The sequence below is a fragment of the Bacillus sp. B4EP4a genome (assembly GCF_006680105.1).
In the GTDB taxonomy this organism is placed as follows: Bacteria; Bacillota; Bacilli; order Bacillales; family DSM-1321; genus Peribacillus; species Peribacillus simplex_E.
In genome coordinates this window covers 115,344-173,014 of record NZ_VHIK01000022.1, presented here as the reverse complement: position 1 = coordinate 173,014, position 57,671 = coordinate 115,344, and the positions used below count along the sequence as shown (strand labels likewise).

Genomic DNA, 57,671 nt, shown 5'->3' with positions numbered 1-57,671 from the left:
TCAATTTCTAACCAAGGAATGCATCAATCACTTATATACTGTTTTCAGCGGATATAATTTTAAAATGGGACTTAGCACAACAAGTGATGAATTGGAACGGGCTCACGATGTTTTTCAAGAAGCTTTAACCGCTTTGAATATGAATGAAGGAACTCGGGATATTACCAAATTTGAAGAAGTCGATCTGCTATCCATTTTAATGCATACTGGTAGTACTCCAGCGGTCCTGCAAAAAGCTGAGAAAATGCTGGGTCCTTTATTGATGAAAGAAGATCCAAAAATGAATGAATTATTGAAAACGCTTTATGTATTTCTGCAATGCGGTGGAAATCTTGAATGCAGCATGAAAGAATTGAACATTTCAATGAGTGGTTTACGCTATAGGATCAAAAGACTTGAAGAGCTGCTTTCCTGCCAAATAAGAAACCCTAAAAGTGCTTTTCAATTATATGCATCATTTGAAACCTTGTTAAAGGCGAAAATGATTACCATTGGTTGATTGGATTCAATCCTTTGTTTAAAAGTAGAAATGTCGATCGATACATATACAGAGATGACTTTCCTGTAATAAGAGCATGGGCATTAGTGAAAAGTAATCTACCATACAATCTGGCGAATACGCGACAAAAACATATTAAGAGTGATTTAAAAGGGCATGGAACTTCCGCTTCAAGTGATTTATTTGCTTGTAAGCAGGGCTATGGGTATAATAAGTAGAGTAAATTCATTAGTAAGTTAAGCTATTTTTGGAGGTAAATTCCGTGAAAATTACAATAAAAGATGCTAGCAAATTCGTCGATCAAGAAGTTACCATTGGAGGCTGGCTTGCCAGCAAACGTTCCAGTGGGAAAATTGCTTTCCTTCAAATCCGTGATGGCTCTGGTTTCATTCAAGGTGTGGTCGTGAAAGCTGAAGTGGGTGAAGAAATTTTCGCTCGTGCGAAATCGATTTCGCAAGAGTCATCCTTGTATGTAACAGGTGTCATTCAAAAGGATGAACGATCGCCGTTCGGTTTTGAGTTACAGGTGAAAGATATTGAAATCATACATGAATCATTGGATTATCCCATTACACCTAAAGCTCATGGTCCCGAATTCTTAATGGATAACCGCCATTTGTGGCTGCGTTCAAAACGGCAGCATGCAGTCATGAAAATCCGGAATGAAATAATCCGTGCTACATATGAATTCTTTAATGAAGAAGGTTTCGTTAAAGTGGATCCCCCAATTTTAACTGGAAGCGCACCAGAAGGAACGAGTGAGTTGTTCGCGACTAAATACTTTGATGAGGATGCATACCTTTCACAAAGTGGTCAGCTCTATATGGAAGCGGCTGCCATGGCACTTGGGAAAGTATTTTCCTTTGGTCCTACCTTCAGGGCAGAAAAATCCAAAACAAGACGACATTTAATCGAGTTCTGGATGATTGAACCAGAAATGGCTTTTATCGAATTTAAAGAAAACCTGGAGGTCCAGGAGCAATTCGTTTCTTCCATCATCCAATCCGTATTGAAAAACTGTCAGCTTGAGTTAAATACACTGGGCCGTGATACAGCGAAGCTTGAACAAATTAAAGCTCCTTTCCCGCGGATTACATATGATGAAGCCATTAAGTTCCTTCATGAACAAGGATTTGATGATATCCAATGGGGTGATGATTTTGGAGCTCCGCATGAAACTGCGATAGCGGAAAGTTATGATAAGCCTGTTTTCATAACTCATTATCCAACCAAAATCAAGCCTTTTTATATGCAGCCAGATCCTGACCGGGAAGAAGTGGTTCTTTGTGCCGATTTGATCGCTCCGGAAGGTTATGGAGAAATAATTGGCGGTTCAGAGCGGATTCATGATCAGGAATTGCTTGAACAGAGAATCAATGAGCATGGCTTGAGCGAAGATGCTTACAAATGGTATATGGAATTAAGAAAATATGGCTCTGTACCGCATTCAGGCTTCGGTTTGGGATTAGAACGCACCGTTGCATGGATCAGTGGAGTCGAGCATGTCCGTGAAACCATCCCGTTCCCACGTCTATTAAATCGATTATATCCTTGATTCCGTAAATGAAGCGGTTATCTTGCCATATTTGGCAGATAACCGTTTTTTGTTAAAATTATAAACTTATTCGGAGAGCCTTATTCATGTTATACTTAACCAGAGGTGTCCAAATACATGAATAAAGAACATTTATATGCGTGGTTTAAGGAAGGAACGATAACGATTCCATCCTTTTTGTTGACTAACTATAGTACAATGGGGCTGAATGAACAAGAAATGGTCCTATTATTACAATTGCAAAGCTTCATCGATAAAGGTAACCATTTCCCTGCACCATCCCAACTTTCTGACCGAATGACATTGCAGGAAACGGAATGTCTATTCTTGATCCAGCGTTTGGTCCAAAGGGGATTTGTTGAAATGGTGGTTGAGGAGAGCCAAGAAATCGGACAGGAAAAATATTCGTTGTCCCCACTTTATGAAAAAATGATGGACTGGTTCTTGAAAACTTTGAAACAGTCAGAGTCTGCTGAAATCCAAAAAGCGGGGGAGAGCCTTTATACGATATTTGAACAGGAGTTCGGCCGCCCTTTATCTCCATTTGAATGTGAGACATTGGCAATGTGGATGGAAGACGACCATCAACCTGAGATCATTAAGTCAGCTCTGAGGGAGTCTGTCATTTCCGGAAAATTGAATTTCCGATACATTGATCGAATTTTATTCGAGTGGAAAAAGAATGGAATTAAAACCTTGGAACAGGCAAGGGAGCAAGGACAAAAATTTAGAGTTCACCAAAAGAGGGACCGAAAGACGGAGACTGCACAACCGTTGAAAGATGTGCCTTTCTATAACTGGCTCGAGCAGTAATGTAAATTGAAGGAGAACCAATATGTTGAATAAAGCTCAAATACGATATTGTCTGGATACGATGGGTGAAATGTTTCCGGATGCCCATTGTGAGCTGAATCACTCCAATCCATTTGAATTGGTGGTTGCTGTTGCCCTGTCAGCTCAGTGTACGGATGTATTAGTCAATAAAGTCACGAAGGATTTATTTCAGAAATATAAAACGCCTGAGGATTACATAAGCGTTCCGATAGAAGAGTTGGAGAATGACATTCGCTCAATCGGTTTGTTTCGTAACAAGGCGAAGAACATACAAAAGTTGTCGCACATGCTGATCGAAGAGTACGGTAAAGAAGTCCCCAGAGATCGTGATGAGCTAGTTAAATTGCCTGGCGTTGGCAGAAAGACGGCGAATGTAGTCGTTTCCGTTGCTTTTGATGTGCCAGCGATTGCTGTGGATACCCATGTAGAGCGTGTTTCCAAGCGTCTGGGATTATGCCGTTGGAAGGATAGTGTCCTCGATGTTGAGAAAACGTTGATGGCTAAGATACCAAAGGATGAATGGTCCGTTACGCATCACCGCCTGATATTCTTTGGACGCTATCATTGCAAGGCCCAGTCACCAAGATGTGAAACCTGCCCGCTTCTCGAGTTATGCCGTGAAGGTAAAAAAAGAATGAAAAGGAAAGAAGCCAATTGACGCAGTCCATATCATTAAAAGTTCCTAAAGAACTGGACCATTCTTTGTTTTTTCCTGAAAAGGAACCCATCTTGGAAAAAGAGCGATATGCAGGTTGGAGTGAAACGATCCCATTCGAGGCTTTCCCGTATGAGTTACTTTATTATAATAATGTAGAGGCGTATGCTCCTTGGAATAAGGGGGCAATGCATGTAAAGGAACTTCTGGAAATATGGAAGGGAATTGATTCAGAATGCAGTTTGCTATTTTCTGAGCGAAAAGTGGGACAGACTTTGGGACTCATGAAGAAGGGGATCGGTTTGTTTTTAACCGCAGTCTACTGGATGCATGGGAAGCCAGTGATATTGAATGATTTCCGGGTCCAAATAGAATCCTTTAACAATATACCGGTAAATATGGATGAAAGGCTTTCATTCATCCTTGCAAGACCTGCTTTTTTTCATTCTTATAGACAGCTTAGTGAGTTGTTCCGAGAATTTGAAAAACAATATGTGAAGTTCATGATCAAAAATAAGAACAGCCAAAAAAACGTCTAAGCTAAAAGCTTAGACGTTTTTTTAGTCAATCTTTATATATTTATTCCGTATCTTTGTTTGGATCTGGGTCCGGGTTAGGGTCAGGTTCAGGGGTTTCGACTGGTTTTTCCTCTTCTACCGTTCCGGGGTCAGTGACATCATCCCCGCCTTCGACGTCCTCATCACCCTTATTGCCATTTCCGTCATCAGTGTTGTTGCCATTTCCATTCCCATTACCATTATTATCATTGTTGCCATTTCCATTATTTCCGTTATTGTCGTTATTGCCGTTTTCACTATTTTCGCCATTGTTATTTTTGTCTTTGTCTTTGTCTTGTTTATCCTCTTCGCCTTCTGCAGGAGCTTCTTGTTCCGGATTTTCACCTTCGGCAGGATCTTTAATCTCCTCGTCCTCAGTACCCTCAGGGACTTCCACTTCAGCAGGTATTTTGACAGATGTACTCGCAGGATCACTTTGTTGGTTATCAACTAGAGCTACCACTGAGAAAGTATATTTACTTCCAGGGGTTGGATTAGGGATCGTTAAACTAGTATCCTTCGATTTTTTTAATACGCTCTGTGCACCGCCGTCCACGGACATCTTAACCTCGAATTGGGTATTCCCATTACCTTTAGGATATGACCATGATAGATTGATTTCATTGCTTTCCTGGTTGTAAGAAGCGTTAATGCCAGGTGAGTCGATCTTTTCATATTCTGTCGTCACTTGTGTTGGCTCGTGGCCTTTAACATAATATTCATAAGTGATTTTACTGCTTGGTGTATATTCATTAGCTTTAACAGCTGGATTCGAACCTTTGATGACTCCAACCTTCACAACACTGTCAGGTTGATCAAAGTCTTTCGTTTCTTTTGATTGAGCCATATGTTCCATTAAATTCTTAAAGATGAATTTAGGGATCCTTTGAGATGATTCACCCAGATATTCCATTTGCTCACCAGATGCATTATCATAACCAGCCCAAACCGCGACTGTATAATTCGTTGTATAACCCGCCATCCAGCTGTCTTTTACACCGGAAGATGGGATGTTATTCGCTGCACGCTGTTCAGGCGTGAAGTTGGTTGAACCTGTTTTACCGGCTACCGGGAGACTAGGTATATTGGCTAACCTTCCTGTTCCATAAGGTTCTTTCATTACGCTTTTCAACATGTCCGTCACGATGAAAGCTGTTGAATCTTTCATGACAGGCTTTGATTCCGTCTTATTTTTGATGGTTGTTTTATCACGTAAAACAATCTTTTTCACACTATGCGGTTCATTATAGATACCGTTGTTTCCGAATGAACTGTATGCACCGGCAAGTTCAAGTGTAGAAACATCCTTACCGCCGCCCAATGCTGCCGATTCGGTAATTTCCTTGTCAAAAGGAATGCCAAGGTCAGTGGCAAAATCACGTGCCCGGTCCAATCCGACTGCTTGAAGCGTTTTTAAGGCAGGAATATTTAATGACCGTGCCAGTGCTTCACGAGTGGTTACAGTACCATAATGTCGTCCTGAAGCATTTTTAAGCGGTGTTCCATTACTGTAAGTATATTCCTCATCCTTGATTTGTTGGTAGGTGGACCAGTTTAAATATTCCACGGCAGGACCATAATCCAGAATTGGCTTAATGGTCGAACCAGGTGACCGCTTGGCATCCGTTGCATAATTCCAGCCGCGTTTAACCGTCGTGTTCCTGCCGCCGCCCACTGCTTTAATTTCACCAGTTTCTGTATCGAGTAATGTGACTCCTGCTTGGAGATCTTTACTTGGATAATTGATGATTTCATCACTGTTCAACATGTTATAGACATATTCTTGGGCATCTTTATCAATGGTCGTTTGGATTTCCAAACCGTCGGTAAAGACGTTATAGTCACCCATATCCCCGACTTCCTCAATTACCAAATCGATGAATGCATCGTATGCGGTCGTATCGATTTGGCTCTTATCGATTTCTTGAAGTCCTTCAGTTATATCGATGCTTTGTGCATCTTTCATTTCTGTTTCGGTGATATATCCATGTTTATTCATTAAGTGCAGAACAATATCACGGCGTTCTTTCGCACGTTCAGGGTGTTTATACGGGTCATACCTGCTTGGGCTTTGCGGTAATCCTACAAGCATGGCCGCTTCGTTCAATTTCAATTCGCTAAGATCTTTTCCATAATAAGTTTGCGATGCAGTTAAGATCCCGTTGGCGCGGTTTGCAAAGAATATCTTATTCACATACATTTCGAAAATTTCTTCTTTTGTATATTTTCTTTCAAGCTGAATGGATAGCCACATTTCCTGGACTTTCCTTTTAATGGTCTTATCAGGTGTTAAATAAGAACGCTTGATAACCTGCTGGGTCAATGTACTTGCACCCTCTGAGCCGAATCCGTTTTTGAAGTTAGCTATGACGGCACTGCCCAGACGTAAGAAATCGACCCCGTGGTGTTCATAAAAACGTGAATCTTCCGTTGCCAGGAAAGCTTCTTCGACTAAATCGGGAATATCTTCATAATTTACATAATCCCGGTTTTCCTTTCCGATTTCAGCTAGCAATTTACCATTTTCATCGAGAATCTTGGATGTGACCGGATCTTTCAAAAGTTTTTCGTCAAGTTTTGGAGCGTCGCTTATAAAGTAAGCCATTGCAGCTCCACCGGCAACAAGGCCTATTATTCCGATTGTAACAAGTATAAGGAAAATTCGCTTAAGCATATTGGTTGGCTTTTTAGGACCTTTATTCTGTCCGTTTTTTTGAGTCTGCCCCTGCTTTCGGCGTTCTTCTCTAGTATTATATTTTTCAGCCATTACAGCTAACCTGCCTTTCTAAAAAAACTAAAAATTTTCTGCGATGAGCGAATCTACTACTTTAATATAGTCAATTCTCGGTTGAAAGCCAAGAGTAATCTTTCGTGAACTGCTTTCAACCTCTTGAAGAGTTATAGATTTGCGTCCGCCATCTTTCATTCTTTTCCAATAAAAACTCAGTTGTTCAGAACTCATTAGATATATATCTTCCATTGCGGAAAACCGGATGATGACAAACGCAATTCCGTCATGCTGAACGATATGTTTCATATGTTCAATTTGATGGTCATGAAAATTCTTCAAAGGGAACGAACTGCTGTTTTTCGTTTCCTTTGCTTCAAAATCAATGTACTTTCCTTTATAAACACCATTGTAATCGGTGGTCGATGCTTGTTTGAAATAAGCCTCTTTAATGACTGCAGCACTTCTTTTCGGATAGTGGACATCGACAATTTGAATGGGTGTCGGTTTTTTATGGATGACGGCAATGCCGTGTGCTAAATAATACTGATTGGTTTCGTTCAAATCGTCTTCCAATGTTTTTCCCCGGTTGCTGTAACTGATTTTTTTTAGTGGGCTTTTCTTTTCTTCCATAGCCTGCGGTACAAACTTTCGTCCATTGGGATAATGAAATGCCACTTTTACCCCTCCTTTTTTTTCACTTTTCTATATTAGCAAAAAAAGAATCCAATATGTGAATAAAAAGAATTGTTTCTTAGAACGATAGGATTTATGTACAACTATATGTCACAATTCATCGCTATGGAAAGGCTGGACTCATAGATGCGAATGTTAAAGACGGAAAAGCAATTGCTCCATTCCATAAAAGCCCAAACCGCTAAAGGGAATAGGGATAATATATCAAGAACAAAAGCATATGAACAATTTTTTAGAATGCATCCAGAAATACAATGGTCTTTTTTAGCTGGGATGGTTTCTAGGAATGCAGGCTGGAATATGTGTGATCTTGAAGGAATTTGGTTTTCCCATTTGCTTGGCCTTAAATATAGGCATCACTTATTCCTAACGTATGAAGAAGCCAACTGGAGAATATTCCAAGATGCGTATCCGCAATTACTTCTCTATCATTATTCGACGAAGTATGGACGTCCTTTGTTTCACTTATGTCATTATTTTTTTATTACCAAATTCATGAAGAACGAATGGTATTCCTTTTGGAAACATGGAGATCGTGAAAAATTAGTCACTGCGCTTATCATAAATGAACAAAACATCATTGAAGAACCGGTTATTAAAAAGCAATCTTTCGTTTTTCATTCCCTATTATTTTTCCTGCAGGACTGGATGCATTTTAGCACCGTTTTATTTCCAACTTGCAATGGAGAACTGTATGGCTCGTCGGTTTCGCATTTTAGAAATATAGATAAAAGGATTGAATTGGGGAAAAGGTTGGCTGGCCTTTTGTTTTCTGAAGATTTGTTTCCGCGCTTTTTTGAATTTTCCTGCAGGACTGAACCAACGGGTGCCAGATATGATTATGAACAATATCGAAAAAAGCCTAGGTACCATGAAACCCCGATGCTGAGGGGCGTATATCCTGTGATTCATCATCGAGCAGGGGAGACAGAGCAATGGGATATGAAAAAAAGGGTTAAAAAAAAATGGTTTATTGAACCCAAATGGGAAGAAGAGCCGTATTTGACCGATTGGTATGACCATAAACAAAAGCAGCTGCACACGGCAGCAATAATCAAAAATTTGATTTTATAATAGGAAACAGGGAAGGCGTCGATTAAGCCTTCCCTGTTTATCGTTCAGTATTTATGTCTTACGTAGAGGGGCGGTTTTCTCCACTAAGTTTCGGGTTTCCCGTTCCTGCCTTTTTAGTGGACGGCTTTTGTCGTTTTTCGTTTTTTTGCTGTCTGCTTTCATTCGACTGCATAAAATCACCTCCTGTCTGTATTCTTGTTTAAAACTTCATTCTTCATTCTGCCATTGTTGTCGAAGGGCATAATAAATTAAGTGAATTGCACTTTCTTTGCCGATTCCCTTCTAGTTTTGTCAGTCATGAAGGGCTTTCAGATAAAAAAAAGAATAGTACAGGTAAAGAATGGGAGGGATCAGCATGGTCAATAAAAGTGTCGCAACAGAAGAGATATTAAGGATGATAGCTGAGATCAGTACCAGCCTGGATCGTTTGGAAATTTCATATGGGGAAACTGTAAATACAGTGCGGTGCAAACTATGGGCGGAGCAATATACATTAGTTAATGAAGCCCAGGAAGCCATTGAGAAAGCCGAGGATTATTGGGTAAATGCTGAAGGTCCAAACCACTCCTTTTCCATTGTCCCGGAAAAAAGAATGATAAAGCACAAGGTTTTCACGGAATTGCCCGTATAAGCCAGAGGAATATCATTTTATAAAGAACTGGATTATACTTAGGGAAACAATTGTACGGAGGAATTTAATGTGCAAAAAGAAAAAATGCAGCTATTAACAGAACAATTAATACAATATACGGTCAATGCGGATGAGATTTATGAGGGTGTACGCAAGGAAGGAAAGGAAAAGGATTTCTTTTCGGAAGTCAAGCCGTTTGCAGACCTGGTCAGGACCGCATGCATCGAATGGGAAACCGGAATGAAGGAGTGGATGAAAGAAACCGAATTCAGGCATCTTTTCCCCGAGCAAATCGAACAAACCGCCCATAACCTTTCTGATGTGGCCGTTCAGGCATTTTTTCCTAAAACAAGTTATAAGCGATTTAAAAGCCACGTCCAATCGGTCGAATTCATCCTTAATAATGTAAAAACGGAAATCGATCGGATTTTATCATAAAAACACCTACACTATATTACCTCTTTTTTCATATATTATCAGAACCATGTAATGAAAAAAGAGGAGGGCTCATTGACATGATGAGATCCGGTTTTAACCAAATCTCCCCAAATCAAGGACAGTTTCCTCAACCAATGCCGGAATATTGGGGAGGGTACCAACAGCCAATGCCGTATCCTCCGCAAAATAATCATAATCTTGAACAATCATTTATGTATCCATATCATCTCCAGGATACAGGGGGCTATATGACGCCATATCATGATCCTTATCAGCAGGCTGCCTATCATCCATTCCAACAAGTCCAGCAGCAGGCGATGCCTGTGGGTGCTTATCCGGGCAACAGTGTAATGCAGCCAATGGCACAAATGCACCCAATCCAGTCCAATCAACAGCCGCAAGCTTTTAGTCCGTTCGCCAATCCGTTACAGCCAGCTAAAAGACCTCCGCAAAGTCAGCAGCAGGCCCATAATCCATATCCTAAGCAGCAGTTCATGCAAAAACCCCAGCCATCGGGTTTCAAATCGGTCATGAATCAATTCAAAACACAAGATGGCTCCATGGATATAACGAAGATGATGAATACAGCCGGACAAATGATGAATACTGTTTCACAAGTATCTTCAATGGTCAAAGGTGTAGGGGGCTTCTTCAAAGCTTAGATGGTGAATAAAGGAAAAGCAGACTTATAAGTGACCAGCCACTTTTTTAAGTCTGCTTTTATTCATGCCTAATGAATTTCAATCCGATTCCCTCTGATTTTGGGTAGGTTAAGCGTGAGGATGCCATCGCGATGTCGCGCGGTCACATTTGCTTCATCAATCGGCTTTGGAAAGGAAATGGTCCTTGATAAAGTACCGGCTGAAACTTCCTTTTGGAACAATCCTTGATTTTTATGCTTTCTATCTACATGCTTTGCAGATATGGTTACGGCATGGGACAGTACATCAATTGATATTTGGCTGCGTGCAATTCCGGGCAGGGTGGCAGTAAGGGTATATTCTGAATGTGTTTCGTGAACATCAACCGGAAAGCTGCGTTCTTTCGCCGAACCGAAGAACTCGTCAAGAGATTGCAGCATGCCTTTAGGGGGCCTCTCGGAAAACAGCCGATCCATTTTGTTAATGAAATGGGTAAAGGGTTCTATTCGATTCCGATTATTATTTTTTTCAGAAGAGGTCATCACGGTGCTCCTTTCTAAAAAATCCTTTGCCTATAGGCTATGTGAGAAATGAAGAAATGTGAATGCACTGTTGGGTTTCAGATACAGGTCTATAGGGAATAACGTTACTGAATGATTAGTAAAGGAAATGAGGGATTAATATGACAGATGGCAAGCTTTCCTACATAGACACCGGGAAAGGTAATGAAACATTGTTGTTTATCCATGGGTTTTGCGGAAGCCATGAATATTGGAGTGACATCATTGCTGAATTAAAGGGTGAATACCGGATTATTGCCGTTGATTTACGGGGGCATGGTGCAAGTGAGGAAATAGATGGATCTTTCTCGATTGAAGATATGGCTGCTGATATTGCTTCATTTTTGAAAGAACTGGAAATCGGGCAGGTCTATATGTTTGGTCATTCGCTTGGGGGATATATCACCTTGGCATTCGCAGAAAGGTTTCCTGGGAAATTGTCTGGTTTTTCATTGGTACATTCCACCGCTTTCCCGGACGATGAGACTGGAAAGGCTGGGCGCTTAAAGTCTGTCGAGAAAATCGAAAGTGAGGGAATCCCCGCTTTCATTGACGGACTTATACCAAAGCTTTTCGCTAATTCCGATGATCCCAATATTGACCATATAAAGGAAATCGGATATAAAACAAGTGAAATTGGTGCAATAGGGTCTTTACATGCTATGAGGAACAGAATTGACAGAAATCATGTACTCAAAGATACGGAGTTGCCAGTCCTATTGGTTGCAGGTGAACAGGATAAGGTGATTCCCGTTGATAAAACCTTCTCTGTAAAAGGGAGCCATATCAATGAAGTTATACTTAAGGGCAGCGGCCATATGGGAATGTTGGAAGCTCCAAGCAGGCTAATCGAAGAAATCATTCGCTTTGTCGAGAAGAATTAAATGAAAAAAGACCGAGCTGGAAACGAGATGGTGACGTTTCCAGCTTTTTTTTTTTGAAAAGGAAATAGTTTCCCTTTTGCATAGAACGTTCATTCGGTAGAATAGGAGTATGAGGTGGTCATATGAAACTGCGAAAAAATTTACAAGAAGTCATCAATGATTTAAAAACAAATGAGGATTTTAAAGATAATATAGTACATTGGCAAGTAATTGAAGCAAAAGAGGCAAAACATGTACCATTTCCCGATGCAATGAATGATAAAATCAAGCATGCTCTTGAATTACGGGGGATAAATGGATTGTATACCCATCAGGCAACTGCATTTGATACTGCTGTCGGTGGCAATAGCCTTGTAGCGGTCACACCTACTGCTTCTGGAAAAACATTATGCTATAATTTGCCGGTCCTTCAAAAAATACTGGAAGATAAAAAAACTAGGGCGCTTTATATTTTTCCGACAAAAGCGCTGAGTTATGATCAAAAGAGCGAATTGAATGAAATGATTCATGAAATGGATGCTGAGATAAATAGTTATACATACGATGGGGACACACCTTCAAATATCAGGCAAAAAATCCGCCAGGCAGGGCATATCGTGATCACCAATCCTGATATGCTCCATTCCGGTATCCTGCCCCATCATACGAAATGGGTCTCTTTGTTTGAAAACTTGAAGTATGTGGTAATCGATGAACTTCATATTTACCGCGGCGTTTTCGGAAGTCATACAGCCAACGTCATAAGAAGGTTAAAAAGGATCTGCAAGTTTTATGGAAGCGACCCTGTATTCATCTGTACATCCGCTACGATCAATAACCCAAAAGAGTTGGCAGAAGAGCTCACGGAAAAACAAATGGTCCTAATCGATAATAACGGAGCCCCAAGTGGTAAAAAGCATTTTGTTTTTTACAATCCCCCAATAGTAAATAAACCGCTGAACATACGAAGGAGCGCGGTTTTGGAAGTCCGGAAACTAGCAAATGAATTTTTGAAAAATAAAATTCAAACGATCGTTTTTGCGCGAAGCAGGGTTCGTGTGGAAATTCTATTGACATATTTACAGGAACTTGTGTCAAAGCAACTGGGGCCAAAGTCGATCAGGGGCTATCGCGGTGGATATCTGCCAACACAGCGCAGAGAAATTGAACAAGGACTCAGGGATGGTTCCATTTATGGAGTGGTTTCCACAAATGCACTTGAGTTGGGCGTCGATATCGGCCAGCTTCAGGTTTGCATAATGACTGGTTACCCTGGATCCATATCGAGTGCTTGGCAACAGGCGGGACGAGCAGGTAGAAGGCATGGTGAAGCATTGATCGTCATGGTCGGCAGTTCTAGTGCCCTAGATCAATATATCGTACAGCATCCCGAATATTTCTTTACCAGAAATCCAGAAACTGCCAGAATCAATCCGGATAATCTTTTGATCTTGGTTGATCATGTAAAATGTGCAGCATATGAGCTCCCATTTAAAAAAGGCGATACCTTTGGGAAAACAGAGATTATGGACGTTCTTGAATTCCTTACGGAAGAAAGGGTCTTACACTTAAATGGGGACAAATGGCATTGGATGAATGATGCTTTTCCCGCAAGCAATATCAGCCTGCGTTCAGCGGCACAGGAAAATGTCGTGATCATCGACCAAACGAATGCACCGGTTAATCGGGTCATAGGGGAAATGGATACGTTCAGTGCAATGACCCTCCTCCACGATGAAGCCATCTATTTGCACCAGGGAATTCAATTTCAGGTGGAAGAACTTGATTGGGATGAAAAGAAAGCTTATGTACGTGAAGTCAATGTGGACTATTATACGGATGCCAACCTTGCTGTTCAGTTGTCTGTATTGGAAGTCGATAAACAGCGAACTTTCGCTTCCACAGCAGCTGCTTTTGGTGATGTCGCAATCCGGGCGATGCCTACGATCTTCAAAAAAATCAAATTCGAAACTCATGAGAATATTGGTTCAGGACCAATCAGTCTCCCGGAGATGGAACTGCACACGAGTTCAGCCATGCTTTCCATGGATCCCGATATATTTAAGTGGGACGAAAATCGGATAGAACAAGGAATGATAGGTGCCTCCCATGCTCTTAATTACATGATTCCGCTACATGTTATGTGCGATCCGCATGATATTCATGTTTATCCGCAGGTTAAGGCAGCACATAATGAAAAACCGACCATTTTTATCTATGATAGTTATCCGGGAGGCATAGGGTTAAGTGATAAAGTATATGAAAACTCTGAAGTCATTCTGCTTGAAACAATATCAATGATCGAAAATTGCGCTTGTGAAAGCGGCTGTCCTTCCTGTATCGGGACGGAATCCGCAACGAAAACAGCCAAGAGTGATGCCAAACAATTATTGGGTCAATTTTGTAAGCAAAAACATTAATAGATTACAGTGATAAGTGAAAAGAGGTGTAATTTTATGTCCTTAAAAAATAAATTGAACCGTATGAAAACGCATATGAACCTAGGGGAACATCCTACTCCTGTAAAAGAAGATGACCAGACAGTGAATGAAGAAATTCCTTACTATGAAAAGTGGCTGGAGAATGATACCGTTTCCTTTCATTTCGATGGTGACTATTGTTTCATTAGGGAAGTCCGCTACCCTATAAATCACAAACACGGGTTATATGCATTTTCCGAGCTGAAAAAGGTTGTAAAAGAGTGGAATCAAACTTCATTGGAGCATCCACTATCCGCTAGGGGCGTTAAAAGTGAAGATCTGTTTTTCTTCGATACGGAAACAACAGGGCTTGGAGGTGGAGCCGGCAATACCATTTTTTTACTTGGCTATGCATATTTAGAAGGTGAAGAAGTAGTCGTGAAGCAACATATCCTTCCGCAGCCTGGAAGTGAAATCCCGCTTTATCAAAGCTTTCTGGAAAACATCAATTACGAAACACTTGTCACATATAATGGTAAATCCTTTGATTGGCCCCAGCTAAAAACCAGACATACCTTGATAAAAGAGCATGTACCAAAACTACCGGAATTCGGACATTTCGATTTATATCATGCTTCAAGACGCCTTTGGAAAAACAAATTGGAACGAGTGAAATTATCAGCAGTTGAAACAGATATTCTAGGTGTTTATAGGGAGGATGATATTCCTGGATATTTGGCGCCGATGATTTATTTTGATTTTGTTGAGCGGAAGAATCCGGAAATTCTGTTTGGAATCATGAAGCATAATGAATTGGATATCTTATCACTGATCACATTGTATATTCATTTATCCCGAAAAATCCTCCAAATCGATGGATATACGGAAGAGTCCATGGAAATTGCACGATGGCTCGCTTATTTGGGAAAAAAAGAGGAGTCAGTTGAGACATATCAAAAAATATTGGAAGCAGGAAATGAGGAAGATCGGATAATCGCTGGCCATGCCTTAGCCTTCCAGAAAAAGAAGCAAAAACTATTCAATGAAGCTTTGGAGATTTGGAAGGAAGCCGCCTTAAAAGGAAATGTGCAAATAAGGATACAGGCACAGATTGAATGTGCAAAATTATATGAACATCAATTTAAGGACGTCGGTCTTGCTCTAAAATGTTCAATAATCGCACTTCAAGAGATGGTGAGCGAAGGGACCTTGCCAGGGAAAAAACAATCGGAATTGGAAAAGAGGATCCATCGGCTCGAAAAGAAAGAGCAATCTAAGGGTATTTCTATATAATATATGGGAATTGAATTGGTCTTTTAGTGCAAAAGGATGAAAATAAAAAATATGTATACAATTATTGTAGCCTTCAACTATTATGTGTAAAATGGAAAGAGTTGAGGGTGAAATTCTGAAGCGTTCATTTCATTCCTTTACATCATAAATTCAAGGTGAAAGCGGAGCGAAGAAATGTATAAAACGACTTTATTTCTATTTTTTGTTGTCCTTTGTTTAACAATTGTTTTATTTACTTCATTAAAAGACAGTCTCTATTCCTTTTTATAGAAAATTACCCTCAGTACATTTGAAGGGATAGCATTAATATAATAGTGTACTTATCGACAGCCATACATCGTTTTATACTTATTCTGTATAATTAGGTCATTTCATCAGTACACGTATCCCCTTTTTTTCATAGTCTGTAATGGTAAGACAAAACTTATCATGATGAAAGGGGACGTATTATAATGTATTTTCGTAATTGTGGAGGAAATAAACCCAATGTAATGGGAGCATACGGGAACGCACCTGGAGTTATGGGCGCATCAACCGGTAAACACCCCCACCACGTAATGGGAGCGTCAACCGGTAAACACCCTCACAACGTAATGGGAGCGTCAACCGGTAAAAAGTCTAACGTAATGGGAGCCTATAGTCCATCGGCTGTGTCTCCAGCGCAATATGGTCCATCGGCTGTGTCTCCAGCGCAATATGGTCCATCAGCTGTGTCTCCAGCGCAATATGGTCCAACACAAACATCTCCATCTCAAGTTGCCCCAGCGCAAGTCTCTCCGACACAGCAATTTGTCAATACGAATGTATCGAACACAGTGATTCCTGTCGTTCATCCATCACATACTACAAATGTCAATAAACATGTGAACACGTTTAAACATTATTTCCCGCATACTCAATCCGTGGTGAACGAGTGCTATAATCAACACTTGATTTGTGGAAGGCCGCCGCAAAACCCATGCTGTCCGCCTGGTCATTTCGGATATTAAAAAATAAGGGCTTATAAGCCCTTGTTTTCTTACATAAGATCATGTTAAAAGGAGATTAGCCAAGCGATGAAGGTTTTGTATATGACGGGCTATAAGGCTTTTGAATTCGGGATATTCAAAAATGACCATGAAGCCGTAAAATATATAAAGAAAGCGATGAAGCAGCGTCTCCTTCCATTGGCGGAAGATGGGCTGGAATGGGTGATCATTTCAGGTCAATTGGGTACGGAACTATGGGGTGCAGAAGTGGTGTTCGAATTACAGGAGGAATATCCTCAGCTTAAATTAGGGGTGCTTACTCCTTTCCTGAAACAGGAAGAGTCATGGAACGAGACGAATCAAGACTATTACCGATCCATATTGGCCCGTGCCGATTTTGTTGAGTCCATTTTCAATAAACCATATGAAGGGCCACAACAGCTGAAAATTAAAAATAGGTATATGGTCCATAAAAGCGATGCCATGCTCATCATTTTCGAAGTTGAAAAAGAAGGATCATCCCGATATCCTTATTTCGAGGCGATGAAAAAAGCCGAAACACAGCCATACCCCATCTTTCAGATAAACTTTGATGATCTGCAACTGGCTGCTGAAGAAGCGAGCTGGTCCGAAGAATGATGGAGTGAAAATAATTATGGATTAAAAGTTGTTTCTAAAGCATAATCATATTATTATGAAATTTAGATACAGATTTAATGGGAATACATATCGTTCACTAAACAGTATGCATACAAAATGGTGTTTCGTTGACAAACCCAAGCAGATTTGAAAAAATAATAAAAAGTCGATTGTATTGGCGAAAGTATTGAGGTGAAGTCTTATGCTATCCGATAAGATAAAATTAACGGCTAAAGATATTCTTGAAAAAGATTTTAAAACAGCCATGCGCGGTTATAAACCTGAAGATGTGGATCAATTCCTGGATCTGATCATTAAAGATTATGAAGTGTTCCATCAGGAAATCGAAGATCTTAAACAAGAAAATCTTAAATTGAAAAAACAAGCCGCCGAAGAGAGTACAAAACGTCCAAATCAACCTGCTCCAAGTGCCACTCCGGGAACCACTAACTTTGATATCCTTAAACGGTTATCTAACTTGGAAAAGCATGTTTTTGGTAACAAGCTTTTTGACTGAGATTTTGCATTGTAAAAGTGAAAATTATTTTGGTATTGTTTTTTCATGAGTAATGGAGTATAATCAATTATGTTATGTTAACGTTTGGGTAATTGCTGCTGCATTTATGCAGTAGAGGAAAGTCCATGCTCGCACGGACTGCGATGTCCGTAGTGTTCGTGCCTGGCGAAAAAATAAGCTTGGGCAGCAATCTTGGATTGCTGACGGCTGGGAAAATGCCTAAGTCCTTTTGGATATGGCATGAATACCTATAAAAGTGCCACAGTGACGTAGCCTTTACAGAAATGTAAAGGGTGGAACGAGGTAAACCCCACGAGCGAGAAACCCAAATTAATGGTAGGGGCGCTTTCTTCCTTGGAATTGAACGAGGAGAAGGACAGAAGCATATGCTTCTGTAGATAGATGATTACCGCCGAAGTACGAGACGCGAGTCGCTTGCAGTACTGAGGAACAAAACATGGCTTACAGAACGTTATCATATTACACCAAAAGCACAACTCTCCTTTTAAAAGGGGAGTTTTTGTTTATGGAGATTGCCTGATTATAAAAAGATTGGGCATTTCCATTTATTATTCGTTTTCTGAAACACCGCTGTGTTAAACTAAGAACTTGGCAAGTTTTTCATTCCATCTCGAAAAGTGTCAAGCGGAAAGAAAAATGAGCTTGAATGAAGTCAGTCGGTAACGTTTAAAAAAATAGTGTCGGAATGTAAAGCATTTCCTTGATTCTGGGTATCCTATTTTTAAAGGTTCCTTAACTCTTCTGTTAACCCTAAAATGAAGGTATCAAGACGGAAAACTTCAAATTTCAGGCTAATGAATGGGAAGCATACATAATTGGTTTTGATGATTTCAATCATATGATTGCAGCGTGTATCTTAAGGTACATGGATAATTGAGTAGTGCTGTATTTAATTATTGAATGTTCTCGCTACATGATCATGAAATAAGCTAAGCAAACAATGAAGAATTCTAACTGAAATATAAAAAAGCGGTGGACCTTTTAAATAAGGTTTACATGTAAAAAATCAATGCCTGATTCTTAAATACATAAATGAAGAAATTCGGGAAAAGGTGCCATTGATTTGGATTAATGGAAAGAAGGTGCAAGATTAATGAAACAATTCGATATTATCGCAACATCAGCAATGGGATTGGAATCAATTGTTGCCAAGGAGGTTAGGGATCTTGGTTACGATTGTCAAGTCGAAAATGGTAAAATCACATATAAAGGCGACCAATCCGCCATTGCCCGCTCTAATTTATGGCTGCGCAGTGCCGATAGGGTGAAAATTAAAGTAGCGGAATTTAAAGCATATTCATTTGATGAGTTGTTTGAAAAAACAAAGGCATTGAATTGGGAAGATTACTTATCAGCCGATGTAGAGTTCCCTGTGAGTGGAAAATCCGTTAAGTCAAAGCTTTACAGTGTCCCTGATTGTCAGGCTATTGTCAAAAAGGCGATTGTTGATAGATTGAAAAGTAAATATAAGCAAGTGTCTTGGTTTGCAGAGACTGGTCCTTTGTTTAAAATTGAAGTGTCTATTTTAAAAGATGTAGTGACACTTACCATAGATACTTCAGGTGCAGGTTTGCATAAACGGGGATATCGGACAGGGCAGGGGGAGGCACCCCTTAAAGAAACATTGGCGGCTGCCTTGATCATGCTGACCAATTGGAAACCGGATAAACCTTTCATAGATCCATTTTGTGGATCTGGAACGATTCCCATCGAGGCAGCCTTAATTGGGCAGAACATAGCACCTGGGTTTAACAGGGAATTCGTATCTGAAACCTGGGCATGGATGGACAGCAAGGTTTGGGATGAAGCACGGATTGAGGCTGAAGATTTAGCCGATTATGATCAGTACTTGGACATAACCGGTTGTGATATTGACCATCGAATGGTCGATATAGCTAAAGCGAATAGTTTTGAAGCGGGTCTTGGTGATCTGATTGAATTCAAACAAATGCAGGTGAGGGATATCTCGACAAGGAAAGAGTATGGTGTCATTGTCGGGAACCCGCCTTATGGAGAACGTCTTGGTGAGAAAAAAGAGGTTGAGCAGATGTATAGAGAAATGGGCCAAGCCTTCAAGAAGCTTGATACATGGTCAGTATACATGATTACCTCCAATCCTGACTTCGAACAGCATTACGGTAAGCCTGCAACGAAAAAAAGGAAATTGTTCAATGGTTTCATCCGTGCTGACCTTTATCAATATTGGGGGAAAAGGCCGCCAAGACAGCCTCAAGGTGAATAAGTAGGTAGAATATAACGGAGGATTTTGTTGGTCAGGACGATTTATTCATAATAGGTTCCAGTCTTGCTTATCATTTCCTTTTCTGTTATTCTAATAATGAATTATTTTTGTTCAGATTTAAGGAATACCTTAATATTCTTTTGAGCAAGGATAGTAATATAATGTGTGGAGAACACACTAGGAGGCAACAAAAATGGAACAAGGTAAAGTAAAATGGTTTAACGCAGAAAAAGGTTTTGGATTCATCGAACGTGAAGGTGGAGACGATGTATTCGTACATTTCTCAGCTATCCAAGGCGAAGGTTTCAAAACACTTGAAGAAGGCCAAGACGTTACATTTGATGTAGAACAAGGTCAACGTGGACCACAAGCATCAAACGTAAACAAAGCTTAATTCAACCCTATATTATTTACAGACAGGCTCTCTTTTGGAGCCTGTCTTTTATTTTACGAATCGGACAACCAGGCAGCATACATAGAAAAACAGACATAATACGCTTCATTTCTGATGGTTGGTAAATATCTTGACTATTAATATGAAATAAAGGATAATATACTTTTGCCTAGATAAGTAATGATTCGGATACTATATACTGATGATAGATAAAAGGGGAGACCATGATGCTTAAAACACTGCCTTTTTCGGTAACAAAGGAAGATTCTTTTTACGATAAGCTTTCAGAATGGATCGGTGATGTTTTTTACGATATTCTTCCCGAAAAAGGATTTGAGCTGCGTGACGAACAAATCTTCATGGCTTTTCAGTTAGAAAAAGCCTTTAAAGAAAAGAATGTAAGTTTTGCTGAAGCAGGGGTAGGGACCGGTAAGACTTTGGTCTATTTACTATATGCGATTTGTTATGCGAGATATACGAATAAACCTGCAATTATTTCATGTGCGGATGAAACGTTGATTGAACAGCTTGTCAAAGAGGAAGGCGACATCCAAAAAATCAAGAATGCTTTAGGTATTGAAGTGGATGTTAGGCTTGCCAAGTATCACGATCAATATGTATGTCTTAAGAAATTGGATTACGCAGTGAATCATGAAGATTCAGAGGGAATAGATCAGCTATATGATGAACTTCCCAAGTTTGTCCATGATAACTCATCCATGAACGCCTATACAGCGTATGGGGACCGTAAACAGTATCCATATTTAAATGATGAAGACTGGTCTAAAGTTGGCTGGGATCAGCTCCAAAACTGTTTTACTTGTGATAAACGCCATCGTTGTGGGCAAACCCTATCACGGGACCACTACCGAAAATCAAGTGATTTGATCATTTGTTCACATGACTTCTTCATGGAGCATGTATGGACTAAGGAAAAGCGTAAGCGAGAAGGACAGTTACCATTGCTGCCTGATCATAGCTGCGTTGTCTTTGATGAAGGTCACCTATTGGAGTTTGCTGCTCAAAAGGCTTTAACTTATAAAGTTGGGGAACAGACCCTTGCTTCGGTTTTAGAATTGCTTACAGCCAATCAGGTTCGTGAAGAAACGTTATACATCATTGAGGATTTAATTGATATCAATGAAGAATTTTTTGATTTGTTGGATGAAAAGGCGATACATGTCAGCGGATCTAATCGTTATGAAATTCCGATGTCCAAAGAAATTACAAGCTTCGCCCAAAAGCTCCACAAAAAGGTTGAAGAGTTAGAGGAGAACCTTGTTTTTGAAGCGGAAATGTACACGATCAATGACTATGATTTAAAAGTGACGGAAGAATATTTAGAGCAGCTGGGCTACTCCCTTTCTCTATTTGTGAAGGATGAACAGGCCGTTTCCTGGTTTGAAGAAAATGAAATGACCAAAACATTGGTCATCATGCCAAGGCTTGTACAGGATATTTTGTCTGAACAGGTATTCTCTAAAAAAATTCCTTACATTTTTTCATCGGCAACATTATCGGATAATAAATCCTTCCAATATATTGCAGATAGTTTAGGGATAGAAAAGTATGACAGCTTCTCCGTTGAATCACCATTTGATTACGATGAAGTCATGAAAATGAACATGCCGGTCTTCGAAAATGGAGATCAATTGGCAAAACTTCAATATACGATGAAGACAATCGAGGAAAATGAAGGTCGAACACTAGTGTTATTTCATTCGAAAGAAGAATTGCATTGGTTCAAGGAAAACTGCCCAATATCTTCTTATCCATTTTATTTTGAAGGGGAAGCGGAAATCAGCGAGCTTGTTAAGAAGTTCCAAGAGGATGAGCAATCTGTCCTTTTCTCCTATCATTTATGGGAAGGGCTTGATGTTCCAGGTCCTTCATTACAAAATGTAGTGATACACTCCCTTCCATTCCCGCCACGCGATCCAGTTTTCGAGGCCAAACGCAACTCGGTTACCGACGCATTCGAAGAAGTGGATCTTCCATACATGCTCCTTCGGTTGCGCCAGGGAATAGGGCGATTGATCAGGACGAGCAATGATTCGGGAACAGTCCAGATTTTGACTGAAAAGGATCTTTCGGAACAGGTGAAAGAGAAGATAGTATCCATTCTTCCTGTAACGCTTTAACTAAAGTCCAATCCAAAATAAGAGCCAAGGTGCCCCTTGGCTCTTATTTTATTTTAATTTATTAATCGAAGTGGTTCTGATATGAAAGATTTTTGTATAATATGGTAAAGTGTAGTTGGAAGGAGCAGTGAATATGAAAAAAAAGGGTATAGATCTGATAGAAAAAGAGTTTAGAGAATATGTAAAGAAAATCTCGGCCTATAATGAAGCTCTCGCGTTAATTTTTTGGGATTTGCGTACAGGTGCACCGAAACAGGGAGGTGAGCAGCGTTCCGAAGTTATCGGCGTGCTTTCCTCCGAGGTGTTTAATATGAGCACAAGTAAAGAAATGGAATCCTTCATTGCAGAACTTTCGCTGGAGAAAGCCACTCTTAGTGAAACGACGAATAAAATGGTACAAGAGTGTAAAAAAGAGTTTGAAAGGAATAAGAAAATTCCTGCCAACGAATATAAGGAATTCGTCATTTTACAATCGCGTTCTGAAAGTGCATGGGAAGAGGCAAGGGAAAAAGCTGATTTTTCATTATTTCAACCTTATCTGGAGCAAATTGTAGCTTATACCCGTAGGTTCGTAGAGTACTGGGGATATGAAGGGACGAAATATAATACCCTTTTAGATATGTATGAACCAGGCATGACCGTAGATATACTTGACAGCGTATTCAGTGAGCTTCGGGCGAGGATCGTTCCATTGGTAAAACAGATTGCCGAAAGCGAACATAGACCTGAAACAGCGTTCCTTTATAAAGAATTTCCAAAAGAAAAACAGCATAAACTTAACTTGGAAATTTTAAAACAGCTAGGATACGATTTCAAGGCTGGCAGGCTGGATGAAACAGTTCACCCTTTTGAAATTAGAATAAACAGGGGCGATGTCCGGGTGACGACCCGATACGATGAAAATGATTTTAGGGGGGCAATCTTTGGTACCATCCATGAATGCGGACATGCCATTTATGAGCAGAATATCGCCGAAGAATTAACTGGAACACTTCTCGATGGCGGGACATCAATGGGAATCCATGAATCACAATCATTGTTTTTCGAAAACTTCATTGGACGGAACCATAGCTTCTGGAAAAATAAATTCTCCTTATTAAAAGCTTATGCTCCCGAACAATTCAATGATGTGACACTGGATGAATTTTACCGGGGAATTAACGAATCAAAACCATCGTTCATCCGTATTGAAGCAGATGAACTGACGTATCCTCTACATATTATGATTCGGTATGAACTGGAAAAGGCTCTCTTTAATGGAGAACTGGAAGTGAAGGATTTACCGGAAGTCTGGAATGAAAAATACAAGGATTATTTGGGAATTGTGCCCGAAAATGATGCCATGGGCGTGTTGCAAGATGTGCACTGGGCAGATGGCAGCTTTGGTTATTTCCCTTCTTATGCATTGGGATATATGTATGCAGCCCAAATCAAGCAATCGATGCTTAAAGATTTGCCTGATTTTGATGGCCTGTTGGAAGCGGGTGATATTGCTCCAATCAGGAAATGGCTTAATGAAAAGATACATAAATACGGAAAAACAAAAAAGCCTCTTGAGATTTTGAAAGAAACGACAGGAGAGGGCCTGAATGTTCAGTATTTAATAACGTATCTTGAAAATAAATATAAAGAAGTTTATAAAATCAAATGAATTAATAGAAGAAGGACTTGGTTTAAATGCCAAGACCTTCTTCTTTTTTATGGGTCGCTACAAAAGTGACGTGTATGATACCAGTAAATGGAACATGAAGATGGAGTGATTTTTTCTTTTGAGAGGAAAATCCCTGTTATTTAGGCTTTGTGATTTCGCAATTTTCTAATAATACGAATGATGATTTAATTTTTTAAATGAAAGTTCGGTTTTTATCAAAAATTACTTTTCAAATAGAGCCAGCGTTGTTATAATTCATATATTAATAAAATATAAAGTTTCACTCGTATAATAGCAGGGATATGGCCTGCAAGTTTCTACCGGATTACCGTAAATAATTCGACTATGGGTGAGTAATAGATCTTGTTGCATAATGAAGGCTTTTGCTGATTCATTTTTCATTCATGCCCAAGAAGTATTGCTTCACTCCAAAAAAGTGTCGCAATGTTTCTTGGGCTTTTTTATATGCCGGGAAATGATTGCGTGGTTTATGGGTCAATAATCATCCAAGTTTGGGAGGAACCTTCATGCAACTTTTAAAGGAAAAAATCTTGTCCGAGGGTCAAGCTTTATCAGAAGATATCTTAAAAGTAGATTCATTCTTAAATCATCAAATGGATCCGATACTAATGAAAGAAATTGGTAAAGAATTCGTAAAACGTTTCGAACAAAAGGAAATAACGAAAGTGCTGACGATTGAATCTTCAGGCATTGGACCTGGTTTGATGGCCGCGTTGGAATTGGAAGTTCCGCTAATTTTTGCCCGTAAACGTAAATCACTTACTTTAACAAATGATTTAGTGTCCGCGTCCGTTCATTCCTTTACAAAAAAAGAAACCAATACTATTACGGTTTCCAATAAATATATTGAAGCTGGAGATAAGGTTTTGATCATCGATGACTTCCTTGCGGTCGGTCAGGCAGCCAGGGGCTTGGTGGAAATCTGTAGGCAGGTTGGAGCAGAAGTGGCCGGAATCGGCATCGTGATTGAAAAGGCATTCCAAAGTGGTGGTAAGGATCTTAGGGAACAAGGTTTTCAAGTCGAATCACTTGCGAGGATTGCTGAGTTGAAATTCGGTGAGATTACGTTCGCCGAGGAAATGGAAGGAGCAACCGTCAATGTCTAATCAATCACCTTTAAAGGTTGCTTCCTTAGGATTACAACATGTCCTTGCCATGTATGCCGGTGCAGTCGTCATTCCATTGATTGTCGGTGGGGCGCTGGGATTGACTGCAGCGCAGTTGACTTATTTAGTTTCAATAGACATTTTGATGTGCGGGATAGCAACTTTATTGCAAGTGTGGAAAAATAAATTCTTTGGAATTGGGCTTCCGGTCGTCCTAGGCTGTACATTCACAGCAGTTAGCCCGATGATTGCAATTGGTACGCAATATGGAATCAACTCCATTTATGGATCTATATTGGTGTCGGGATTGATCGTCGTTATCATTAGTAAATTCTTCGGAAAACTGGCAAGGTTTTTCCCACCCATTGTCACTGGATCGGTCGTTTTGATTATTGGCATAACGCTCATTCCTGTTGCCATCAACAATCTTGGTGGAGGTCAAGGTGCTGCTGATTTTGGAGACTTGAATAATGTAGCTCTTGGTTTTGGAACTTTGTTATTCATTATATTCATGTATAAATTCTCATCGGGATTCGTACGCTCCATTTCTATTTTATTGGGGCTGTTAGTCGGAACATTTGCAGCTTTCTTCCTTGGAAAAGTGGATTTTAGCTCAGTGGTCAGTGCCACTTGGCTGCATATGCCTCATTTTTTCTACTTTGGAGCGCCGACATTTAACGTCACGGCGATCATTACGATGACATTGGTGGCGATCGTCAGCTTGGTGGAATCGACTGGTGTTTATTATGCCCTTGGTGAAATCACGGATAAAGAGATATCAGAAGACGATCTGGCTCGCGGATATCGTGCTGAAGGTCTGGCCATCATGATTGGCGGTTTATTCAATTCGTTTCCGTATACGGCATTTTCACAAAATGTCGGATTGATTCAATTGTCAGGCATTAAAACAAGGAATGTCATATACACAACAGCGGGCATTCTCATTTTCATAGGATTTGTTCCTAAAATTGGTGCATTCACGACGATTATTCCTTCCTCCGTGCTTGGCGGTGCAATGGTTGCAATGTTCGGGATGGTAATTGCCGCTGGAATTAAGATGTTGAGCAAAGTGGATTTTGCTTCTCAAGAAAATTTATTGATCATCGCTTGTTCAGTAGGTATGGGACTTGGTGTGACGGTCGTTCCTGAACTATTTGCGCAAATTCCGGAAAGCTTTCAAATCTTAACGGAAAACGGTATTGTAGCCGGAAGTTTGACAGCCATTTTCTTGAATATCGTCTTTAACATCGTCCCTACAAAAGGGAAAGTGAAGGAAGCTCGTATTGAAGGGCAAAAAGTAGCCTGATTAAAAATAGATTCGGTAAACTTGATAGATTCAACCATTTAATGCCCAAAATCCTCAGGTGATGAGGATTTTAGGCATTTTTTCATTTATGCCGAAGCAAATCATTGATAATGAAATTGGAGTTTTGTCAGATAAAAGGAAACTCTCTTCACTTTTTGAATATATTGATAGTATATGTTCAGGAAAGTAGTGATAGGGATGGAGAAAAAATATTGTATTCATTGTCGAACCATTTTAAGCCAGGAGTTTAGGTGCAGCGTTTGTGGAAAAGAGGAGTTTCAAAATATCATTATTCAAGTTCAAAATCAATCTTCTGTAAAGAAAGAAGAATGAAAGCGCCCCCTTACCGATTTTAGGTAAGGGGGTTTAATATTTCATGATTACATTTCGATCATCAAGATGATATGAGGAGTACCTACGCCTTTTAATGACATGGGTAGATGGATTGCTTCATGAAACCCATACATTTTGGGCGTCCATATTGGCATGACAGGGGATATCCGTGGGAGAATAATGATTGAGGGAACAAACGGGGATGCATGAGCAATTTAGGTGAAAGCATGTTTTGCATGCCGTTAGAAGGTGAGATGCTAGAATCTGGATTCCTGTTCGAAAGGCTGTTTTATGTTTAGGCTTTGTTAAAGATTAATGTTGATTTTTGAACAAATAAAAGAGACCACCTAATAAGTGGTCTTCTTTAGTGCATCCGCACCTGTTAGTTCATTAAGGAAAGCGATTCTTATTAAAGAATCGCGCCCTTTTCTTGAATAAGCAAGAAGCTCATATTAGCCGGTATTGTGGAGGCAATTAACTTATTCTTGCTGGTAATGTTAAATATCGTAGAAGAGTGAGATTACTTTGGATCAACTATTGTTTGATTAAAGTTATTCGTTAGCTCAAAGAAAGATCTGTGTAAACATCTCTCGATCCTCAACTAACGTCACCTTTTTGAAGAAAAAATGGATTACTCTTCTCTTGCCTATTTATAATGAATAACATTTCAAGAATACCAATAAAAAGCATAATCAGTCATAACTGAAGAATCACCCAACTGATGTAACATAGCTGAAATATTCCCTCTATGATAGGTTCCATGATTCACAACGTGTAAGACCATTTCAGATATACTTGTTTCTCTTAATCCTGCCCATGGATTATCCAACATTATTCTCTTTTCCATATCTTCCTGTCTGTTCAAAAAGGATTTAAACCGAGATGTTAAAGTGTGAAATTCCGTTTCTAAGTCTTCAATGGGCAGTTTCTCAATCTTTTCTTGAATTTGAAATGAAGATTGCATTGCTTCATTCATACTCTGACCCTCGAGGGTATTAAGCCATCCATATTCCACCAAATAGAGATGAGATAAAACCTTTGAAACAGAAGAAAAGACACTTTTCATTTCCTTTTGATATTTCTCAGGAGAAAGTGTCTTAAGATGATCAATAATCCGTTGATTTGCCCATACATGATAGTTATATAGATTTTCTACATGATTTGCCATACAATCGCCTCCTTATCATCACGTTTTTTAATATTCTTTATCAGAATGAATTATTCCTTTAAATATTATTACTTATCTTATGAGATCTTCAACTAAATGGCACAATTGTTGAACAAAGGTCAAAGCAATCTTCAACTAACCTGCCCCGTTAGTTCATCAAGAAAATCAACAACATCCTTTAACAGAGCCTATGTTTAAAGAGAAAGGAATAACGGACTTAACGGCCACGATGGTTCCATTTAACACTATTGTGATTATAGCGTTGATTCCATTTTCGTTCCTCCGCTTGTATGATCATGTTCTCTATGTTATCAATTTCTTAGTCTTTTTCATCTAGTTTTTTAAGAAAAAAGAAAAAATATTCTGAACCATCAATAAATATGACCGTTTATCGATAGGGCATAATTGATATCCTGGTGGGTATATTAACCATATCATGAATAATAAGGGGTGCAATCATGCCGTATTTATTATCTGCATCACATATAAAGCTGCCACATTTACTTTCTCAGGAGAAAATCATGGAATTTTCGAGAGAAATATTTGGAGCCTCATTTAAGAATATAGAACGGTTACTTAAAGCCTTTAAGAATGGACAAGTGGAAAATCGATATTTTTCTAATGATCTTGATTGGTTTAAAGAGGATCATTCTTTTGCTGATCGGAATGATTTATATATTCAACAGGCAGTCAAGTTTGGGAAAGAAGCTATAGAAAAATGCTTAGCCAACACAGAATTTTTAAAAGAAGAACTGCAGGCAAACGAGCTAGATGCTTTCTTCTTTATCTCAAGCACGGGTATTGCTACCCCGACCATTGATGCCAGGATAATGAATGAACTTCCATTTAGCCCGCATGCTAAAAGGATTCCGATTTGGGGACTTGGCTGTGCAGGGGGAGCAAGTGGCCTATCGCGTGCATTTGAATATTGCCAAGCATACCCCACGGCGAAGGTCATTGTTTTATGTGTGGAGTTATGCAGTCTGACATTTCAAAGGAATGATATCTCCAAAAGCAATTTAATTGGAACTTCTTTATTTTCTGATGGAGTAAGCTGTGTTTTGGTTTGCGGTGATGAGGTGCCTGATGAGCAATTTTCCAAAAAAGCAAGACATCTGCAATTTTTGAATTCGCAATCCACGCTAATGCCGAATTCATTGGATGTAATGGGTTGGGATGTTAAAGATCAAGGTTTATATGTGATTTTTTCAAAAGATATCCCTACAATCATCAAAGATTGGCTTAAACCGAATGTTCAAGAGTTCTTAATGGAGAATGGATTCGATCTCAGTGATATAAAAGATTTCATTGCTCATCCTGGAGGCAAAAAAGTAATTGATGCTTATCACGAAGCCCTCGGGTTCGATGAAAGCATGACGGCAGAGTCAATGAGCGTATTGAGGGAATTTGGTAATATGTCCTCAGCAACTATTTTGTACGTCCTGGAGAGGTTCATGCAGCGTGGCGGGAATAAAGATGAGGTGGGCTTGGCTGCTGCATTGGGGCCTGGGTTTTCGTCTGAACTTGTGTTAATGAGGTGGAAGTGATGATCTTTACCATTTTCATTATTTTGATCGCTATACAGCGCATGTTTGAATTATATATCGCCAAACAAAATGAAAAACAGTTAAAGGCTGCAGGAGCAGTGGAATATGGTGAGTCCCATTACAGTTGGATGGTTCTAATGCACCTTAGTTTTTTTATTGTTCTCATTATTGAAGTGGTCGTGCTTGAAAGGGATGTGTCTGGACTTTGGCCAATTTGGCTGACCCTTTTTCTAATAGCACAGTCAGGCAGGATTTGGGTAATCCGTTCATTGGGAAAACAGTGGAATACAAAAATCATAGTGGTTCCTGATGCCGATGTAGTCATTAAAGGTCCCTATAAATATTTCAAACATCCGAACTATATCATAGTGGCAACTGAGATAATAGTTATTTCTTTATTATTCAATGCATATTATACTGCTGTCATCTTTAGTTTATTGAATGTTTGGATGATGACGGTAAGAATCCCATTGGAAGAGAAAGCATTAAAGGAACATACGGAATATTCTACGGTTTTTAAGGGAAAATAATAAAAAATGTTAATTTCTTATTGAAAACGATTATCGTTCGTGATAAGATTCTAAATGAAGATGAAAATTATTCTCATTCGGATTTCGATAAATTTATTTTAATAACTAATAACTAAAAGCTAATCAATATATAAGAGGATGGTGTTGGTAATGGTTTGGGTATTCATTTTATTGACAATCGCTACATATGGTTTTGTGATGAAACATGTATTGAATAATATTCAAAAACCGGCAAAGGCTGTAAAACCTTATACCGAGTCACCAATGGAAAACCGAACTGCTTTTAACCCCACCCCTACAACCAGGTAAACATCCTGGTTTTTTTTTGCATTCAAAGTCAATATGAATAAAACTGCATGAATCCACCAATCGGTGGTTTTTTTTTGAACATGGCCAGTAATGAATCATATAGTAAAAATAAAGCTGATGGTATGAATAACAAACGAAATCGTTTACAATAAGAATATCAAAATGACGATAGATTAAGGGGTATGGATTCATGATTCAAGAAACATTAAAGCAACAGTCCAAATTGGGGATTTTGACTGCCATGTATGAGAAATTTCAATCGGCAGGTGATACAGGAAATGCGGATAAACTAAAACAGTTAATCATGAAAGTGAATAATGAAGAGTTCATCATTGCTTTTTGCGGGCATTTTTCAGCGGGGAAATCTAGTATGATCAACTTTTTCCTCGGTGATCAAGTATTGCCTTCAAGCCCGATTCCAACAAGTGCAAATACGGTAAAAGTCCAAAAAGGGGAAGACTATGCCAAAGTCTTTTACCATCATCAACCACCAGTCTTATTTCCTGCACCTTATGATTTTAAAGAGGTCAAGAAATTTGCCAAGGATGGAGATTCAGTATCGGCAATAATGATAAGTTCCAATGATTTTTCACTGCCGGATTCATGCGCGATCATGGATACGCCAGGAATTGATTCGACAGACGATGCACATAGAGTTTCTACGGAATCTGCCTTGCATCTAGCTGATGTAGTATTCTATGTCATGGACTACAATCACGTCCAATCAGAAGTGAACTTCCTATTCACGAAAGAATTGTTAGAGGCTGAAAAACCGACATACTTAATTATCAATATGATCGATAAGCATGATGAGAACGAGCTTAGCTTTCAAGACTTCAAGCTTTCCGTTTCTGAGGCATTTGCGAACTGGAATGTATATCCTGATGGTATTTTTTATACATCCGTAAGAGACTTGAACAATCCTGAAAATGAAATAGAAGTGGTCAAGCAATTCATATCTGATATTGCGGGCAAAGGTCTAAATGATGGGAAAGATGCCATCATGCAATCGGCTAATGCCCTGGTCGAAAGGCATCTTAATTGGCTGAAAGAGCAGTATGAAGAGGAACATGCCGATGATTTTGAAGTATTATCAGAACTTCCATATGAAGAGCGAATACACCTGACGAATCAGGTGGACAGCCTATTGAAGGAAAAAAAATCATTAACTGGACGTATAGAGGAAATCAAGGTCCAATATGCTGATGCATTAGAAACCATTTTGAAAGGTGCATACATCATGCCCGCGGCAACACGGGACCTAGGTAAATCTTTCTTGGAATCGGCTCAGCCGGACTTTAAAATGGGTCTATTATTTGCCAAGAAAAAAACGGATGCCGAACGTGAGGCACGTATTAAGGCGTTTTTGACCGATTTACAAGAAAAGGTGAAGACCCAGCTTGAATGGCATCTTAAAGAACTAGCCGTTAAAACGCTTAACCAAGCGGAGATTCATGATTCAACACTTGAAAGTAAGGCTCAGGCACTTCAGATCGAGGTAACGGAATCTTACATAAAAAACTCTTTGAAGCCTCAAGTAGATATTACGGGTGAATACGTTTTAAACTATACGAATGACTTGGCATCAGCCATCAAAAAGAAAGCACGTGATGTATCAGAAGGATTTTTGAATAATATGGTTACCGTTATGGAAGGGATAGTAGAACAGCAGTCCATATCCATCGATAAGGAACTTGAAGGTTTTTCCGAATTTGCGGAAGCCCTTAAAGTTACTGCTGCGATGAACGCGGAAATCGAGTACCAAACGGAACGATTAGAAGCCATTGCTCATCAAACTGAATCATTAGTCGATGAGCGCGATATCGATATGCTTTTAACTCAATGGAATGAAGAGGAAAAAAATATTACAGTCAAAATCATGAAAACCGATACAGGAAGTAATTCAAGGTCCGTCAACGAACAACTTGAAACGGATCATGATAAAGAAAACAAGGAAGCTGTACCTTCCGTGACTGTTTCTTCATCTGATGCTACTGATTTACGCGGAAAAGAAAAGCTGATGGAGACTGCAACGAGTTTACAACAGGCTGCCAAGCTAATTCAACCTTTGAGAGGGTTTCAATCACTTTATAAAGAATTGAAAGAGAAGGCAAATCGCTTGGAACAGCAGACGTTCACGGTTGCGCTTTTCGGTGCATTCAGTGCTGGTAAATCTTCCTTTGCCAATGCGTTGATGGGAGAAAGCGTCCTTCCTGTTTCACCAAATCCAACAACTGCCGCAATCAACAAAATCATGTCTTCAGACGCTGAGCATCCACATGGAACGGCAACCGTCAAATTAAAGACGGAAGCAATGCTGTTGGAAGATGTAAGCCTGGCCTTGGCAGCTTTTGATAAATCGGCAAAAACTCTAGATGAAGCACTTCAACTGGCAGGACAAATCATTGCCAAGGCGGGGGAAGTTGATAAGGGGAAAACGCATTTATCCTTTCTAAGGGCTTTTCATCAAGGGCTGCCGGAGCACCAAAATGATTTAGGAAATGTGGTTACGGTAGATCTTGAAGGATTTAAACGTTTTGCTGCAGAAGAGTCCAAGTCATGTCTTGTTGATCTGATTGAATTGCGTTATGACTGTGAAATGACTAAGCAGGGGATGGTCCTTGTTGACACACCTGGGGCCGATTCAATAAATGCACGACATACAGGAGCAGCTTTCGAATATATTAAGAATTCGGACGCCATCCTATTTGTGACCTATTATAATCACCCATTTTCACGGGCAGACAGGGAGTTCTTGATACAACTTGGACGTGTGAAAGATTCTTTCGCTATGGATAAGATGTTTTTCATCGTCAATGCCGTCGATCTGGCACAAACCACTGACGAATTGGACGAAGTGATGGATTATGTCACAGATCAATTGAATGGATTCGGAATCCGTTTTCCAAAACTGTTCCCGCTTACGAGTAAGGGAGCATTGATGGAAAAACAAACGCCTGGTTCATTTAAGCATTCGTTCCTTCCTAATAGCGGAATCTCGGAATTCCAAGGTCAATTCGATTCTTTCATAGAAAACGATTTAACGGGGCTTGCAATTGAATCGGCTCAAGCTGCTGTAAAAAGAACCGAAGAACTGCTACGAGATGTAATTACAGCTTCAAGGCAGGATGAGAAAGCGAAACGAAATGCACTGGAGACCCTTTCTCATGAGGCACAGTCCATTTCAGAACTGCTCTCAGTCATTAAAGGGGATGCCGAAAAGCAACGTTTGAAAAAAGAGATAGACGAATTGACTTTTTATAGTAAACAACGGGTCTTCTTCCGGTTTAATGATTTCTTCAAAGAATCGTTCAATCCGGCTGTTTTAAAAGATGATGGAGGCGATCTGAAAATTGTCCTCAAGCAATCTATGAAGAACTTATTGGATGCTTTAGGCTTTGACCTTGCCCAGGAAATGCGGGCAACGGCTTTAAGGACGGAAATGTTCGTAAATAAATTACTGAATGAGAAACAAAGCAGTTTGCTTTTGCAAATGCAAAAAATAAGAAGAAACCTTTCATTACAGCCATATGAACCTAATGAGAGGGAGTCCCTTGAATTTACAGGAGCTTTTGCCCAATTAGATACGGGGGAATTCAAAAAGGAATTGGCATTATTTAAGAATCCAAAATCTTTCTTTGAAAAAAATGAAAAAGCGAAAATGAGCGAAGGGCTTCAGAAGCGTTTGGATGATCCTGCCCTTTTATATGTAAAAGAACAGGGCGGACGGATTTTCGAAATGTATAATGAAGTCCTCGATCAAGAGTTACTTGCGATTCAAAAAGAGTTTAAGACGGAAATATCGGATATCTTTGCAGGTTTACGTGTAGCATTGGAGGAAACGGTCGATTTACCGTATTATGAAAATGCCGTAGCGGAATTGGCTAAAATGCATTCAAAATAGAAACGAGGTCTCGTTCATGAAAGAAAACCTTATTTCACGATTGAGATACCTGGAAAAGAAAGAGGATATGACCATTTTGATGGCTGCTGTTACTGGCAGCCATTCTTTTGGTTTATCATCCGGCCAATCAGATTACGATGTTCGGTTTATATATGTTCATAATGATAAGCGTTCATACCTTAGCTTGAGTCAGCCAGTTGAAGTCATTCAAATGAAAGAATACCTATTTGACATGGAAGGCTGGGATTTATTTAAATCATCACGTCTTATCTTAAAAAGTAACCCTGCTCTATTTGAATTATTTCAGTCGCGAATCAAGTTGATTACGCATCCGGATTATTATAGGAAGATGAATCGATTGATAGCTGATTGCTATTCCAAAAAGGCACTGGGGCACCATTACTATCGGATGATGAGCGACAATCTTCAACAATTGACAAAAACAAGGGGGGCCGAAAGAAAAGAACTAAAAACATGGGTACAAGTATACCGTTCGTATTTAATCCTTGAATATATAATCCAACTGGGTTCGCTGCCACCTTTGTCGGTATGGGAATTACTTGATTTGGTTTCAATTGATCAAGAATTGAAAGACAGGATTACCCGGATATTTAAAGCAAAACAAATGGAGGAATATATAAGCAACAATGAAAGTGAAAAGAATCTTTCGATAATAGAAGGGAAATCACTTTCCTTAAAGAATGAGATAACTAGGCTACATCAAGGAAAGAAGATGGAAACGGAGCTTAATGAATTAATTTGGACCATTTTGGAATAGGGGGTTTTTCAGATGAGTTTTATTTTTGAAAAAGAAGAGCTGTTGCCGATGTTGAATTCTCAAGATATCAGAATTTGTGACTGCCGCTTTCAGCTAGGCTCTCCTGATGCGGGGTATAATGAATACAAAAAAGACCATATTTCCGGCGCTGTTTATTTCGATCTTGAAAAGGACTTATCGGGGCAGGTTCAAGAACATGGCGGAAGACATCCTCTTCCTGACCTGGAAACCTTTAAAAATAAACTGGAATCAAATGGAATAACCAATGATACGGTACTTATTGCTTATGATGGCGGGGAAGGTTCTTTTGCTTCCAGGTTTGTCTGGCTGCTCAGCTATCTTGGGCATCAGAAAGTTTTTGTTCTTAACGGGGGCTTTCGCGCCTGGAGGGATAATGGCTATCCAATTGACTCGAATCAAACGAAATATGTGCCAACAGAATATCATATCGATTTAAATGAGTCCGTTTTTGCATCTTTTCAAACAGTGAAGGATTACACTATGAATAGGCCTGACGATCTCGTATTAATGGATTCAAGGGAATCTAAGCGCTACGAGGGAATCGAGGAACCGATTGATAAAAAAGCCGGACATATACCTGGTGCAGTAAATAAGGTGTGGACGAACGTTCTCGAAAATGGCTATTTTAAAAAGAAGGAAGATCTTCAGTCGAGTTTTACAGGCATCGGTAAGGATAAGGAAATCATTGTGTACTGCGGTTCAGGTGTAACGGCATCACCCAATTATATCGCCCTGAAAGAAGCTGGCTTTAAAGATGTGAAGATTTATATTGGCAGTTTCAGTGACTGGATCTCGTATGATGATAATCCAATTGAATAATATTTTTTCCAATTAAACGATCCTTAAAAAAGGGGACAGTTATGTTAAAATGGAAGTACATCATGATAGAGGTGATAATGTGTTAATGAAAGAAAACGAGCAGCATCCTTCCTTTATGCTTGTCGATGGGATGGCGCTTTTATTTAGAGCTTTTTATGCAACGGCAGTTACTGGTCAATTCATGATTAACTCAAAAGGCATCCCGACTAATGCCGTTCAAGGTTTTTTGAAGCATATGCTGACGGCGGTGAATCACTTTTCACCTAGTCATGTAGCGGTGTGTTGGGATATGGGCAGCAAGACTTTCAGAAATGAATTATTTGATGGATACAAGGCTAATCGATCAGAAGCTCCAGTCGAAATGATCCCTCAATTCGGCCTAGCGAAACAAGCGGTGGAAGCATTTGATATCCCTAACATAGGGCTCTCTGGATATGAGGCGGATGACTGTATCGGGACAATTGCCAAGGCATCTGCCCAACATAGCCGGGTGGGTATATTGACTGGCGATCAAGATATGCTTCAGTTAATAGATGAAAACATTTCCGTGCTATTGTTAAAAAAAGGATATGGTAACTATGAAGTTCATAATCCCGATAGCTTTTTTGAATGGAAAGGTATCACACCAAGACAAATGATCGATTTAAAAGCTTTAATGGGTGATACAGCTGATAACTATCCCGGAGTTAAAGGAATTGGGGAGAAGACTGCGTTGAAATTATTGATCCAGTATCAAAGTATCGAAGGTATTCTTGAAAATGTTGCTTCATTGACGAACGGGCAGCGGGCTAAAATTGAATCCGCCGTCGATATGCTTCATTTATCCAGAAAGCTAGCAGAAATAAAATGTGATGTACCAATTTCATGTTCTTTGGACGATGCGGTCTATCAGTATGATCGCGAGAAGGTCAAAAATCTGGCTAGGGATCATGAATTCAGGGCTTTACTGCGAATGATTTAATACTATAAGCGGAGCTTCCAATGGGAGCTCTTTTATTTTGTATGGTGATTTTTTTGTCGAAAAATGGATAGTCAAAATCTATGATATACGGTAAGATGAAAATAAGGCATGAAGTATGGAGTGGATGCAAAAGTGGCGAAGTCAACTGAAGAGTATGTTAGTTTTTTAGAGGGTAAGGGATTCACTTTTGGTAATGACGCTATTGGTTTTATTTATTTTGGTAAGCGCTACACGGATGCGAGTGATATTTTAGTCAATGCAGCAATAGAATTGACATTGAAGGTACAAAAGAACTTTGATGGCAGCTTTTATATCTCCTTTTTGGAAAACTTAAAACAAAATGGCATTGAAACGCGTAGTGCAGCGGTATCTTTTGCAAAAGAACAGGGGCTGCTAAAATAAATCGGACTTCGTAACTGGAAGTCCGATTTATTTTATTGGCCTTTTCAAGAAAAGTCCTGTGTCACGGTTTTCTTTTTCTTAACAGGCAGTTCAGCGAAAATCATCCCCAAGAATATGAATGCGCAGCCGATGATGGAGGCGGCAGTCAATTTTTCCCCTATCAATATGTATGAGGATAACGCGGCAAAAACCGGTTCCATTGAAAAGATAAGCGCCACTCTTGTAGGTGTCGTATAGGCTTGGAAGAAGGTTTGTGCAAAAAAGGCGAACGCAGTGGCAAGGGCTGCCGTAACCAATAAAGCAGTCCATACGTCCTTCTGTAACATGACCTCCGAGCTGAAGATGACGGAATGATTCTCTTTGAAAATGAAGGCTGAAACAAATGATAATAAGGATACGGTGGAAACCTGAATCAGCGTCAAAGGTAAAGCGGGTAAGGTCTTGGCATATCTAGCGGTTGTAATGATCTGCATGGCAAAACTGATTGCGCATAAAAATACCAGTAAATCACCGATATTCAAATTGGAGCGGTCAGCGAAAGTCATTAAATAAAGCCCGATGGTTGCGGCTGCGACACCTATTATTGTATTGCGGGAAAGCCTATGTTTTAAAAGCAGCAGGGAAAACACGGGTACCATAATGACACTTAATCCTGTTATAAAGCCTGTCTTCGCAGGAGTTGTATAATTCAATCCGATCGTTTGAAGCCCATACCCCAGAAAAAGCCAAACCCCAATATGAAACCCAGCTATTAAAAGACCCTTGTTCCAAGTTTTCCCTTTTTTGTGTAAAGTCGATATATAAGGGATGAGCAAGAAAACGAACGCCATGAAGAAACGGACCGCATTAAACGTGAAGGGGTCTAGAAAAGATAGGGCGTTTTGGACCATGACAAAAGTTACACCCCAGATGAATACAACGAATAATAACGAAAAATCAGCTGTCTTGTTCATGAATTTCCTCAGACTTATTCAATCGAATGGCTCGTCTCGCCAACTCATCCGCGGACTTGTTTTCGAGATTTGGAATCCATTTCATGAAAAATAATTCAAGCTCATCGGAAAGCTTTAGCGCCCGTTCCAACAAAATGGCATACTTATTCTTTGCAAATCTTTTTTCAATGGCCTGGTTGATGGCTTGGGAGTCAGTACGAAAAGAAACGATTTGATACTTATTGGCTACACAAATTTCCAATGCTTTGATTAAAGCATGGTACTCCGCTTCATGGTTTTCCATATTTCCAAGCGGAAAGGCATGCCGCTCGACCACACCATTATTATTTATGAAAACACCTGCGCCGCTCGGCCCTGGATTGCCTGCACTGGCACCATCAATATACACTTCGATCAAGATGTGCTCCTCCTCGAGTTTAACTGTCAATATGCTATGATAATAAAACGTTTCATATAAAATAAAGATTGAAACATGAGAATTTCAGGCTGATCTGGGAACTATAATTAAAAAAAGCGATACAAATGCTTACAATATATTATAAAGGGTAAGACGAAAAAAAGGTATGAAAATTGTTAGCTGTTCTGCATGAATGGTGAATGGATAAGGAGCTGGAAATCTTTGAAGGTAATTATGCAATGGACATATCATGCTTCAAAAAAACCATCTGCCGATTTCGTTTCGGATTGGCTTGATGCCGGAACTGCACTGGTCATTACGGAAGATCTTGAAAAGGCAGGAAGGCTGAAAGAAGTGGAGTTCAAGGATGAATTCGATACAACTTGGACAAAGAAGGAGCTAAAGAAACTCCTGACGGAAGTTGAGGAAGAACCGCAGGATGTGACTGTTTTTTTTGATGGCGGTTATCAAAAAGATGAAAAGGTGGCAGGAATCGGTGTTGCCATTTATTTTCGTCAAGGTAAGAAGTTCTGGCGGTTACGCACCAATGTGAAATTGGAGCAATTCGAATCCAATAATGAAGCGGAATATGCGGCCTTTCATGAAGCGGTCAGGCAGATGGAAGAACTTGGAATCCACCATCAAAGCTGTGTCTTTAAAGGGGATTCTCTCGTTGTCTTAAATCAACTTTCCGGTGAATGGCCCTGTATGGAAGAAAACTTAAATAAATGGCTTGACCGCATTGAAGCGAAACTGGATAAATTAAAGATCATTCCTGTCTGCAAGCCAATTTCTCGAAAGGAAAACCAGGAAGCCGATCGCCTGGCAACACTTGCACTGCAGGGAAAAGCCATTTTCAGCAAAATGGAAATTGCTGAGTCAAAGGAGCCATAACAACAATGAACAGGAAAAAAATATATGAAGAAGTGGAAGATGTTCTCTCTTCATTTTGCCAAGATTGTTTTTTACGAAAGCATTTTCGAAAAGAGAAAGGGCGGACGTATGCACATCAGTTCTGTATTTCAGAATGTACGGTTGGTGAAAAATTAAAACACCTGGGAAATGAACTTAGTGACCGATCTTAAGAGCCCAAAAATGCTTTCGTTATGACACAAGTGCATGAAGGATATGGTATTATAGGTAATAAATGGAGAAAAGTGTGAGAGTAATGAAAAAATAGAAGAGGGAAGCTGAATATTTAAAGCGAATACGCCTCTTACCATACCTGAAATTGATTTCATAATGGAAGAATTGAAAAAAGGTGAATCTTCTTTAACGGAGAATCATGTACAACCTAACGTAAAGATTCATGAAAGAATCAACGAAGCTTCTCTTCAAATGAAAAACATCTTTCAAGATATACGTAAAATGCCGTTTTATAAGGTGATTGAGCAAATGAACCGCGACATGTTCGGTAAATTCAATCCGGAAATCCTGCTGGAATTTGTAAATCGTTTAATGGCCACATTGGTCGGAAAAGAAGTCATGCTTACTAATGAACGAATCGAGACGGTCGCTATGATCAATCCATACGATCGCCTTAAAGTTTTATTGAAAACCAGTACAGGAATCATGGATTTGCGAATGGAAAAGGAATGGCAGATCGAACGAATCTTCGGTTAATGAAAAAGAGCCCGATTATAAAAAATCGGGCTCTTCGTCATTCTTCTTTACCGAATCGAAAAAGGTTTTGAGCATCACTTTATTTTCGCTGAAGTCTGCAATCGTATATTGATCAAGGACCTTTAGAAAAGCATCCAAGGCATTATTAAGAACAAATTTCAATGAACAAACGGGAGAAATCACACAGTTATCGTGATCTTTAAAACATTCCACTAGATAAAAATCCTCCTCGGTTCGCCGTACAAGTTCCCCTACATTTATTTCTGCGGGTGATTTTGCAAGCCGAAATCCGCCATTTCTTCCACGAATCGTCTCAATATAGCCTAATTTTCCAAGATTATGAACAATCTTCATCAAATGATTTTTAGACAGTTGATAAACTTCAGAAATCTCTTTAATACTTGATAATTTGCTTTGGTCGTGGGAAGCCAGGTAAATCAACACTCTAAGTGAGTAATCGGAATAACTCGTCAACCTCATGTTTATCGCCTCACATTCTATCCCCATTTGACTATATCATAAATGTGAACATTTTATAAACATGAAAACTTATTATTTGAAAAAGATGTATTAAATATATTGCTTTTAATGCATTTAGGTTTTAATATAAACATGTATTTAAAATACTTGTTTAAGAAGAGGGGTTTACCTATGCTATCCCAAAAAACTATTGATGTTATCAAATCAACCGTACCTGTATTAGAAGTGCATGGTACAACAATCACAAGTGTATTCTATAAAAATCTTTTCGAAGCACATCCTGAATTATTAAATGTTTTTAATCACGCCAATCAAAAAAAGGGGCGCCAGCAAAATGCACTAGCCAACACGGTTTTGGCAGCAGCTAAATATATAGATCAACTCGAAACGATAATACCTGCCGTGAAGCAAATAGCACAAAAACACAGAAGTCTTGCCGTTAAAGCCGAACATTATCCCATTGTTGGAGAATTTCTATTAGGTGCAATCAAGGAAGTGTTACAAGATTCAGCTACAGAAGAAATCCTCCAAGCTTGGGGAGAGGCCTATGGGGTCATTGCCGATGCTTTCATTAGCATTGAAAAGGAAATGTACGACGAAGCTTCCAATCAGGTCGGCGGATGGTCTGATTTCAAACGATTCACAGTGGTGGAAAAAGTACCGGAAAGTGACGTAATCACATCCTTTTATTTAAAACCATCAGATGGAGAGAAGGTTCCATCATTTCTTCCTGGACAATATATTACCATTCGGATCGAGATACCGGGTGAACGCTATTTATTCAACCGTCAATATAGCTTGTCTGATGTTCCGGGAAAAGATTATTTCCGGATTTCCGTTAAAAAAGAAAAGCCGGGAACCTCTCCTGATGGAAGGGTCTCTAACTACTTGCATGAATCCATTCAGATTGGTGACAGTATTGACGTAACGGCTCCTGCAGGAGATTTCACCATCGATTTGGAAAAACGAACACCTGCAGTATTCTTGAGCGGAGGCGTTGGCATAACACCTTTCATGAGTATGGTCCATGCGATAGCTGAACAAACACCTGAGCGTGATGTACAATTCATTCATGCTTCCGATAATGGTCGGTTACAGCCGTTCAGAATGGAACTGACAGAACTAGCCCACAAGCTTACCAGCTATCAATTATCCTTTGTCTTTAAAAATCCGGGTGAGGATGATAAGAACCTGCCGAATTTTAAAAAGGAAGGGTATATCGATAAGGAATTATTGAGCGGTTTTGTTAAACCTGAAGCTGATTATTATGTGTGTGGCCCTGTTCCTTTCATGAAGGCCATCATTACTTATCTAAATGAGCTGGGGATAGATACGGATAAAATTCACTATGAGTTCTTCGGCCCGGCAATAGCGTTATAAGGTTTATTCATCGTAGGAATGTTATTGACATCAAGCAGATAATTTTGCATACTATATTAAAACAATGAACGTTGAGAGAAGATTAGTATGCGAGAATCACTGTGACAGAGAGCGGCGTCAATTGCTGGAAGACCCGCGACAGGAAAACGCAGAACCTGCTTCTTGAGTCCTATGCAAAACATAGGCGCAAATCCTGGCGTTATCAGGCAGAGTGGAATGCATGAACTTGCATTCAATGAAGGTGGTACCACGGAGAGCAGCCCTTTTCGTCCTTATTTCGAGGATGAAAAGGGCTTTTTTTCATGTCTTAGATATTTATTGGAGGAAGTAATCGATGGAAAAGAAACGCATCGTTGTAAAGATAGGAAGTAGTTCTTTGACCAACACAAAAGGTGAAATCGACCAAAATAAATTTTCCGATCATATCCAGGCAGTGGCAGCTTTAAGGAAAGCGGGACATGAAGTTGTCCTTGTTTCATCAGGTGCTGTAGCAACAGGTTTTCGCAAGCTCGGCTATCCTACGAGACCTGTCACTCTCAAGGGGAAACAAGCTGCTGCAGCGGTCGGGCAAAGCCTATTGATTCAATCATATATGGAACAATTGGGGCATTTTGGAATCGTTCCTGCGCAGATTTTGTTAACAAGGAAAGATTTCTCGAAAAAAGATAGATATAAAAATGCATATGCGACATTGATGGAATTGCTTGAACGCGGCATCCTTCCGATTATTAATGAAAATGATACAGTATCGGTCGAGGAGTTGACTTTTGGTGATAATGATATGCTATCTGCCTTAGTAAGCGGGCTGGTCCACGCCACCAACTTGATCATATTAACGGACATTAATGGGCTTTATGATTCCAATCCACAGACAAATCCAGGGGCGAAACGATTTGACAAGCTATCCGAAGTAACGGCGGATTTATTGCAAATGGCAGAAGGTGCAGGATCAAATGTCGGAACCGGGGGTATGAAATCTAAGCTGATTGCAGCGCAAACTGCATTGTCTCTAGGGGTGAAAGTATTCATTGGTTCTGGTTATGGGAGTGATAAACTTCTAACAATCCTTGAAGGCAAAGGTGATGGCACGTATATTGGGAATGATGTCTTGACGACGGTAACGAAAAACAAACAATGGATATCCCTTCATTCACAAGTATCCGGGAAAATTTTCGTTGATGAGGGTGCCGAAAAGGCCTTAGTTTCAAATGGCAGCAGTCTGCTGCCAGCTGGAATTTATGAAATTAAAGGAGTCTTCAATAAGGGGGATGTTGTCGAAGTCTTTGGTGCAAATGGATTATTGGGGCGGGGTGAGGTCCTTTACTCCGACGAAGAATTAAAGCAGGCGATGGGAAAGAGGACATCCGAGCTTGTGATCACTTCCATAGAAGTGATTCATCGCGATAAATGGGTGAAAGCATAAAAATCAATTTAAGTGAAGGAAAAGGGGGCATTTGGAAATGAGTGAAGTGACGGCGAAAGGAAAGGCAGCCAAAAAAGCCAGTTATCAGTTAATAGGATTGAGTACGGAACAAAAGAACGAGGCACTTGGAAACATTGCTAAGCAACTCATTATCGATAAAGATTTTTTGATAAAAGAAAATCAAAAGGACCTGGAAGAAGGCAGGAAAAAAGGCTTCAATGAGTCTACATTGGATCGAATTATGTTAAATATTAACCGTATTGACGACATGGCTGAGGCCATTATGCTTTTAATTGATTTAAATGATCCGGTTGGGGAACAATTGGAGACGATCGAAAAAGAGAATGGTTTATTAATTAAAAAGTTACGGGTGCCGATCGGTGTAATCGGGATGATTTATGAAGCCAGGCCTAACGTGACCATCGATGCAGCTACATTGTCCTTGAAAACGGGGAATGCCGTCCTATTAAGAGGCAGTTCGTCAGCCAAGAACTCCAATATTGCACTAGTCTCATCCATTCATAAGGCATTAGAGAATACGGAAATTCCTGTAGAAGCTGTTCAATTGATCGAGGATACGAGTCGTGAAACCGCTAAGGAACTTTTTCATCTTAATGAGTATTTAGATGTTTTGATTCCACGCGGCGGAAAGAATTTAATTGAAACGGTCATTAAGGAGTCCACTGTTCCCGTTCTTGAAACAGGAGCAGGCAATTGCCATATCTTCATCGATCAGACCGCAGATATCACGATGGTCGAGAAAATTGTCTTAAACGGTAAAACTCAGCGTCCATCCGTATGCAATGCTATCGAGGGGCTTCTAATTCATGAAAAATGGTTTGAAGAAAATGGTGTGCGTATTTTGGAACTCCTGGACGAAAAGGGTATTGAAGTATATGGAGATGAAGCGGTTTGCAGCGCCTTCCCTAGAGCGAAAACAGCTACAGAGGAAGATTGGTCAACGGAGTACCTGGCTTTAAAAATCAGCGTTAAAACTGTAAAAGGTGTATTCGATGCGATTGAACACATTAACCGATACGGTACCAAGCATTCTGAAGCAATCCTGACGAGGGATGAACAAAACGCATCCGCATTTTTAAATAAAGTAGATGCCGCAGCAGTTTATCACAATGCTTCCACCCGTTTTACCGACGGCTTTGAATTCGGTTATGGCGCAGAAATCGGCATTTCGACACAAAAGCTGCATGCACGTGGACCAATGGGTTTACCTGCATTAACATCAAGCAAGTACTTCATTTACGGCCAGGGGCAAATCCGGGAATGAAATTCATTTCTTTCATGGAAGGTTATTAAAACTCAATTAAGGGTATTGTATAATACATTACTTTTAAAGGAGCAGATACCATGGACAAGAGGTTTATAGCAATATATGATAATGCAAATGAAGCGACTTCAGCAGTCGAAAACTTAAAGGAACAAGGATATACATCCGATCAAATATCAGTAGTGGCAAAAAACATTGATAAATTACCTAGTGAAGCCGAGGAAGTCGGCCCGGCAAAGACTGATGGATTAGTAGCTGGGGCAGCAGCCGGCGGAGCTGTCGGATTAACAGGTCTGCTTATTGGAATGAGTGCATTGGCAGTACCAGGAATTGGTCCAATATTGGCAGCAGGACCGATTTTCGCCACTTTTGGCGGAGCCGCAGCCGGGGCAGCATCGGGAGCAGGCGGATTGAGAAAGCCATTATTGGATATTGGACTTGAGGAAGCCGAAGTCGAACAATATGTGGAGGGTATTAAAGCAGGGAAAATCCTTGTCATCGCCGATCCTTTTTAAGTTCGTAAGTAAACCCACCTTGAATGAACAGATTTACGAAGTTTGATAACTGCTCAATGCCCGCAAAAACTCAAAATAATATTTATTGAAAAACCCCGTTCAGGATTTCCTGAACGGGGTTAATATGTTTGTAGACTAATTTTATTGTCAGTAACTATAAAATCAAAAGGAATTCCACATTTGTATGAAGAATTAAAGGAATATAGTCCTATTACCGAGAGAGGAAGGGGAATTATGGAAAATAAAGTAGATGACGATGCCACTTAAGAAATTAAAGTGGATATTTTCATGATGATTTTCACCTTTAGAATCATTATACTGATGATAATGTTAAAAAGCGTATTCTAGTGAAGAAAAGCAAGTTTTAATGTGATGACCTGGATGACCATTCTATTATGATATTAAATACCAATCGAAATCCTTATGATGAAAAAACCCACGATAAAGGGTTTTTTATTTTTCAAAGTCATTTTCTAAATTCTAATATCTAAATAAAATGCAGAATTACTATTTTTAAGTCTCAATTGTACTCAAGATATTACCTTTCTTATTGCGGCTTTGAAAGAGAACCTTTGCGGCTAAACCAAAATGATTTACGTTGGAGGTGGGTGTTTTGATAAAAATAAAACTCGTTGTTCCTCGAAAAGGGTATATTACGGATGCTTTTGAAAGATTTGAGGAATTCAACAAGTTGGAAGAATCGGACAACAATGATAACGGTTCAGTGAAGTTTGTTTTAGAGGAGGTAGTTGAGGATGCCGATAAGATTGGGAAGTTGAAGCTGGATGCTGATGTGATCATCTCAAGGGGATTAATCACGAAACTATTAAAAGAAAGCAATGAATTCATTCCAATCGTTGATATACCTGTACAAGGTATTGACCTCATTCGTTCCCTGTATGATTGCAAGGCACGTTTTGGCAGTAAAAAAGTGGCCGTTATAGGAGCGTTAAACATGATTTATGGCGTGGAGAACCTTTCGGATATTGTTGATTTGCCAATTCAGTCCTATATATTAAATGATATCGAGTCCTCAGTCAGTTTAGTGGATTTGGCAGCCAGAGATGGCTGTGAGGTGGTGTTAAGTGGTTTAAGTACCTGTAAATATGCTGAAGAGATAGGGTTGGGAGCCATTCTTGTTGACACTGGAAAGGAATCATTTCGGCAGGCGTTGATTGAGGCAAAAAGAGTGGCTCTTGTCAGCAGAAGGGAACAGGAGAAGACCAAGCGTTACCAAACGATTCTTAATTATGCCTATGAAGGGGTTATTGCTATAGATTTAAAAGGACAAATATCTGTATTTAATACGGCGGCTCAGGAGATATTATCCATTTCCAAGGGGAGCTTAATTGGAAATTCTATATACGATATAATAAAGCCCGGGAAATTTCGTAATATGCTTTTAAGCGACGATGAATACGAAAAAGATACCGTTGCTTACCAATCGATTCAATTATCGGTAAAAAAAGTTGGGATATTTTTAAAAGGTAAAAAAGTGGGGGATATGGTCGCCTTTCAGGATGTTACCCGCATTCAAGAGATGGAAGGGAAGTTCTTTAGAAAACTTCATTCACGCGGACATGTGGCTAAGTACACATTTGATGATATATTGTATCGAAGTCCCGAAATTAAGAGGACGATTGAAACAGCTCAACGTTATAGTGAAGTAGATTCAAACATTCTTATAATTGGAGAAACTGGAACGGGCAAGGAAATATTCGCCCAAAGCATACATAATCATAGCAACCGGAAAAATAACCCGTTTGTAGCCATTAATTGCGCGGCGCTTCCCGAAAATTTATTGGAAAGTGAGCTTTTCGGATATGCAGAAGGAGCTTTCACGGGAGCCATGAAAGGCGGAAAACAAGGATTTTTTGAACTGGCTCATAGAGGTACGATTTTTTTAGATGAAATAGGGGAAATCTCCCCAAAAATGCAAAGCCGGCTGCTACGTGTCCTCCAAGAGCGGGAAATCATGCGCATCGGTGATGATAAAGTAATTCCGGTTGATGTGAGAATTGTGTCGGCAACGAACAAAGACCTCATGCAAATGGTGAAAAGCAATGACTTTCGGGAGGATCTGTATTATCGCTTGAGTGTACTGGACCTTGTATTGCCACCACTTCGGGAACGCAGAGAAGATATTCCGTTATTGGTGAATTCTTTTATTCAGAAAGGTCATTCGGATCAAAAACAAATTAAGATGACGGATACTGCCATGAAAAAGCTGAGCGAAGAGAATTGGGAAGGGAATATTCGCCAATTACAAAATTTTTGTGAGCGATTATGCGCTCTTTATAAAGACAAGTTAATTGATGTGTACGATATTGAATTGTATTTCCCCAATAGAAGTAAAAAGAAAATACAGCTGTCGAAACAAGACGAAGAGATGGATATGTCACCTGGGATGCATTTATCCGAGCGTGAAAGAATTGTTCAAATGTTAATTAAGGTTAATTTTAATAAAGGAAAAGCTGCCTTTGAGTTAGGGATGAGTCGCACGACTTTATGGAGAAAGATGAAAAATTTGAATATTGAAACAAATTGAAACGTAATGAAACTAATTAATTCATTTTGAAACAATTTGTTAACTTTATTTATGTCTTAATATATGAACTAATTGGCTTCTTTCCTTTATAAACTGATGTTTTTTATGTTGGCACAATAATTGTATATATAACAATGCAGTAGGAAAGATTTTTCCTTCAAGGTTAATATGAAAGGTTGGTGTGAAGGTGAGTCATTTAGTGTATATTCCTCAAGATATTGAGAAAGAGGGGAAAAGTTATTTAGTTGAAAAAGGCTATAAGATTAAAGTAGGGTCTGATCTATCGCAAGAAATTCTTATGCAAGAAATCAAGGGTTGTGATGCAGTACTAACGAGATCAACGGCTGTAATAAATAAAGAAGTTATTCAAGCAGCTGAAAACCTCAAAGTGATTGCCAAGTATGGTGTGGGCTTGGACAATATTGATATCGAAGCTGCTACAGAGCGTGGCATTTATGTAACAAATACCCCAGAGGCAAATGCGAATTCTGTAGCTGAACATGTAATGGCATTAATTTTATCATTGTCCAAAAACTTAAGCTTGGCTGATAAAGAACTGCGCAGCGGGAATTTTGCTATTCGTAATCAACTTTTTGGCATGGACTTGGAAGGCAAGACTTTGGGGATCATCGGACTGGGGAGAATCGGTAGAATACTGGCAAAAAAGGCTTTCCAAGGCTTCGATATGAAAGTGATTGGCTACGACCCCTATGTTACAGCCAGAATGAATTCGGAGTTGGAGATAGTAACAGATTTAGAATGGGTATTCAGAAACTCTGATGTTATTAGCCTGCATCTGCCGTTAACGAAAACAACAAAAGAGATAATAGGAAGCCGTGAGTTTTCCTGGATGAAACCTTCTTCCTATTTTGTAAACGCTTCCAGGGGCGGTGTAGTGAAGGAAAGTGATTTAGTAAATGCTTTGCAAGCGGGCCAGATTGCCGGCGCTGGAATAGACGTATTTGAAGTTGAGCCTCCTGATAAATGGAATCCCCTTTTTAAATTGGATAATGTGATTGTCAGTCCTCATAATGCGGCTTTGACGAAGGAAGGCTCGATACGCATGGCTGTACATGCAGCAATGCAAGTGGAACAAGTTCTTACAGGACTGAAACCGAATTGGGCTGTAAATGAGCCCTTAACTAAAGGGCTGTCAAGGTAATAACACTGAAAAAATATCTGTTTTTTCAGAAAACGAAGGATTGGATGGTTCAAGTTTGGCATTTGTTGATAAGGATGGTGAACAAATGAAGAAAATAATCTTTGTGATAAGTGCAATACCGGCACTTGGCTCACTTGTGGTTATCAATCGGATTGAACCTTATGTTATAGGGATGCCATTTGTTCTTTTTTGGGCCATATTATGGGTTTGTCTTACATCAGTGTTTTTAATAATTGCTAATAAACTTGATCCTGCAACCGAGGAGGAAGAAGACTGATGAATGAAGCCCTGCTTGTTATCCTTTTCTTTCTGGTTCTGTGTATTTGGTTAGGGCTTCAAGCTCGAAAAGGTAAAAATATGAGTTTGGAACAATGGGCTATAGGCGGAAGAGGTTTCGGCAGCTTTTTGCTCTTCTTCTTGATAGCAGGTGAAATGTTTACGACATATACGTTTTTGGGGGCAAGCGGCGGAGCTTATAGATCAGGTATGCCTCCTGCCTTATACGCTTTCAATTGCTTCTATTTTGTAATCGCCTATTGGCTGTTGCCGCCTATTTGGAGATATGCAAAAAAAAATAATGTCATATCTCAATCTGATTTTTATGATAAAAAGTACAATAGTCCGGCTTTAGGAGTTCTTGTGGCGGTAATTAGCGTCATTTCAATTATTCCATATCTGATCATGCAGTTAAAAGGGTTAGGAATTATCGTATCGGAAGCCTCCTATGGGTCCATTTCGCCAAATGTGGCTATAGTTGTAAGTGTCATTGCGATCACAATTTATGTAACTGCTTCAGGGATGCATGGAGTAGCGTGGACCGCGGTCATTAAAGATATCATGATTCTGACTGTTGTCGTCTTCATGGGGATTTATTTTCCTATTCATTATTACGGTGGTTTACAGCCGATGTTTGAAGCAATCGATACAGCAAAACAAGGTTTTTTGATTTTCCCGGAACAAGGTTTGAGTATCTCTTGGTTTATTTCAGCTACGATTATGACAGCACTGGCATTCTATATGTTTCCTCATATGTTGGCGGGAGTGTTCTCTGCAAAAAGTCCAAAATCACTTCGTTGGAATGCTGGGGTTATGCCAATTTATCAAGTAATCATCATTTTTTCGTTATTTATTGGTTTTTCTGCGATTCTCCAAGTTCCGAATTTACAGGGGGCAGAAGCAGACTTAGCTTTATTTAAAATGGCGAAGATGTCATTTGATCCCTGGTTTGTTGGAGTTATTGGAGCATCAGGGGCGATGGCCGCCCTTATACCTAGTTCACTCGTGTTGACGGCTACTGCCACGATACTTTCCAAAAATGTATATAAGGTGTGGAAGCCGAATACATCAGATGAACAGCTTCAAAGACTGAGCAGGATGTTAGTACCTGTCATTTCTATAGTGACTCTATATTTTACGTTTAATGGCGGGGAGTCGATTTTTACGTTGTATCTTATGGCATATAGCTTCATGGCACAGTTGTTTCCAGCATTATTTTTTAGTCTGTGGAAAAAGAATCCCGTTACCGTTCAAGGAGCTTTTGCCGGAATGGTCGTTGGCATTCTAATTGTCATATACTCGACTACTTCAGGTACGACACTTGCTACTTTATTTCCATCTCTACCGCAAGTAATACAAGATCTTGATGTAGGGTTAGCTGTATTATTCATCAACATTGCAGTAACTTTGGGAGTGAGTGCCGTTACAAGAAAAACATCTATTGGGATGGAAGAAGATAATAAACAAGCTTCAGGAATGGACAAAACTAGTTAAATGATAGTGGGAATGAGTCCAATTTTAATATAATCATAAATTACTAGAACCATAACACGTACTTGAAAGCGGGAGGCTTGATTATGAAAGTCAGTGGAGGAAGAGCAGTCGTAGAAGTAATGGCTAAAGAAGGGGTAAAAAAAGCTTTTTGTGTACCAGGTGAAAGTTATCTTAGTGTAATGGATGCACTATATCAACATCCTGAAATAGAACTTATTTCCGCCAGGCATGAAGGGGGTGCTTCTTTTATGGCGGAAGGGTATGCCAAGGCTTCGGGAGAGGTAGGAGTTTGTATGGCAACGCGTGGAGTGGGTGCTACAAACTTAGCTATCGGCATTCATACTGCTGCTCAAGACTCAACCCCTTTGGTTGCGCTTATTGGCCAAGTCGAACGCCCTTTTAAAGAAAAGGAAGCATTCCAGGAAGTGAATTTGACGGGTTTTTTCAGTCATTTATGTAAATGGACGGTAGAGATCGATCGTGTGGAAAGGATCCCGGAATTATTGCAACGGGCGTTCCATATTGCGCGATCGGGGCGTCCGGGCCCTGTATTGGTGGCTTTGCCGCATGACATGTTAGAAGATGAGGCAGAGTTGAACATAAATCCTTCTTATCGCTCGCTTCCTCCTCAACCACATATGGAAGATGTGAAGCAGGCGCTGGATATGATACGAAACGCGGAGCGTCCCGTATTGATTGCTGGTGGAGGTGTGATTCATGCTAAGGCCAACAGGTTGCTTGTACAGTTTGTGGAGGCAATGAAACTTCCTGTCGTTACAGCTTTCCGTCGATTTGACGCGTTTCCGAACTCACATCCTTGCTATGCAGGATGGCTTGGGTTTGGGACACCACAATATTTACTTGATGCAATCCGGGATGCAGATGTAGTTTTGGCATTAGGGACACGGTTCTCTCAAGTAGGAACACAAGATTACACATTGCTTTCTAAAAATTCAAAGCTGATCCATGTGGATATTTGTCCCGATATTTTTGGTAAAGTGTATGCACCTTCTCTTGCAATTGAGGCAGATGCCAGGAGCTTCTTGGAACAAGCACTGCAAGCGCCAGAACCAGGATCTATTATTTCAAGCGAAGATCATTTGAAAGAATTGCATGATAAATATATGGAATTTTCTGAACCGAAGGCCGACTACACAGAAGACTTCGTGGATATGGATGGATTGATGCATGATCTTGCCGTCTGTCTGCCGAAGGATACCATCATTACTAATGATGCTGGCAACTTTTTCGGATGGCTATCCAAATATTACCGTTTTGAACAAGAAAACACATACGTAGGGCCAACGTCGGGTGCGATGGGATATGGGCTGCCTGCTGCTATTGGGGCAAAGCTGGCGCAGCCTCACAAACATGTTGTATCAATTTCAGGAGATGGCGGCTTTATGATGACTCTCCAAGAGATTGAAACCGCTGTACGGTATAAAATTCCGACCATATCAATTGTTGTCAACAACAATACTTACGGAACAATTCGTGTACATCAAGAAAAGCATTTTCCAAATCGGGTCGTTGGAACTGACTTGTCTAATCCTGATTTTGCCAAATTTGCCCGCTTATTTGGAGCATATGGTGAAAAGGTTGAAAAAAATAGCCATTTTGCGCCAGCGCTGCAAAGGGCGATTGCTTCTGGGCTGCCGGCTGTAATCGAAGTTGCAGTCAATCCAAAGATTCTATCTGTAGGCCAAGACAAGAAGGAAGTAAACGAAAAGCTGGTATCAAACAATTAATTACCGGCATGACTGCTTTGGTATTGTTTGCATTGGAAGTTAGCAGGAACCAATAAAAGTAAGATATTTAAGGGAGGTTTCATAGTTGTTAAAACCATATTTAGTTGTGGAATGGAATGATACGGAAACAGATGCTAAAGGCTGGCTGGTCGTCCATAACTTTGTAAAAGGCTACACAGGCGGCGGTACAAGAATGCACCCAACGGTTACAAGAGAAGAGGTCGAAAGGTTGGCCGAGGCTATGGCTTATAAGTATGTAGCCTGTGAGTCTGAGACGACTGGCGGTTGTAAAGCGGGCATTGCCTATGATTATAAAGCGCCAGATGCATATGCAGTGTTAAGAAGATTTCTGATTGCGATGATGCCTTATATAGATATAGGGGTATCTTTAGGCAGTGATTTAGGTACCAAATATGAAGATGTGCTCAAAATATTTAATGAATTTGGTATTGATATCCCACTAACGAAATCAATGAAGCAGAATCCGAATGTTCTGCAAGGGATAAAAGACTTCGATGAACTGTTGACGACAAAAATCGACGGGTTGTTTTTAAACGATGTCGTAACAGGCTATGGTGTGGCATTTTCCGCAGATGAGGCATGGAAATTTAAAAGCGGAAAAGGTGGAGCGAGAGTTGTCATTCAAGGATTCGGCTGTGTAGGAGCAAGCTGTGCATTGAAAATGTCCCAGTTAGGTTATAAAGTTGTGGGAATTTCCGATGCAGCTCTTTTGGTAACGTGTGAAGAAGGATTAGATGTCCAAAAGCTAATTGATCATAAGAACATGTACGGAGAAATGGATAAAGAATTTTTTGAACCGCATTATGATGTAAGGCCAAACACGGAATGGCTCGACATAGATTGCGACATTTTAATTCCGTCCGCACTGGAGGATGTCATCCACAGATCTAATGCTAAAAGCGTAAAAGCGAGCTTGATTGTGGAGGCGGCAAACATTCCCCTTTCTTCTGAGGGAGACGAAATCATAAAACAAAGAGGAATTGATGTTGTCAATGATTTCGTTGCCAACCTGGGGGCGATAAGATTTTATGATGTGGTTATTTTCGGACTAGTTAAACCAAATCCACAAGCTGTCGTTGATGATATTGAAAAACTATGCAGGAAAAATACGTATCACTTGTTTACACAAGCTAAAAACCAAAATAAATATCAAAGAGAAGTAGCTTATGAAATATTTAAACCGACAATCAGCGACTTGCCGGAATATGCAGATCCTTCCGAAGTGTTATCGGGGAATTCCCGTTAACTTGTGTTAATCATAAAAGTGTTCAGGCAGTTTATCGATCAGAAACGGGGGGGAATTCATGCAAACAGAACATGAAAATCAGCCAAAAGAATTACAGCGTTCAATGAAGAGTAGACATTTATTCATGCTCTCCTTAGGTGGGGTAATTGGAACAGGTCTTTTCCTGGGATCAGGATATGCAATCAGTGAAGCTGGACCCTCAGGAGCGATTGTTGCCTATTTGGTCGGTGGTGTATTAATGTACTTGGCGATGATTTGTCTCGGTGAATTATCGGTAGTGATGCCTGTGTCAGGTTCCTTTCAGGTCCATGCAACGAAATTTATTGGACCCGCCACTGGTTTTGTAATTGGCTGGATTTACTGGCTGAGCTGGGCTCTTTACGTAGGATTGGAATTTGTAGCGGCCGGTTTGCTTATGACTAGATGGTTTCCCGATATACCAGTATGGATATGGTGTGTGATATTTACGGTACTTTTATTCACTATAAATGCTTTAACAACGAGAAGTTTCGCAGAAACAGAGTATTGGTTCTCCGGGATTAAAGTACTTGCCGTTATTCTATTCATAATTATCGGTGCGGCAGCGATGTTTGGATTGATTCATATGGAGGATGCTAAACCAGCCCCGTTCTTTTCCAATTTTATAGGTGATGGACTATTCCCTACAGGGTTCACTGGTGTGTTTATATCGATGATGACAGTCGTATACGCATTTCAGGGATCGGAAATCATGGGTGTTGCAGCAGGAGAGACGGAAAACCCGCAACAAAGCATTCCGAGAGCGATTCGAAACATCGTAATACGTGTGCTGCTTTTCTATGTCCTAGCAATCTTTGTTCTATCGGCTATCGTTCCGTGGCAAGAAGTCGGGGTACTGGAAAGCCCATTTGTTACCGTGTTTGAAATGGTAGGCATTCCTTATGCAGCTGACATTATGAATTTTGTAATTTTGACGGCGGTACTCTCTGTTGGGAACACGGGTCTGTTTGCTTGTACCAGGATCCTTTTCTCCCTTTCCCAAAATGGTATGGCGCATTCTGCATTTGGAAAGCTCAATCGGCGCGGTGTACCTTTTAATGCCTTACTCGTCACCATGGTCTTTGCCTTGCTGTCGCTACTTACTAGTGTAGTAGCGGAAGAAACGTTATTTGTTGTGCTACTTTCCATAAGCGGTGTTGGAGGGGTGCTTACTTGGATGGCGATTGCGTTCGCACAGTACAGATTCCGTAAACAGTATATCAGAGCAGGCGGAAAGGTTGAAGATCTGAAGTACAGAGTACCTTTCTTCCCATTTGTCCCGATTCTCTGCATTCTTATGTGTCTAGGTATTTTCGTTTTCACCGCTTATGACCCGACACAGCGTAATTCGTTGTATTGGGGATTAGGTTTCGTCATTGCTTGCTATATATTTTACTATTTTAGATATACGAGAAGGAGAATAGAGGTTCCGGCATTATCGAATGAACCGCCCAATGATTTCGTTCAATAGAAATTATTGTTCATATGCCGACAAAGTGCAACCATAAAGAAAATCTACCATCAATAGAAAGTGGGAGGAAATCGTATGCGTTACTTAAATTATATTAACGGAAAATGGCAAGAACCAACTACTAGGGAGTATAAGGAAAATCTTAGTCCCCATAATGGAAAAAATTTAGGGGAATTTCCATCCAGTGCGGCCACAGATTTACATGATGCAGTGGCTGCCGCAAAAAGTTCATTTCCTGCTTGGAAAAAACTATCGTTTCAGCAACGGGCTTCATACTTGCAGAAAGCAGCTGATATTTTGAAAAAGAATATGCAGGAAGTAGGTCGGGATTTGATAAAGGAAGAAGGAAAAACATTCTTGGAAGGGATGGGGGAAGCCAATCGAGCTGCTAGCATTCTTGAATATTATGCTGCTGAAGCCCGGCAGCCACTTGGGGAAGTGATTCCTTCAGCGAATGCCAATACATTTTTGTACACAACCCGTACCCCGCTCGGTCCGGTGGGGTTGATTACACCATGGAACTTTCCAATTGCCATCCCTGTGTGGAAATTGGCGCCTGCCCTGATTTACGGAAATACAGTCGTGATTAAACCGGCTGATCTTACACCTAAGTCGGTCTATCATGTGATAAAAGCATTTGATGAAGCGGGTCTTCCGGCTGGAGTCATTAATTGTGTATTCGGAAGGGGTTCCGTCATTGGTGCTGCATTAGTGGAACATCCTGATGTGAAGGCTATATCTTTTACCGGCTCGAATCAAGTAGGTCAGCAAATTCAAAAACAAGCCATTGAACATGGGAAGAAAGTGCAAGTGGAAATGGGAGGGAAAAACCCGCTCGTCGTACTAGCCGATGCTGATCTAGAAAAAGCAGTGGAAATTGCTGTAGGCGGAGCCTTTAAGTCCACTGGGCAAAAATGCACAGCCACTAGCAGGGTGATTGTGGAAGAAGGAATATATGAAGCATTCCGTGACCGTCTTGTCGCCCGTACGAAAGAATTAAAAGTGGGCGACCCGCTCAACGAAGAAACATATATTGGTCCCGCTGTATCTAAATCACAACGCGATGGCGTGCTTGAAATGATTGATGCTGGGAAATCAGAAGCAACGCTATTGTGTGGAGGAGAGATTCCGACTGATGAGGAATTGGCGAACGGTTATTATGTCCGACCGGCTATCTTTGAAAATGTTGCTCAGCATGCCCGCATTGCACGTGAAGAAATCTTTGGACCAGTCATCGCCCTGTTTAAGGCAGGAAATTATGAGGAAGCAGTTATGATGGCGAATGATACAGAGTATGGATTGAGCGCAGCAATTTGCACGAATAATTTAACGGCGGCTCAAAGGTTTATTGAAGATGTCGAAGTGGGTCTTGTCCATGTCAATTCGGAAACAGCAGGAACTGAACCGCAAATGCCATTTGGCGGATGCAAAAATTCAAGTGCAGGCAGCCGTGAACAAGGGAAGAGTGCCGTTGAATTCTATACAGAAGTCAAGACAGTCTATATGGATCGGGTATAACAATAAATTGTACCAAGCGTTTTTTTAACTTTAAATTAGATCATAATACAGGAGGGATTTTCAATATGTCCACTAAAGAAAATGTACAGTTCAGCCCTACACTTCCATATTCACGGTATGTTGATCCAAAGGTATTCGATGAAGAAAGAAAAAAAATTTTTAGAAAGAGCTGGATATTAGCGGGGCATGCAAGCCAAGTTGAAAAAGTGGGTGATTTCATGACATTGGATATCGCCGGAGAGCCTATTATCGTTTCTCACGGTACCGATGGTGAACTGCGTGCTTTCTACAATATTTGCCCTCATCGCGGAATGAAAGTAGAAAACTCCGATAAAGGAAATAAAAAAATTTTACAATGCGGATACCATGGATGGACGTTCAAATTAGATGGAAGTGTTTATAGAGCTCCTAATTTTAAAACGAATGAACTGGGCATACACAGCTGTATGAAATCCATACGCTTAGAAGTTCAGAATGCTATGATTTTTGTCAATCTAGACAAAAATGCACCTTCTATGGCAGAAGCATATCAGGAATTTTTAGAGGAAATGAAAGAGTATCCCTTCTTTGATTCACTGAAACTAGTTAGGGAAACCCGCCGTGTAGTTAAAGCTAATTGGAAAGCTGTTGTTGACAATTACCTTGAATGTGATCATTGTTCCATTGCTCATCCTGGCTTTGCGAAATCTTTTGATTTATCAAACTTTTGCACAACGACACACGACAAATTCACCTATCAATATATGACGGTAAGCAAGAATGGTGAGGGTGACCAAGCACGTTTTTATTGGGTTTGGCCAAATATGATGATTAACGTTTATCCAGGAGACGGGAATGTGAATACCATTCAAGTAATTCCTGTTGATGCTGAGACGTCGTTAGGTATTTATC

52 protein-coding genes, 1 other RNA gene and 1 riboswitch (2 of these 54 cut by a window edge) are annotated in these 57,671 nt (G+C 40.0%); of the genes, 46 read left to right on the top strand and 7 right to left on the bottom strand.

Going from position 1 to position 57,671, the window contains the following annotated elements; genetic code table 11:
• From FNK51_RS12575 to FNK51_RS12555, 5 genes are all read left to right on the top strand, one after another.
• Positions 1-499, top strand: partial view of a XylR N-terminal domain-containing protein gene (locus FNK51_RS12575; protein ID WP_141993546.1) — the 3' end only. Its footprint begins 1,361 nt before the window's first position; the window shows 499 of its 1,860 coding nt (coding positions 1,362-1,860); its start codon lies beyond the left edge, outside the window; its stop codon occupies positions 497-499.
• Positions 500-761: 262 nt separating this feature from the next.
• Positions 762-2,054 carry an asparagine--tRNA ligase gene (gene asnS / locus FNK51_RS12570; protein ID WP_141993545.1) on the top strand — a complete coding sequence of 431 codons (1,293 nt, stop codon included), beginning with the start codon at positions 762-764 and terminating at the stop codon, positions 2,052-2,054.
• Positions 2,055-2,171: 117 nt separating this feature from the next.
• Entirely contained in the window at positions 2,172-2,867 is a 696-nt protein-coding gene (locus FNK51_RS12565) for a DnaD domain-containing protein (protein ID WP_141993544.1), read from the top strand.
• Positions 2,868-2,889: 22 nt separating this feature from the next.
• Entirely contained in the window at positions 2,890-3,546 is a 657-nt protein-coding gene (gene nth, locus FNK51_RS12560) for an endonuclease III (protein WP_076365732.1), read from the top strand.
• Positions 3,543-4,082, top strand: a complete 540-nt coding sequence (locus FNK51_RS12555) for a YpoC family protein (RefSeq protein ID WP_141993543.1) — start codon at positions 3,543-3,545, stop codon at positions 4,080-4,082. The genes nth and FNK51_RS12555 overlap by 4 nt, the downstream gene beginning before the upstream one ends.
• 40 nt (positions 4,083-4,122) lie before the next feature.
• Here the strand turns inward: FNK51_RS12555 and FNK51_RS12550 are convergent, their stop codons facing one another.
• Both FNK51_RS12550 and recU read right to left on the bottom strand, forming a co-directional pair.
• Positions 4,123-6,867, bottom strand: a complete 2,745-nt coding sequence (locus FNK51_RS12550) for a PBP1A family penicillin-binding protein (protein ID WP_141993542.1) — start codon at positions 6,865-6,867, stop codon at positions 4,123-4,125.
• A 27-nt stretch (positions 6,868-6,894) separates the two neighbouring features.
• Positions 6,895-7,506: a Holliday junction resolvase RecU gene (recU, locus tag FNK51_RS12545; protein WP_141993541.1), complete on the bottom strand. Its 612-nt coding sequence runs from the start codon at positions 7,504-7,506 to the stop codon at positions 6,895-6,897.
• 144 nt (positions 7,507-7,650) lie between these two features.
• Here recU and FNK51_RS12540 point away from each other — a divergent pair, with 144 nt between their 5' ends.
• The 4 genes from FNK51_RS12540 to FNK51_RS12525 all read left to right on the top strand — a co-directional run bounded on the left by FNK51_RS12540 (position 7,651) and on the right by FNK51_RS12525 (position 10,329).
• On the top strand, positions 7,651-8,598 hold the full coding sequence (locus tag FNK51_RS12540; protein ID WP_098370737.1) for a DUF2515 family protein: 948 nt from the start codon (positions 7,651-7,653) through the stop codon (positions 8,596-8,598).
• Positions 8,599-8,953: 355 nt separating this feature from the next.
• The gene (locus tag FNK51_RS12535) at positions 8,954-9,229 is read left to right on the top strand and encodes a hypothetical protein (RefSeq protein ID WP_098370736.1); all 276 of its coding nucleotides are present in this window, start codon (positions 8,954-8,956) and stop codon (positions 9,227-9,229) included.
• A gap of 69 nt (positions 9,230-9,298) precedes the next feature.
• Positions 9,299-9,667 (top strand): YppE family protein, encoded by a 369-nt coding sequence (locus FNK51_RS12530; RefSeq protein WP_141993540.1) that lies wholly within the window; start codon positions 9,299-9,301, stop codon positions 9,665-9,667.
• 77 nt (positions 9,668-9,744) lie between these two features.
• On the top strand, positions 9,745-10,329 hold the full coding sequence (locus FNK51_RS12525; protein WP_260397963.1) for a YppG family protein: 585 nt from the start codon (positions 9,745-9,747) through the stop codon (positions 10,327-10,329).
• Between the two features lie 68 nt (positions 10,330-10,397).
• Here FNK51_RS12525 and FNK51_RS12520 read toward each other — a convergent pair whose 3' ends face one another.
• Positions 10,398-10,850 carry an Hsp20/alpha crystallin family protein gene (locus FNK51_RS12520; RefSeq protein ID WP_098370734.1) on the bottom strand — a complete coding sequence of 151 codons (453 nt, stop codon included), beginning with the start codon at positions 10,848-10,850 and terminating at the stop codon, positions 10,398-10,400.
• 140 nt (positions 10,851-10,990) lie between these two features.
• Between FNK51_RS12520 and FNK51_RS12515 the strand changes: the two genes are divergently transcribed.
• The 13 genes from FNK51_RS12515 (at position 10,991) to FNK51_RS12455 (ending at position 26,450) form a co-directional block, all read left to right on the top strand.
• Positions 10,991-11,752, top strand: a complete 762-nt coding sequence (locus FNK51_RS12515; protein ID WP_141993539.1) for an alpha/beta fold hydrolase — start codon at positions 10,991-10,993, stop codon at positions 11,750-11,752.
• Positions 11,753-11,874: 122 nt separating this feature from the next.
• Positions 11,875-14,151 carry a DEAD/DEAH box helicase gene (locus tag FNK51_RS12510; protein WP_098370732.1) on the top strand — a complete coding sequence of 759 codons (2,277 nt, stop codon included), beginning with the start codon at positions 11,875-11,877 and terminating at the stop codon, positions 14,149-14,151.
• A gap of 36 nt (positions 14,152-14,187) precedes the next feature.
• Complete coding sequence (locus FNK51_RS12505; protein ID WP_098370731.1) at positions 14,188-15,444, top strand: ribonuclease H-like domain-containing protein; 1,257 nt, start codon at positions 14,188-14,190, stop codon at positions 15,442-15,444.
• A gap of 452 nt (positions 15,445-15,896) precedes the next feature.
• Entirely contained in the window at positions 15,897-16,433 is a 537-nt protein-coding gene (locus FNK51_RS12500; protein ID WP_286176972.1) for a CotD family spore coat protein, read from the top strand.
• 66 nt (positions 16,434-16,499) lie between these two features.
• On the top strand, positions 16,500-17,051 hold the full coding sequence (locus FNK51_RS12495) for an SLOG family protein (protein ID WP_141993538.1): 552 nt from the start codon (positions 16,500-16,502) through the stop codon (positions 17,049-17,051).
• A gap of 202 nt (positions 17,052-17,253) precedes the next feature.
• Positions 17,254-17,568, top strand: coding sequence for a cell division regulator GpsB (gene gpsB, locus FNK51_RS12490; RefSeq protein WP_098370729.1), 315 nt, complete (start codon positions 17,254-17,256; stop codon positions 17,566-17,568).
• Positions 17,569-17,648: 80 nt separating this feature from the next.
• Positions 17,649-18,038, top strand: an RNA gene (gene rnpB, locus FNK51_RS12485) — RNase P RNA component class B.
• A gap of 644 nt (positions 18,039-18,682) precedes the next feature.
• On the top strand, positions 18,683-19,831 hold the full coding sequence (locus tag FNK51_RS12480; protein ID WP_141993537.1) for a THUMP domain-containing class I SAM-dependent RNA methyltransferase: 1,149 nt from the start codon (positions 18,683-18,685) through the stop codon (positions 19,829-19,831).
• A gap of 193 nt (positions 19,832-20,024) precedes the next feature.
• Entirely contained in the window at positions 20,025-20,225 is a 201-nt protein-coding gene (locus tag FNK51_RS12475; RefSeq protein WP_034307871.1) for a cold-shock protein, read from the top strand.
• A gap of 224 nt (positions 20,226-20,449) precedes the next feature.
• Positions 20,450-22,366, top strand: a complete 1,917-nt coding sequence (locus FNK51_RS12470) for an ATP-dependent DNA helicase (RefSeq protein WP_377397594.1) — start codon at positions 20,450-20,452, stop codon at positions 22,364-22,366.
• Between the two features lie 133 nt (positions 22,367-22,499).
• Positions 22,500-24,017 carry a carboxypeptidase M32 gene (locus tag FNK51_RS12465; RefSeq protein ID WP_141993535.1) on the top strand — a complete coding sequence of 506 codons (1,518 nt, stop codon included), beginning with the start codon at positions 22,500-22,502 and terminating at the stop codon, positions 24,015-24,017.
• A 264-nt stretch (positions 24,018-24,281) separates the two neighbouring features.
• Positions 24,282-24,383: riboswitch (purine riboswitch) on the top strand.
• 161 nt (positions 24,384-24,544) lie between these two features.
• Positions 24,545-25,144 (top strand): xanthine phosphoribosyltransferase, encoded by a 600-nt coding sequence (locus tag FNK51_RS12460; RefSeq protein ID WP_098370725.1) that lies wholly within the window; start codon positions 24,545-24,547, stop codon positions 25,142-25,144.
• Complete coding sequence (locus tag FNK51_RS12455; protein WP_141993534.1) at positions 25,137-26,450, top strand: nucleobase:cation symporter-2 family protein; 1,314 nt, start codon at positions 25,137-25,139, stop codon at positions 26,448-26,450. The genes FNK51_RS12460 and FNK51_RS12455 overlap by 8 nt, the downstream gene beginning before the upstream one ends.
• A 1,000-nt stretch (positions 26,451-27,450) precedes the next feature.
• Here the strand turns inward: FNK51_RS12455 and FNK51_RS12450 are convergent.
• Complete coding sequence (locus FNK51_RS12450; protein ID WP_141993533.1) at positions 27,451-27,951, bottom strand: DinB family protein; 501 nt, start codon at positions 27,949-27,951, stop codon at positions 27,451-27,453.
• Positions 27,952-28,409: 458 nt separating this feature from the next.
• Here FNK51_RS12450 and FNK51_RS12445 point away from each other — a divergent pair, with 458 nt between their 5' ends.
• The 8 genes from FNK51_RS12445 to FNK51_RS12415 all read left to right on the top strand — a co-directional run bounded on the left by FNK51_RS12445 (position 28,410) and on the right by FNK51_RS12415 (position 37,222).
• Positions 28,410-29,498, top strand: a complete 1,089-nt coding sequence (locus FNK51_RS12445; protein WP_141993532.1) for a type III polyketide synthase — start codon at positions 28,410-28,412, stop codon at positions 29,496-29,498.
• Positions 29,498-30,028: an isoprenylcysteine carboxyl methyltransferase family protein gene (locus tag FNK51_RS12440; RefSeq protein ID WP_141993531.1), complete on the top strand. Its 531-nt coding sequence runs from the start codon at positions 29,498-29,500 to the stop codon at positions 30,026-30,028. Before FNK51_RS12445 ends, FNK51_RS12440 begins: the two co-directional genes overlap by 1 nt.
• Before the next feature lie 144 nt (positions 30,029-30,172).
• Positions 30,173-30,337, top strand: coding sequence for a hypothetical protein (locus FNK51_RS26565; RefSeq protein ID WP_179891026.1), 165 nt, complete (start codon positions 30,173-30,175; stop codon positions 30,335-30,337).
• 190 nt (positions 30,338-30,527) lie between these two features.
• Entirely contained in the window at positions 30,528-34,241 is a 3,714-nt protein-coding gene (locus FNK51_RS12435) for a dynamin family protein (RefSeq protein WP_141993530.1), read from the top strand.
• A 16-nt stretch (positions 34,242-34,257) separates the two neighbouring features.
• Positions 34,258-35,019, top strand: coding sequence for a DNA polymerase beta superfamily protein (locus FNK51_RS12430; RefSeq protein ID WP_141993529.1), 762 nt, complete (start codon positions 34,258-34,260; stop codon positions 35,017-35,019).
• A gap of 12 nt (positions 35,020-35,031) precedes the next feature.
• Positions 35,032-35,859: a sulfurtransferase gene (locus tag FNK51_RS12425; RefSeq protein ID WP_141993528.1), complete on the top strand. Its 828-nt coding sequence runs from the start codon at positions 35,032-35,034 to the stop codon at positions 35,857-35,859.
• An 85-nt stretch (positions 35,860-35,944) separates the two neighbouring features.
• Positions 35,945-36,820, top strand: coding sequence for a 5'-3' exonuclease (locus FNK51_RS12420; protein WP_098370839.1), 876 nt, complete (start codon positions 35,945-35,947; stop codon positions 36,818-36,820).
• A 120-nt stretch (positions 36,821-36,940) separates the two neighbouring features.
• Positions 36,941-37,222, top strand: coding sequence for a DUF6123 family protein (locus FNK51_RS12415; RefSeq protein WP_260398150.1), 282 nt, complete (start codon positions 36,941-36,943; stop codon positions 37,220-37,222).
• 44 nt (positions 37,223-37,266) lie between these two features.
• Here FNK51_RS12415 and FNK51_RS12410 read toward each other — a convergent pair whose 3' ends face one another.
• A complete protein-coding gene (locus FNK51_RS12410) occupies positions 37,267-38,175 on the bottom strand; it encodes a DMT family transporter (RefSeq protein ID WP_141993527.1) in 909 nt (302 codons plus the stop codon).
• Complete coding sequence (locus FNK51_RS12405) at positions 38,159-38,572, bottom strand: reverse transcriptase-like protein (RefSeq protein ID WP_098370715.1); 414 nt, start codon at positions 38,570-38,572, stop codon at positions 38,159-38,161. The genes FNK51_RS12410 and FNK51_RS12405 overlap by 17 nt, the downstream gene beginning before the upstream one ends.
• 222 nt (positions 38,573-38,794) lie before the next feature.
• Here FNK51_RS12405 and FNK51_RS12400 point away from each other — a divergent pair, with 222 nt between their 5' ends.
• The 3 genes from FNK51_RS12400 to FNK51_RS12390 all read left to right on the top strand — a co-directional run bounded on the left by FNK51_RS12400 (position 38,795) and on the right by FNK51_RS12390 (position 40,195).
• The gene (locus FNK51_RS12400) at positions 38,795-39,466 is read left to right on the top strand and encodes a reverse transcriptase-like protein (RefSeq protein ID WP_286178681.1); all 672 of its coding nucleotides are present in this window, start codon (positions 38,795-38,797) and stop codon (positions 39,464-39,466) included.
• Between the two features lie 5 nt (positions 39,467-39,471).
• Positions 39,472-39,657: a zinc-finger domain-containing protein gene (locus FNK51_RS12395; protein ID WP_141993526.1), complete on the top strand. Its 186-nt coding sequence runs from the start codon at positions 39,472-39,474 to the stop codon at positions 39,655-39,657.
• Between the two features lie 157 nt (positions 39,658-39,814).
• Positions 39,815-40,195 (top strand): hypothetical protein, encoded by a 381-nt coding sequence (locus FNK51_RS12390; protein ID WP_141993525.1) that lies wholly within the window; start codon positions 39,815-39,817, stop codon positions 40,193-40,195.
• Between the two features lie 15 nt (positions 40,196-40,210).
• Here the strand turns inward: FNK51_RS12390 and FNK51_RS12385 are convergent, their stop codons facing one another.
• Positions 40,211-40,675 (bottom strand): RrF2 family transcriptional regulator, encoded by a 465-nt coding sequence (locus tag FNK51_RS12385; protein WP_141993524.1) that lies wholly within the window; start codon positions 40,673-40,675, stop codon positions 40,211-40,213.
• A 171-nt stretch (positions 40,676-40,846) separates the two neighbouring features.
• On the opposite strand from FNK51_RS12385, the gene hmpA reads away from it, so the two are divergent.
• The 13 genes from hmpA to FNK51_RS12320 form a co-directional block, all read left to right on the top strand.
• The gene (gene hmpA / locus FNK51_RS12380; RefSeq protein WP_141993523.1) at positions 40,847-42,055 is read left to right on the top strand and encodes an NO-inducible flavohemoprotein; all 1,209 of its coding nucleotides are present in this window, start codon (positions 40,847-40,849) and stop codon (positions 42,053-42,055) included.
• 334 nt (positions 42,056-42,389) lie between these two features.
• Positions 42,390-43,478, top strand: coding sequence for a glutamate 5-kinase (gene proB, locus FNK51_RS12375; RefSeq protein WP_098370710.1), 1,089 nt, complete (start codon positions 42,390-42,392; stop codon positions 43,476-43,478).
• 37 nt (positions 43,479-43,515) lie between these two features.
• A complete protein-coding gene (locus FNK51_RS12370) occupies positions 43,516-44,763 on the top strand; it encodes a glutamate-5-semialdehyde dehydrogenase (RefSeq protein ID WP_141993522.1) in 1,248 nt (415 codons plus the stop codon).
• An 80-nt stretch (positions 44,764-44,843) separates the two neighbouring features.
• Positions 44,844-45,278, top strand: coding sequence for a general stress protein (locus FNK51_RS12365; protein ID WP_141993521.1), 435 nt, complete (start codon positions 44,844-44,846; stop codon positions 45,276-45,278).
• 613 nt (positions 45,279-45,891) lie between these two features.
• Complete coding sequence (locus FNK51_RS12360) at positions 45,892-47,826, top strand: sigma 54-interacting transcriptional regulator (RefSeq protein ID WP_181762248.1); 1,935 nt, start codon at positions 45,892-45,894, stop codon at positions 47,824-47,826.
• A gap of 199 nt (positions 47,827-48,025) precedes the next feature.
• The gene (locus tag FNK51_RS12355) at positions 48,026-48,988 is read left to right on the top strand and encodes a hydroxyacid dehydrogenase (protein WP_286178674.1); all 963 of its coding nucleotides are present in this window, start codon (positions 48,026-48,028) and stop codon (positions 48,986-48,988) included.
• Between the two features lie 85 nt (positions 48,989-49,073).
• Complete coding sequence (locus FNK51_RS12350) at positions 49,074-49,265, top strand: DUF3311 domain-containing protein (protein WP_141993518.1); 192 nt, start codon at positions 49,074-49,076, stop codon at positions 49,263-49,265.
• Positions 49,265-50,758 (top strand): sodium:solute symporter family protein, encoded by a 1,494-nt coding sequence (locus FNK51_RS12345; protein WP_141993517.1) that lies wholly within the window; start codon positions 49,265-49,267, stop codon positions 50,756-50,758. Before FNK51_RS12350 ends, FNK51_RS12345 begins: the two co-directional genes overlap by 1 nt.
• 83 nt (positions 50,759-50,841) lie before the next feature.
• Complete coding sequence (locus FNK51_RS12340) at positions 50,842-52,506, top strand: thiamine pyrophosphate-dependent enzyme (protein ID WP_141993516.1); 1,665 nt, start codon at positions 50,842-50,844, stop codon at positions 52,504-52,506.
• Between the two features lie 85 nt (positions 52,507-52,591).
• Positions 52,592-53,773 carry a Glu/Leu/Phe/Val family dehydrogenase gene (locus tag FNK51_RS12335; protein ID WP_141993515.1) on the top strand — a complete coding sequence of 394 codons (1,182 nt, stop codon included), beginning with the start codon at positions 52,592-52,594 and terminating at the stop codon, positions 53,771-53,773.
• A 58-nt stretch (positions 53,774-53,831) separates the two neighbouring features.
• The gene (locus tag FNK51_RS12330) at positions 53,832-55,262 is read left to right on the top strand and encodes an amino acid permease (RefSeq protein ID WP_098370702.1); all 1,431 of its coding nucleotides are present in this window, start codon (positions 53,832-53,834) and stop codon (positions 55,260-55,262) included.
• A gap of 75 nt (positions 55,263-55,337) precedes the next feature.
• Positions 55,338-56,780 carry an aldehyde dehydrogenase family protein gene (locus FNK51_RS12325; RefSeq protein WP_141993514.1) on the top strand — a complete coding sequence of 481 codons (1,443 nt, stop codon included), beginning with the start codon at positions 55,338-55,340 and terminating at the stop codon, positions 56,778-56,780.
• 65 nt (positions 56,781-56,845) lie between these two features.
• Positions 56,846-57,671, top strand: the 5' portion of a protein-coding gene (locus FNK51_RS12320) for an aromatic ring-hydroxylating oxygenase subunit alpha (protein WP_141993513.1). Its footprint extends 206 nt past the window's final position; 826 of the gene's 1,032 nt are visible here — the first part of the coding sequence; it begins with the start codon at positions 56,846-56,848; its stop codon lies beyond the right edge, outside the window.

What these genes read in the sequence shown, in the direction of transcription:
- FNK51_RS12540 (WP_098370737.1), top strand. Translation starts at nt 7,651, where the DNA reads ATGCGAATGTTAAAGACGGAAAAGCAATTGCTCCATTCCATAAAAGCC.
- FNK51_RS12435 (WP_141993530.1), top strand. Translation starts at nt 30,528, where the DNA reads ATGATTCAAGAAACATTAAAGCAACAGTCCAAATTGGGGATTTTGACT.
- FNK51_RS12475 (WP_034307871.1), top strand. Translation starts at nt 20,025, where the DNA reads ATGGAACAAGGTAAAGTAAAATGGTTTAACGCAGAAAAAGGTTTTGGA.
- FNK51_RS12465 (WP_141993535.1), top strand. Translation starts at nt 22,500, where the DNA reads ATGAAAAAAAAGGGTATAGATCTGATAGAAAAAGAGTTTAGAGAATAT.
- FNK51_RS12345 (WP_141993517.1), top strand. Translation starts at nt 49,265, where the DNA reads ATGAATGAAGCCCTGCTTGTTATCCTTTTCTTTCTGGTTCTGTGTATT.
- FNK51_RS12565 (WP_141993544.1), top strand. Translation starts at nt 2,172, where the DNA reads ATGAATAAAGAACATTTATATGCGTGGTTTAAGGAAGGAACGATAACG.
- FNK51_RS12440 (WP_141993531.1), top strand. Translation starts at nt 29,498, where the DNA reads ATGATCTTTACCATTTTCATTATTTTGATCGCTATACAGCGCATGTTT.
- FNK51_RS12480 (WP_141993537.1), top strand. Translation starts at nt 18,683, where the DNA reads ATGAAACAATTCGATATTATCGCAACATCAGCAATGGGATTGGAATCA.
- FNK51_RS12330 (WP_098370702.1), top strand. Translation starts at nt 53,832, where the DNA reads ATGCAAACAGAACATGAAAATCAGCCAAAAGAATTACAGCGTTCAATG.
- FNK51_RS12445 (WP_141993532.1), top strand. Translation starts at nt 28,410, where the DNA reads ATGCCGTATTTATTATCTGCATCACATATAAAGCTGCCACATTTACTT.
- gpsB (WP_098370729.1), top strand. Translation starts at nt 17,254, where the DNA reads ATGCTATCCGATAAGATAAAATTAACGGCTAAAGATATTCTTGAAAAA.
- FNK51_RS12325 (WP_141993514.1), top strand. Translation starts at nt 55,338, where the DNA reads ATGCGTTACTTAAATTATATTAACGGAAAATGGCAAGAACCAACTACT.
- FNK51_RS12520 (WP_098370734.1), bottom strand. Translation starts at nt 10,850, where the DNA reads ATGACCTCTTCTGAAAAAAATAATAATCGGAATCGAATAGAACCCTTT.
- FNK51_RS12455 (WP_141993534.1), top strand. Translation starts at nt 25,137, where the DNA reads ATGTCTAATCAATCACCTTTAAAGGTTGCTTCCTTAGGATTACAACAT.
- FNK51_RS12425 (WP_141993528.1), top strand. Translation starts at nt 35,032, where the DNA reads ATGAGTTTTATTTTTGAAAAAGAAGAGCTGTTGCCGATGTTGAATTCT.
- FNK51_RS12340 (WP_141993516.1), top strand. Translation starts at nt 50,842, where the DNA reads ATGAAAGTCAGTGGAGGAAGAGCAGTCGTAGAAGTAATGGCTAAAGAA.
- FNK51_RS12420 (WP_098370839.1), top strand. Translation starts at nt 35,945, where the DNA reads ATGAAAGAAAACGAGCAGCATCCTTCCTTTATGCTTGTCGATGGGATG.
- nth (WP_076365732.1), top strand. Translation starts at nt 2,890, where the DNA reads ATGTTGAATAAAGCTCAAATACGATATTGTCTGGATACGATGGGTGAA.
- FNK51_RS12515 (WP_141993539.1), top strand. Translation starts at nt 10,991, where the DNA reads ATGACAGATGGCAAGCTTTCCTACATAGACACCGGGAAAGGTAATGAA.
- FNK51_RS12550 (WP_141993542.1), bottom strand. Translation starts at nt 6,867, where the DNA reads ATGGCTGAAAAATATAATACTAGAGAAGAACGCCGAAAGCAGGGGCAG.
- FNK51_RS12500 (WP_286176972.1), top strand. Translation starts at nt 15,897, where the DNA reads ATGTATTTTCGTAATTGTGGAGGAAATAAACCCAATGTAATGGGAGCA.
- FNK51_RS12350 (WP_141993518.1), top strand. Translation starts at nt 49,074, where the DNA reads ATGAAGAAAATAATCTTTGTGATAAGTGCAATACCGGCACTTGGCTCA.
- FNK51_RS12395 (WP_141993526.1), top strand. Translation starts at nt 39,472, where the DNA reads ATGAACAGGAAAAAAATATATGAAGAAGTGGAAGATGTTCTCTCTTCA.
- FNK51_RS12410 (WP_141993527.1), bottom strand. Translation starts at nt 38,175, where the DNA reads ATGAACAAGACAGCTGATTTTTCGTTATTATTCGTTGTATTCATCTGG.
- FNK51_RS12505 (WP_098370731.1), top strand. Translation starts at nt 14,188, where the DNA reads ATGTCCTTAAAAAATAAATTGAACCGTATGAAAACGCATATGAACCTA.
- hmpA (WP_141993523.1), top strand. Translation starts at nt 40,847, where the DNA reads ATGCTATCCCAAAAAACTATTGATGTTATCAAATCAACCGTACCTGTA.
- FNK51_RS12430 (WP_141993529.1), top strand. Translation starts at nt 34,258, where the DNA reads ATGAAAGAAAACCTTATTTCACGATTGAGATACCTGGAAAAGAAAGAG.
- FNK51_RS12385 (WP_141993524.1), bottom strand. Translation starts at nt 40,675, where the DNA reads ATGAGGTTGACGAGTTATTCCGATTACTCACTTAGAGTGTTGATTTAC.
- FNK51_RS12460 (WP_098370725.1), top strand. Translation starts at nt 24,545, where the DNA reads ATGCAACTTTTAAAGGAAAAAATCTTGTCCGAGGGTCAAGCTTTATCA.
- proB (WP_098370710.1), top strand. Translation starts at nt 42,390, where the DNA reads ATGGAAAAGAAACGCATCGTTGTAAAGATAGGAAGTAGTTCTTTGACC.
- FNK51_RS12365 (WP_141993521.1), top strand. Translation starts at nt 44,844, where the DNA reads ATGGACAAGAGGTTTATAGCAATATATGATAATGCAAATGAAGCGACT.
- FNK51_RS12525 (WP_260397963.1), top strand. Translation starts at nt 9,745, where the DNA reads ATGATGAGATCCGGTTTTAACCAAATCTCCCCAAATCAAGGACAGTTT.
- FNK51_RS12510 (WP_098370732.1), top strand. Translation starts at nt 11,875, where the DNA reads ATGAAACTGCGAAAAAATTTACAAGAAGTCATCAATGATTTAAAAACA.
- FNK51_RS12450 (WP_141993533.1), bottom strand. Translation starts at nt 27,951, where the DNA reads ATGGCAAATCATGTAGAAAATCTATATAACTATCATGTATGGGCAAAT.
- FNK51_RS12370 (WP_141993522.1), top strand. Translation starts at nt 43,516, where the DNA reads ATGAGTGAAGTGACGGCGAAAGGAAAGGCAGCCAAAAAAGCCAGTTAT.
- FNK51_RS12535 (WP_098370736.1), top strand. Translation starts at nt 8,954, where the DNA reads ATGGTCAATAAAAGTGTCGCAACAGAAGAGATATTAAGGATGATAGCT.
- FNK51_RS12390 (WP_141993525.1), top strand. Translation starts at nt 39,815, where the DNA reads ATGGAAGAATTGAAAAAAGGTGAATCTTCTTTAACGGAGAATCATGTA.
- FNK51_RS12495 (WP_141993538.1), top strand. Translation starts at nt 16,500, where the DNA reads ATGAAGGTTTTGTATATGACGGGCTATAAGGCTTTTGAATTCGGGATA.
- FNK51_RS12470 (WP_377397594.1), top strand. Translation starts at nt 20,450, where the DNA reads ATGATGCTTAAAACACTGCCTTTTTCGGTAACAAAGGAAGATTCTTTT.